The sequence below is a fragment of the Bacteroidetes bacterium GWF2_43_63 genome (assembly GCA_001769275.1).
Lineage (GTDB): Bacteria > Bacteroidota > Bacteroidia > Bacteroidales > DTU049 > GWF2-43-63.
In genome coordinates, this window is sequence record MEOQ01000014.1 from 57,672 (window position 1) to 115,342 (window position 57,671).

The window sequence follows — 57,671 nt, forward strand, 5'->3', positions numbered from 1 at the left end:
TCAACCTCATTCTGTTGTCTGACTTTTTTTACCCTTCCTCTGATAAAGAGCCAGGTAATGAGCAAAGCTGCAACAAGAAGAAGGATTCTGAAAAACCATGTTTTATAAAATGGAGGTTTGACAATAATGACAAATGATATTCCCTTTTCATTCCAAATCCCGTCGTTGTTTGTCCCCTTAACCATAAAATGATAAGTTCCGGGTTTCACGTCGGTGTACTCAGCCGTGCGGCGCGAAGCATCGGTTCGGATCCAGTCTTTGTCGTAATTCTTTAATATATATGCATATTGATTTTTCGACGAATTGGTATAGTCAAGCGCTGCGAATGAAACTGAAAAGAAATTATTGCTGGGACCAAGAATTACCGTGTCTCCATCATCGATATAAACACCATGAGGTTTGTTGAAAACATTGAATTCGGTAATTACGAGCTGTGGTATTTTTCTGTTTATTCTGATGCTTTTCGGATTAAACAGATTGAAGCCGTTCATGCCACCGACAACAATCCGGCCGTCAGAAAGAATTTCGGCAGCTCCCCCATTGAATTCATGACTCTGAATCCCATCATTTACATCATACAGGGCAACAGTGTTCTCTTTTGCATTGAACCTTATAAGTCCCGAATTGGAAGTCAGCCATAAGAAACCAGATCGGTCCTCAACAATATCGTAAATTACATTGTCAGGAAAGCCATCTTTTTTGCCATATTGTTTGAACACTCCTGTTTTTCGGTCATATTTATTCAGACCACCCCCGAATGTGCCCACCCAGATATTGCCATCTGAATCCTCAAATGTCGACAGAATTCTGTCGTTTGAAATACTAACAGGATTTCCTTTGTCGTGGTGAAAAACATAAATCTTTCCGGTTGCCGGGTCCAGTCTGTTGAGACCGTTAAAAGTGGATATCCACACAATACCGGCCATATCGACCATAACACTGTAAATATTGTTGCTTGAAACATTCCCCTTGCTCTCATATCCGGGATACAACCAGTTCCTGCAGCGAAAATTTGTCAGATCAATGCAACTCACTCCACCCGTACAAGCGATCCAGAGGTTGTTTTTTGAATCCGGGGCTATCTTCCATACTTCGTTGCCTGCAATGCCGTTAGGGACACCGGCCGTAAATATTTTTCTCACCTTTCCACTCTGATCAAGCAGGTACAAACCTTTTCCGGAGGTGCCGGCCCAGATATCGCCATTTTGGGTAACCTCCAGAGAAAGGACCGGAATATGCCCGAAATCGTTTTTTGAAAAATGCGAAAACTGCTGGTCTGCAGCGCCAAATTCAATTAACCCACCGTAAGTGCCAACCAGAAGATTGCCATTCTGAAGCGTTTGAAAAGCCCATATAAGATTATGATTGTGATCAAACTGAGTTCCTGAAATTCTGAAATGGGGAAATTTGTAGGCAAAATCGGAAAACATATTCAGTCCGTGCATGGTCCCAATCCAAACTTCGCCTCCCGAGGAGCCGGCCAAACTGAGAATCCCATTGTTGATCAGTCCGTAACGACTGTTGAAGTCACTGTAAATGTGCCGGAGTTCACACGATTTTGGATAATAAATATAGACCCCGTTTTCAGGCGTTGCAATCCAAAATCTATCACGATTGTCGCATAGCAAACGGGTTACAGGCTGAGAAATCAGTTCTTCGGGCAGACCGGTATTATCCTCACATGATATTATATATTCTTCCAACGTTTGCTTATCTATCACATAGACTCCGCAATAGGTGCCAATCCAAAGCGATTTTTCAGATTCAGCAAACGATGTAATGACAGGTGTCTCGCCAGCTCCACACGTATTAACATCAATCCGTGTAATCTGATTTGTTTTCAGGTCCATGAGTGCAACACCATGCTGTGTGCCGATCCATAGCCGGTTCATGTCATCGATGTGCAGCGACATAATCTGATCAGAGGGAATTGATGCTGTTTTTCGATTACTCCGCGTATATCGGGTAAATTTTTCTTCAGCTATATTAAAGCTGCACAGACCTTTGTTGGTTCCAATCCATAAATTTCCAGTCTTGTCATAAGCCAGCGCACTAATACTGTCAGAAGGGGGGCTATTGGAGTTGTAAAAACTGAAGTAATACGTTTTGAAGGTATCTGCTTTGAACTTATAAACATTCAATCCTTTGTCAGTCCCCACCCAAAGATTTCCGCTGTTGTCCTCTGCCAGCGCATTAATAGTTTCACAACTTATTTTCCCATTTGGTTTTGCATAATCAGGTCTGAAAATCTGGAATTTATACCCATCGAAACGATTCAGCCCATCCCAGGTGCCAATCCAAATGAATCCGCGCGAGTCCTGAAGGACAGTCTGAACGGTGTTTTGCGACAGGCCCTTACGGAAACTGTATATTTCGGAAGAGTAGCTGTCAAATGTCATCTCGTCGCTGCTTTGTGCAGTGACAGTACAGCCCGTCCAGATGAAAGCTGCAAATAATAGATATTTCCTGAATCGTGTCAAGGGTTAGTTTTATGCCACACAAATGTAAAAGATATTTTCATTAATGCCTATAATGGTCAGCAAAAGGTCATTTTAAATCAGTCTGATCATTCTTCTATTCAAATTTGAGATGAGCTCATAGCAGACATTTAAAAAATCAGACTAACAACAATTTGCATTTATTAATACAGTAATTTCATAATTATGCCCGGAACTCCGATGCTAAAAACTCATCCAACACTTAACCAACTATAGTTTTAAAGTTACGTATGAAATAATAATTTGCATATCAATTCATTTGATATTATCTTCGTTAACTGAAAACCACCACCTGTCGAAGTCCGGCTTATTTTTACCTATTAAAACCGGCTCCCGGAAAGTGGAAAAAGATGTAAGAACAAAGATCTGCAAAGTTGTAACTAAAACAAAAAGCCAATGTCAGACATGTACACTGCGGATTCAATTCAACAAATGCTGGATTCAATTTACGACGGCATAATGGTTCTTGATATAAATTCCGGCAAATATGTGTATGCGAATCAATGTGCCTGCGAATTATATGGCTGCCCGAAAGATATGGTGAAGGATCTGGATCCTGCCGATCTCAGTGTCCTGAAAGCTCCCTACGACGAAGCTGCAATAAACGCATATAGTGAAACAGCGCGCAAAGAGGGCAAATGTGTGTTTGAATGGCTTGCGAAAAAACTGGATGGGAGCCATTTCTGGGCTGAAGTTGCGCTAACCTATGCAGAGATCGATGGGAAATTTAATTACATAGCAGTTGTCAGAGACACCTCGGCAAAAAAAGCGATTGAAACCGAAAAAAACAAAACCAATGCGCAGTTACGGGCCATCCTGGATTCTTCGCCCGATGCTCTTGCTATCATCAACAGCGATGGTGTTTTTCTGGACGGCAACAAATCGTTTCTGGAAAGATGGGACAAACAACCCGATGAAATAATCGGACACAGCGCCATCGAAATTCTGCCTAAAGATATATTTGACTCACGACTCAAAAAAATCAGGCAGGTTATAAAAACCAAAATACCTGTCAGCTTTGTCGACACTTTCAACGGTAAATGGTTTGAAATATTTATCTCCCCCGTTTTGGAGAATGATGGCAGTTCGACCAGTATAGCGATGACATCGCGCAATATTACAGACGCAAAAACGGCCAACGACACGCTAAAAGCAGAACACGATCATCTGGTCGACGTTTTGGAATCGATGTCGGATGCATTCGTTTCGATTGATACAGACTGGTTTTACACTTACGTCAATCAAAAGGCCGGTGAAATTTTCGGAAAAGATCCGCAATGGTTAACCGGCAAACATATATGGACTGTGTTTCCGGAAGGCGTAGGGCAACCCTTTCAAAAGAACTATGAAAAGGTCATGAAGCAACGGGTGCCTGTAAGTATGGAGGAGTATTATCCGCCTTTGGACAAATGGTTTGAAAACCGCATTTATCCTACAGAAAACGGCATTTCAATTTTCTTTCATGATATAACGGATATTAAAAGCACAGAGTTGCAGATTAAAGAATCTGAACTACGATATAAAGCCATATTTGAAAACACGGGAACAGCGGCTGTTATTATTGAAGAAGACACAATAATTTCATTGGCTAATTCAAAATTTGAAGAACTCTCCGGATTCACCAGAAAAGAAATTGAAAATATCAAAAGCTGGAAAGAATTTGTTGCATGGGATGATTTGGTGAAGATGGAAGAGCAACATATGCTGCGTCGGTTGAAAAATGAAGCTGCGTTGAAATCATATGAATTCAGGTTTGTCGATAGAAATGGTGTTGAAAAGTATATTCTTTTGACGGTTGATATCATCCCTGGCTCAAAAAGAAGTGTTGCGTCGCTGCTCGATATTTCTGAAATTAAAAACAATGAAATAACACTTCGTGAGTCTGAAGCAAAGTATCGTCTGTTGTTTGAGCACAACCCGCTCCCGATGCTGATTTACGAAAGAGGTACTTTGAAAATGATTTCGGTTAATGAGTCATTTCTGAAGCTCTATGGCTATACCGCTGAACAGATTTCTCAGATGCACCTTACAGATTTGTATCCGGAAAAAGATAAAAAGCCAATTACTGAGCTTGCACACAGAATTCAGGGACACGAATATGCAGGAGAATGGCGCCACCTGAAATCTGACGGAACACTGATTGACATTCTGGCCACTTCACACGACATCAGATACAATAACAGAAGTGCAAGAATTGCAGTTATTAACGACATCACCGAACGAAAAAAAATTGAACAGGAAATTCTGCGCAGTGAAAAACAACTGAAAGAAGCTCAGCATGTGGCCAAACTCGGAAACTGGGAACATGTGCCAGCAACGAACGAGATAATTTGGTCCGACGAAATGTATTCTATTTTTGAAATCGATCCCAGTGCATCTGTTTCATTGTTTGATTCGTTCATTGAAAGAATGCATCCAGACGATAAAGAAAAAGTTGAACACGAATATTTCAAAACATTAAAAAAAATAAAGGAGAGCCATTTCGAACACCGGCTTCTGATGCCAGATGGGAGAGTGAAATATGTGTTTGTAAATTGTTTTTGTGATCCTGACAGACCTGTGACTTCAGCACACATCATAGGAACAATGCAGGATATTACCGAACGAAAAAAAATCGAACTCGAATTACAGCGAAGTCGGATGTTGCTTCGATCTATGATTGATGCTCTTCCCATGTGGCTCGCTGCTATTGATCTTGATGGCAAATATTTCATTGCAAATAAGTTTTATTCGCAAACATTCAAACTGCCGTTAGACCAGATTGAAAATCACAACTACAGCGAATTTTTTCCACCTGACTTATATCAAAGACATAAGCTGTTGGTTGATCAATGTATTGAATCAAAAAAAGCAGTTGAGGTAACTGATCTGCTTGAATTGGAGAAAGGAATTGCGACCCACATTTATGGAGCATATACACCATTGTTTGATGAAAATGGGAACATATTCGGACTCAGTGCTGCCGTAATGGACATCAGTAAACAAAAAGCCATTGAAGAAGAAATTATACGACTGAACCAGACTCTGGAAGAAAAGGTGGCGCAACGTACCACTGAGCTTGCAAGAAAGAACGAAGAACTCGTTGTGGAAATTTCGGAACGTGTAAAAGCAGAAGAATTAATCAAACACCAGTTGCAGGAAAAAGAAGTGTTGCTGCAGGAAATTCACCACCGGGTGAAAAACAACATGCAGGTGATCGTCAGTATTCTGAACCTGCAACTGTCTTCGGTGAGAGATGAACACACAAGACGTATTCTGCGCGACAGTCAAACGCGAATCAAAACAATGGCACTGGTGCACGAAAAGCTATACGAAACCACCGATTTCTCAAATATTGATCTGATAGATTACATCAAAAATCTTTTTGAATTTCTTACTTCCATTTACAAATCACCCAACGAAAACATTCAATGTAAAATAACCGGCAAGTCCTTTAAAGTTGATATTGACACCATCATTGCGATCGGGCTTATTACAAACGAAATAGTTACGAATTCATTCAAATATGCCTTCGATCCGGGTACAATGGGACTTATTGAAATCAAACTCACCAAAAAGGATGAAAAAAATCTGGTTTATTCCATCAAAGACAATGGAAAAGGATTGCCCGAAGGGTTTGATATACGCAACACCAAAAGTCTGGGACTTCAACTGGTCAGCATTCTTACAGAACAAATCAACGGAACCATCGAGGTAAAAAGATCTGCGAAAGGGACTGAATTCATTATTGTTTTTCCACCGGCAGGATGATCTGACAAAACGCAGGCGTGAAGGGATTCTTGAAAGAGTGAGTCCGAATTGAAATCAAGTAAGCAATATATTTTTCGGCAGCGATTGCTGAAATAGTTTTTCAGTCGATTCTGGCTGATAAACGCTTTCATTTTTAATTTGAGCTTGATACAACAGCAGCTCTTTATTCTTTCGGATTTTTTCAATTGTCAATCGCGCAAGCAGATAGCTTATCGTTGATTCGGCGCCTTGGTTCAGGTTGACCTGATTTTCTTCCAGTCCGTCGTAACACCCCCCTGTACAGGGATTGTACATAATTTGATTAAGATGGTTGTTGCCAAGAAACCATTGATTTGTTTTGTAAATCCGGGTTTTAAAATCCTCATCGTTATAAATATCGTCGAATGATTGCAAGGCAAGTATCGTATAGGCAACATCTATGGGTTGTTCGCCAGAAGATTGAGATTCCCCGCCCTTTTTCAGCCAACCTTTGTTGGAAATAACTTTCATCATGTCGCCCTCTGTCGTTTTGGAAATCAGAAAATCAAACGATTCTTTTGCGATGCGCTGATATTTAGGTTCCTTCACACTTTGCCAGGCCATAATCATGGCTTCGGGCAAAATACTGTTGGCATAGGTAAGATAACTTTCGAACCATGCCCACTCCTTGTCCGATTCAAATTCATACATGTCAGCTAGTCGTTCGGCAAGTATTTTAATGATTCGTTTCGCCGGGGTTGACCCATGCTTCAGATCGAAATAGTATAAGCCCTTTATATTAAAAGCCATGGCTCTTGTAGAAAACATTTCAATTGCATTCTGCATCGATATTCCGAAAATTTCTTCTGCTTTTTTGATCATTTCGAGAGGCAAAATGTCTTTGTTCGAAATCAGATATCCAAGCGCCCAGTTTGCTCTGCCATTGGCATCTTCGAGATTTTCGTTTTCGTTTTGAGTTGTAAACTGTTTATGCTTATCAACATAATTCAGAAAAGTTCCGTCGGGTTGCAGACAATATTGAATAAAATTCAGATAGGTATTCAGGAGAACAAGATCAGTCCGATCCCTGGTTAATTCATAGTGTTTGCAAATGACAATCATTGCGCGTGCATTATCGTCGAGTGTGTAGCCGGATGAAGTATCGGGCCTGTTGATTTTCGAAAACTGCAGCATGCCGAAAGCAGTTGTCATTTGTTTTATATGTCGAAGATTTACATCCGGGATGTTGTAATCCAGAACAAATTTATTCACCATTATTTTTTTAAACAGCTGAGCATGCGCAATGGCTGAATTTTCCCATGCAGTAGGGGCAATTTTATGCAGCATTTCCGTACTGATTCTTTCGCGATGCGAATCACTTTTAAATAATTTGATAACACTGGCTGCCAGCTGAGTTGGTTGCTGAAAACCAATTAGTAAATCGGGATATTCTGCCAGCATTTCGCGCGCCTGCGGAATAGGCGTTGAAATAACAGGACAGCCGCAACTCATGGCGTACGAAAATGTTCCACTCACTGACTGATTGGGATCTTTGGATGTAAACAGATAAATATCGGTCAATCGCAAATATTCGAGCAATACCGTCAGGGATAAATATTGATTGATGAACGTTACATGTTTTTCAAGGTGCAGTGATTCTACTTTTTGAAGTAGCATTTCCCTGTATTTTTCGCCTTCATGCTTAACTACACCAGGATGGGTTTTTCCGATAATAAGAAACATAACATCCGGATGAATTTCAACTATCGCTGGAAGCGCATCCAATGTGGTTTCTATGCTTTTGCCTGCACTTAGCAATCCAAAAGTTGAGAGCACTTTTCGACCTGTCAATCCATATTTCTTTTTCAACATTGTTTTGCTGCTGTTCGAAACCAAATGCGTTCCATGAGCAATCACTTCGATTTTCGATTTCTCAATGCCGTAGTCCTGCTCAAGCACTCCCCGCGAAGTTTCAGTCATCACAACGATGGCTTTGCTGGCGGCGGCCATTGCATTCACCATGTTTTTCAGGCGATCATCAGGAGCAGGCAATACAGTATGAAAAACGATAATGACCGGTGCATTTATCTGATCGATAAAACTCAAAAAATCATTGCCTTCATTCAGATTGTAAAAACCAAATTCATGCTGAATAACTACGATTTTAATATTTGTGTTTTTGTTGATTTTATAAGCAGTAACAGTAAATTCAACTGGTTTCGAAGTATCGAAAACGCCGCTTACTATTTCGGGATAATCAAACTTTTCATCGGTTGTTTCGAGTGCACAGACTTTCACCTTAAAAGACTTTCCGAATTTATTCTGAACAGCATCAATCAGATCCTGCGAATAGGTTGCAATGCCACATTCACGAGGCGGATATGATGTAATGAAAAGAATTTCAGGTGTCGCATTTTTCTTCAGGCTTTTATTGCCCCCCGAAATTTGTTCAGAATAAATGTTGCTGACAGGAATTGCTTTTGCCACTTCATTGAACGGCACTGAAAAGGCATTGCGTACTAGGTTACTTTTTTTCATTGCACTTATTATTAATCGATAATTCGTTGAGCAAAGCAGACAGACTTAATGAGGCGCATCCGATTTGTTCGTCTGCTGCACCATAATAAATATACAGCGTATCGTCAAACAATGCAGTACCAGTTGGAAACACCACGTTGTTTATTATTCCATTTAATTCCCAATCGTACTGCGGAGAAAACAAGGGATATGGAAGTCGTGAAAGTTCTTTAGAGGGATCCTCCAAATCGAGCAAAGCAGCACAGGCCGAATACACAAATCCCCGGCTCGTTTTTTCCACTCCGTGATAAATCAACAACCATCCTTTTTCTGTTTCGATAGGCGGACAGCCGCCTCCGATATATCGAGATTCGTGTTTGTGGCGAGGATCCATAACAATATGATCTGGCAATGTCCTGTAATACTGCGCCCACCACTCGTGGGTGAGCTCGCTTAAATCGTCCACGCACACCAATTGAATTCCGGGTCTGACACGATGAAGAAAACATAGTTTATTGTTGATTCTGCGCGGGAAAAAAATAACGTTTTTATCCCACAGCAGAATTTTTGTTTTGATATTGTCGGCCTGATAATAAAACAAATGGTTTCGGTAATACTTTTTATTCACGCGCGGCGCCGATTCAAGCAGAAACACAAATTCGACATATGAAACCGGTGCAACAATAATCCCTTTCTTTTCAAAATGTATAAGATCGGTTGAAGTGGCCAAAGCTCCCTGTGCATTCACTCCATCATACGCCGTGTAAGTCAGATAATACAGATCATCAATTTTTGATATCCGCGCATCTTCAACACCATGAGATTCATAGTCGGCTTCAGCCACAATAATGGGTTTATCGCTCCGTTCGCGAATAGTCGTCGGGCCATCAAGTTTGCAATAGCCAATCGTTGAAAAATTCCCATTTTGCACCGCCCGGTAAAACATGTGTATTGTGTTTCCATCCTGCATAATGGCAGGATTAAGAACGCCTTCGTTTTCAAATTCAAGGCCTGACTTTTTCAGCAGGATTCCTTCTTTTTTTACTTCTATCATTTGCTTGATTTTTTAATTTTTTTAAAGATTGGGGGCATGGTGTCCCCTAACAGAAATCCCCATGGTTTCAGCGATTCAATATGATCGCATATCAATTTTATAATCGCCAGTAAAGGAATCGACAGAAACATACCCGGGACACCCCAGATAATGTTTCCAACCAAAACGGCGATAATTGAAAACAGCGCATTGATTTTCACTTTTGATGCAACTATTCTCGGAACTATATAATTGTTGTCAATCAGCTGAATGACATAATAAATTACCATGACATAAACGGCATACCAGGGCGATGTTTTGGTTACCAGAGCAACCATCATTGGCAAAGCAACAGCAACTAATCCTCCGATATATGGAATGAGATTGAGCAATGCGCCAATTATTCCCAGCAGTAAAGCATATTCGATTCCGAGTAACAACAGTGCAATTATTTCGAGCGTTGCAACAATCAGTATTTCCAGGGCAAGACCAACAAGATATTGTTGTATGACCGTTTTTATCTGAGTGATAATTTCGTTCACTTTGCTTTTGTTGTCACTGCCGAAAAGCCTGCGAATAAATTCAATCAGGATGGGCTGATAAAAAAGCAGCATAAATACATACACAGGAATCAGAAGAATCACCACGATGCTGTTTCCGATACCCACCATCGTTTGGCTGAATGCTGAACCGCTCAACCCCAAAAGGTCGGTTTTGAATTCTGCCAGCCATGTACGAATACTTTGTTGGTTGATATCAAGATATCCTGCCAGCCAAACTATGAAATCTTCCGATGCTAAGGTCAGTTTTTCTATCAGCAATGGCCATGACTCACTCAAGCGCGCAACCTGCGATGCAATCAATATTCCAAGGAATGCGATGATCAGAAATGAAAGAAGCAAAGTGATAATAATGGAAATCACTCTGTTCAATTTTCTTCTGACAAAAAACTGCACCACCGGGTGCAGAACAATGGCAATAATTACTGCAAAAATGAACGGAACAATGATGCCTCTTGCAACGTAGAGCAATGCCAGCAACGCCACAAGACCGATAATAAAAATACCGGTCCTGTAGGTGAAACTAATTTTCGACTTCGTTGTTGTCACATTTTGCTTTCTTTCTTTTTTATCAGGTTTGAAATAATATTGCCGATTCCCTTGGTTGCAGCAATTTGTAAAACAAGCCCCACGACTTTTCGCAGTGTGCCCGCCTGAGGACCGGCAACGACTTTTTTGACCAAAGAACCTGCAATCACTCCTGTGACAGCACCCGCAAGATTACCCAATATGCCAACCGGCGACAAAACACTTTTTAATTTGTCTTTAATGAAATCGCCCGACATAACTGCGTCTGTTGCAATAACCAGTTCCTCGTTAAACAGAGCCTTTGCCTGCAGCAATGTTTCCTGCTGAAGTTTTATTGCCTCCTTCAGTTCTGTAGCCGGCGATGTTATAAGAGTTTCTTTCATCACATTAGTTGTTTAATAAAAAAATTACGAATAACTTTTTTAATCAGTTTATTGAATGCAAGCTGATAAATAATGGCAGCAAAGCTGTAGAAACCTGCAAGAACAATGAAACCTAAGTACATGCTTTCCACAACAGTTCCAATATACAGTGCTGCTCCAATGTTCAGCAGCAGGAAAACAAAACAGCATAAAGCAAGGAAAACAATACTTGCGGCAGAGGAGGATGCTATTTCCGTTGCGGTATCGATGCCTTTCAGACGGGCAAGCTCCAGACGGGCCTTACCGAGATCCGTAAGTTTATCGAAAATCGCACTTATGTTAAGCGTCGTTCCATCTTTTTTTTCACAATTAATGTCTTTTTCATTTTCTTTCATATTGTCCTCCTTGCATGCTGCAACTTAAATAAACAGTAAGCTATGCTTTCTTATGTGCTTTCTCTACAACATTTTCTTTTTCGGTTTCCTCTTCATCCTCAACAACGCTGAGCTTTTTCGAAATGCCTTCGAACATTGCAGTCAGCTTTTCCTGAATGGCATCGACCAAATCGTTGCCTTTGTCTGCAATCTGCCCGCGGGTTTTTTCACCTTTTTGCGGAGCAACTAAAATACCGATGAGTGCGCCAACGGCTATACCAGCCACAACGCCTAAAATAACTTTTCCAGTTTCCATGATTTTTGATTTTTTGTGTGTTTGTTTTTTTAATTCTTGAATTTTCGAAATTTTTAAAGTCTGTCAGACCCTCTGATAAGCCGCAATAAAACTGCGATAGCAGCAATTACCAGAAGAATGTGAATAATGCCTCCGGTGTTATAGCCAAGATATCCAACAGCCCAGGCAATGATCAGAATTACGGCGATTATATACAGTAGATTTCCCATTTGATAAATATTTTTTTGTGAGTTTTGTTACCGGATTTTTCTTTATCGTTGTTTAAACTTTGAGCCGAAAACCTTGCGACGCAGTATCAAACTGCATCGCAAAGAGTGTGGCTAAAGGTGTTAGAAGCGGTATCCAATAGTTGCCTGATACCAAACATTTTTGTAACGTGGGGTTGTTGATGTTCCGTCACCGTTGTTGTTGAACAAATCCCAGCCAACTCTGGCTCCCAATACAATATGACTGATAGTGATATCTACACCGCCTGTGACGCAGAATGTATTTTTGCGGATATTATCGTTTTCGAATTCTTCTTCCTGCTCAATGGTCATGGTGCTTGTGTGAAAAACATCTTTCCTGCTCAGAAGATAAGAATACTGTGGTCCGGCAACGATTGAAAAGAATTCGCTCGGTCTGAATGCTACCATAAGTGGAATATCCAAATAGTTTGTTGTGCGTGTGAAGCTGTATTCACTGCCCAATACGCTTCCTGTTGCTTTGAAACCCTTCTGTGAAAAAAGTATTTCGGGCTGGATGCCTAAATATTCGCTCACGGGAATACAAACGAAGAGACCACTTGCTAAACCAAATTTTGCATCAGCGTCGAACTCCTCACCCTCACTGTCATAAACATTGGAATAATTGAGCCCTATTTTTGCGCCAAATGTAAGACTGCTTCGCTTATCAATGCTCGATTCCTGCGCCTGGCCAAAACCAAACATGAATACGAATACTGAACTTAAAAGAATTAATTTTTTCATTGTTGTTGAATTTCATTTGTGAATGTGTTTTCACAATACAAAGGTGCGTCGATATGGGTAAAAAAGCATTACACAACTATGCACTTTTGTTACATCATTCACACAATTGCTCCACTATTGTGACTGTCTCAAAAGTGACTTCTGAAGCAAAAACAACAACTTCATCAAGCGAACCAACCTTCAATAGTCCGGAATGCAATGAAGGACATGAAAGAGTCGTTTGTGCCGGAATCGTTGTTTTTGAGGCCATTTCGACGATTCCATATCCGCCAGCTGGCGGACGATGGAATATCGAAACGATTTATAATTTTGAGACCGCCCCATCATTCAAAAAAAAAGCTGCCCGATATATTCAGACAGCTTTTTATAAATAATTAAGTGGAATTTCTTAAAACTACTATTATGCTATTTATCCGTGGGGTTATGGGATTAAATCTATGATTACAGTACGGTTGTAGAAGCGCTCTTCAGGATACTTGTTGTCGAAAGGTGCAGTGTTAGTGTCTTCACCCATTCCAAGTACAACAAATTTTACATCGCGGCGGTTGCTTGCAGCAAGTGCTTTTTGCATAATGCCTTTAACATCGTTTGCGCGCTCAAGCGAAAGCTTCTGATTGTAAGTCTCGTCACCAATCATATCGGTATGACCATGAATAGCCACTGTTCCATTTTGTGGAATCTTGGGTACAATCACTTCTGTAATGTATTTTTCGTACATGGTAATGGCTTTCGATTCGTCAAAACCATACAGCACGCTGAATCGCATTACTTCAGCATTGACAGGCGGAGCCCAGAGTACCATATGAACGGTCGTGTCTTTCTGAACAACAAATCCGTCTTTGGTTTTTCCGATCATTTTCACATTATAGGTTCCTTCTTTGTTGGCACCCATGATGGTTTTTCCCGGAATGGTAACATATTCGACTGTATAAGGACCGTATTTCTGAACATTGCCCTTGCTATCAGTAATTTCGGCAGACCATGATTCATAGGCCTCTTTTGAGCCATTGGCATAGAGCGAAACGTAACTGTCGATAGGAGCTTCTTCAACAACATTCACAACAACTGGTTTGAGGGGAGCATCGGGTCCGCTCTGGAATTCCAGAAGCAAAACCGGGGAACTGCTTTCGATAGAGACCCTGCGGTCGCCCTGAAGAATGAGTTCTGCATCTTGTGTTTGTCCGGCATGTTCAGAAGGGAGTTTAGGCTTGTCGCGGCCTTCGGTTGCAATTCGTGCAGGAGCAATCGAAAATACGTCTACAAGGTACGATTTCACCGATTCGGCCATTTTTTGACCATCGGCAGGACCCTTTTCAGATGAACCAACCAATTTTATTGTTGTTGAAGGGTTCTTCAACATACGATCGCCAAGAATATTGAGGATGTTGTAATAAACAATCATCTGACGTTCCGAACGACCTGAATAGTTTTCGGGAGTATTCAGTTCTACCTGATCTTCTCTGAAATCTTTAACCTCGTCTTTTTTCAGTTTCACATAACGGTTAGGAATTTCAGTTGATCCGATATCGAAGAAAACATAATTACGAATCGGGAAAACCTCTTTCACTCTGCGTTTTTCAGGAATGTTTTCGGGAGCATATACAGAGAAAGTAACATCCGATGTCACAACTTCCACATCGACTGGAGTGGTTACAATAGGATCATCAGACACTTTTTCTATTTTGTCCTTGATAGCATGACCTCTTCCGATTTTGATGGCAGCACCGGCTCTGATTGTAGTCACATTCCATGTCTCGATGGAACGGGGATCCTGTCCGAAATAAGGATGAAACGACACGAATGGTGAAATCACCAGCTGCGTACGACTCATGTCTGATGTAAGCGGAATATCCCATCCTGCACCGATTTGCGCCGACACAAGGCTTGTGTTCATATTGCTGAAATCACCTTCCACATCGGGTCTTTGTTCCTGAGTAGGATAAGCCGGGTTGATACCCAAACTATAGGTAAACGATTTGTTTTGATTAAAAGCAAAGCGTGGTCCGCCAAAAAGATAAAAACCTGATTTGAACGGTGCGAACTTTAAACTGGGTTCAACAGTGATGTAGGTAATTTTTGCATTTAAGTCAGCCGGGCAATTGCACGGGGTGCTTACCTGTTCGAATGTACCTTTACGACTGTCCCAGCCAGCTTGAATCATGAATCCGAAGAGTGTTCCCGGACGATAAATTTCAATCATGGGTGCTGCAAACAGGCCCAGGCCCATACCTTCGTGAAAGGTTGTCGGGACGGTCAGATCTGCATTCAGTTCCTGTGTTGATCCGTTGTAGAAATTAAGGTTTGCGCCACCAGCTACACCAAACCACCATAAAGGCTTTGTATATTGTGTTTCCTGTGCCTGAACCTGTGTCTGAATTCCAGCTATCATCAAAAAGATGACGGCGACTTTCAGAAAGTTCAGTATACTCGGGCGTCGCAAAAAAGTCGATTCCCGTTTTGAATGATTTATTGTTTTCATGGTAGTTTCAGTTATGGTTTGTTAATAATATTGGTGCTTGTCATCACTACTGCGCCATTGCGGGCCAGCATTCTGCCTTCAGCTGTGGCACCCGAATTCATGGTGATCGAAGTAAGTGCCAGCACATTTCCCTTAAAGGATGTAAAGTCACCAATGGTAGCTGAACTTCCAACCTGCCAGTAAACATTTTTAGCCTGGGCTCCGCCCGTCAGAATAACATTTCCGCCGGCTCCGCCAACTGTAGTAAAATCAGATGCAACCTGGAATATCCATCCGGCATTAGCATCGCCCTGCGCATCCAGTGTCAGATCGCCCGATTGAATCAAAAGCGTTGATGTTGATTTATAAATTCCAGGGGCCAGGGTCATTCCACCTATGTCGCCCGAAACTGTAGCCGGTGCAGGTGACGAAGCGCCTTCGGCAAACAAATAAGCATCAGTAAGGTCTTGCTTTGCCTGAATCAGCATAGCTGCAACTCCAACAGGAGTGAGGTCGTCAGAAGCATAGATAGCTCCGTTAACAACAATTGCGGGCGGGAATCCGGTAATCGAAGAACGAACACCAGGACTGATGCCGACATTCATGTCGTTAATAACACTGAAACCAGCATTGTTGCTTACACCTACACCTGCAATGATACCAAAATCAGCAACGGTATTCAGATCAGGAAGAACCGGGCCTGTTGTTGCAATTGTATTGAAAGTCCATACATAATCACTTACCAGCGTTGTTCCGGCAAGATTCTCTGCAGCATTGGTGATTGTAGCGGTATATGTTGTACCAGACAACAATAAATCGGTTGGAGTAAAAGTAGCTGTAACACCGGCATAGCTAATGATTCCGGGAATATTGACAACGCCATTGCTGACCGTAAATGAAGTGGCATCAATTGTTGCTCCGTTCATTGTTTCGCTGAAATCAGCGGTAATAATTTGATTTAATGGAACATCAATATCGAGGTTTGCAGGATCAGTCGATATTACGGTCGGAGCAACAAGTGTTCCTGTCGTAAAAGTCCAGACATAATCTGCAGGGATTGGATCGCCAGCAGGATTTTCGGCACCGGTTGTAATGGTAGCCGTATATTCGGTGTTGGGGGTCAAATCTGCATTAGGATTATAAAAGGCAGTAGTGCCACTGTAAGTGACAACGCCTGGGATATTGGTTACACCATCCATTAAAGTAAATGTAGTTGTGTTGATTGTTGCGGCATTCATTGGCATATTGAAATTTGCCTCAACCGTTTTATTCAACACCACGCCGGTTTCAAGATCTGCAGGATCTGTAGTAGTTACCATCGGTGCCAGTGTGGTGCCGGTGCTGAATGACCATACATAATCTGTCTGAAGATAGTTGCCATTTAAATCGCGCGCATCGGTTGTCACGGTTCCGGTATAAGTCGTGTTTGCAGTCAGAGGACTTCCGGGTGTGAATGTCGCCGTTGAATCATTATAGGAGTATGTTCCTGTCAGTACAGCTGTACTCCTGATAAAGAATGAAGCCGAAGTAATGGACGACGGGTCCATCTCTTCGTTGAATTTTACTGTGATCACCTGTGCCAGTGGTACACTCGTGGCCCCATTGGCAGGAATTGTGGATACCACAATCGGGCAAACGCCTGTGATTTCAACGAAGTCATCTTTTTTACACCCCGCGAATAACACAATCGCACCCAAGAATATGGCTGCCATTAGAATTTTTGTTTTCATATATTACATTTTATTGGTGAATAAGTTTTCACTCTACAAAGGTGGCCACATATGGCAAAATACTTGTTATACTTTCATTACAAAAAATTACATAATTCACACATTACCTGTATTTTAATACCTATCAAAAAGCCAATTACACTGGTTGTGCAACTGGCTTTAATAAGAAATAAAAATTATTGATTATTGCAGAATCAGTTTCCCGTTCTGAATAACCTGATTGTCAGAAATAACGCTGTAAAAATAAACGCCATTCTGCATTTCGCTCAATGAAACCATTGTTGATTGCTCAAGAATTGAAATACGCTTGATTTCAGTTCCTAGTATATTGAAAATTCTCACTTCAGCATTGTTGATCAAAACTTGATTGTTGATTGTGATGTAAGTTTTGCTGCTGAAAGGATTCGGATAAATACTGACAGGAGATGTGCCATTTGCAACATCAATATCTTCGGTGCCAACAGTTGCACAATCGCCAGGAATCGGGGAAGCAACCGCGGTAATGGCCGCTGTGGTTACCGCACCTCCGGTAGTAAGCGCTCTGCCATTTACAGTGGCCAGAGAGTTGATGCTTATTGCGCTCGTATTGCCAATTATAGTCCCGTTAAATATTGAATATTCGTTCAGATCAAAACTACCGTTAACCATCCAGTAAACATTTTTCGCCTGTGTCCCGTTTATAAGAAGAACTTTTGCATAGGTGCTTGTTGTAACGGCTCCGTAAATTTTAATAACAAAAACGGCATCGGCATTTCCCTGAGCATTCAGATAAAGCGAGTCGGTAAATGTAACAGCGCCATTCATTACATAAGTATGAGGAGTCAACACCAGGTTGCGGCCAAATTGTGCGGGATAAAGCAATTCAATGTCTTCGGGATATGTATTGACGTTGTTGTAAGCAACAAGAAGACTGGCTGCGGCTTCTGCGGTTGAAATATCAGGTATCGGATGAATGACACCATCAACATTTAATGCATCAAAACCGCTTGTTAAGCCAACATTGGTTCCAACATCGCCTGTGATAAACGAAACTCCGGTATTTGTAACCGGTCCGTTTGATGAAAAAACGGCATAACAGGCAGCAACACCAAGTTCGGGTGCAACAGGTCCTGTAAGAACAGGGCTGCCACAACCAATGGGCGTGTATGCAAGCACTCCGTCAACGGTGATGGCTCCGATAATGGCAATGGCTCTGCCTTCGAGGGTATCGCCAGAATTCATTTCAATGGCGGCATTGTTGGCAATGATGGTTCCACGCATGGTAGAACCGGCAGCCATGCTTACAAGTCCTTCGACTTTCCAGAAAACATTGCAAGCCTGCGCACCATTGATCAAAATCACTTTTGATCCGGCACCGGTTGAAAGCGGGCCGTTAATTTGAAAAATAAAAATTGCGTTGGCATTGTTTTGAGCGTCAAGAATCAAATTAAGATTCAAAGTAGCGGCGGCAGATATGGAATACACACCAGGTGTTAAAGTAGCTCCATTTCCCAATAAAGGAGATGGGAACAAAGTTGGCGTTGCACTGTTGAGTTCTGAATATAGAGCCTGAACATCGGTTGAACACTGTGCTGTCACGAGATCCTGACTGTGCATTTGACCGTTCACATTTCCGAACGCTGTATTCGAACCAATGTTGGTTCCTACATTTCCGGTGATCTGCGAAATACCGCTGTTGCTAACTGCTCCATCGGTTGAGAATAAAACAAAGTCTGCTGCTGTGCCCAAAACAGGTGCCTGGGCAAAATTTGTAAATGGCAAAAACATCATTATGATAGTTGCCAAAACCGTTGATAAAAGTGTTTTCATTTTTGTTTGATTTTTTAATAAAAACCCTCAAAGGGTTTGAAACCCTTCGAGCGTTTTTAAAATTTATTTGTCGCTGTCAACCGTAAGATCTTCGATCGCCTGGCCCAGATTCTCCATGTCTTTCGAGAACTCTCGTTTGAATGAAGCCCAATCACTGGTGCTGGCATCGTACGTTTCCATTCTTTTTCTAAGCTCGGTATTTTTCATTTCGAGGCTGATGATGCGTTCCTTTAAAACAACATTTTCCATTTGTCCTGATTTAGTCATTCTGATTTTCAATTCAGCAATTTTTTCGTTGTTGCTGGCTATCTTAGCTTTCGATTCGGCTTTATACTTTTGCCATTCTATTGCTTCTTCCTGCCGTTCGACTTTAGCGTCGTACTTTTTGTCAGCCAGATCTTGTTTGGCATCTGCAACATTTTGCTGTGCGTTAGCTACCTTTTCTTCCTTTGTCTCGCATCCGGTAAGGAAGCTCAATGAAACAAATGCTACTGCTACAAGTATGATTATTGATTTTTTCATTTCTAATTTGTTTTTAGTGATCCTGATTTCTTTTATATTCACAATTTAATACAATCTGATCTCAGAGACCCTCAATAATTTTTTTCAATTCTTCGCTAGACTTTCCCAGCTTAATCTGCAGACGTCCAAGCATCTCATCTTTTTTGCCTTTTTCAAACAAAAGGTCATTGTCTGTTAATGTGGCAAATTTCATTTTTAATTTTCCTTTAATTTCATTCCAGTTGCCTTTTAATTCTGTAGTGTTCATGATTGTTGTTTTTAGTGTAGTCATTTTCGATTTACAAAGGTGCTTCTATTAGTGCAAAATAGCATTACACTTATTCTGAAAATTGTTACATCATTCACACATACACCGGATTTATGCACATGACTTAACAAACCAGAATCTTCTGTGCGTGTTGCAATAACGAACGCAAACACTCACCTGCCCGAGCATTGTTTTTCAGACAAAAAACGGTGCAGGTAATTGCTGTCATTACAAGCCGAAGTGAGTACGCACAAATGCCATCATCTGGTTTTCGGTCATCCTTTCGGATTGCTTCACTTCAACATTGGTCTTTGCGATGCGATTGTTTTTGTTTAATTGATTGAATAATTCTGTTTTGGCATTCGTTGGTCCGAACAAAAGAACCTCGTCAAATTTTTGAATAATATCAGTGAGGCGTTTAAAATAATCAGACAGCTGATCCTGTTCTTTGTTTTGAGTATTGCTCTCGTCCAGTCCCTGGGTTTCCTTTATTTCGTGATGCTTGTTGTCTGCTTTAATGGTCAATGTTTCGGCGTTGCTGTCCGAAATATCAAACAGATAGGCGATGGTGTGATCCAGCCATATGCCCATTTTTGTACTTGCTTTCATAGTAATTATTTTTGATGATTATTTTTTCGTTTTTATTTCTTTCACAGGAATTACAAGTACCGGAATCCTTGATTCGTGCACAACCTGCGATGTTACGCTTCCCAGCACAACATTTTCAAACCAGTTGTGACTATGAGAGCCCATTATGATAATGCCTGCGTGAACATCTTTGGCCGTTGCAAGAATTTGTGTAGAAAAGTCTCCTTCGCACAAAATCGTTTCAGTTTTTTTATCACCATAATGTCCTTTAAAATGATTTAAAAAATGTTGCGATTTCTTTCGTAAATCCTCCTCCTTGTCCAATGTCAGCTGTACAATGCTATCATAACCTATAAAACCTGTTAAGGGGGAATACTCAGGTGTAGAATAGTAAGCCGGATCAGAAATAACATGCAGCAAAACCACGTCGGCTCCCATGCTTTTGGCAAACCCAAATGCAGCTTCAGCAATAATTTTTGCACTAGGATCATAATCAAGCGCTATCAATGCTTTGATTTGTTTTTTTATTGACATACGAGCCTCCAATATTTGTGTTTGTTATCGTCAATTATTTCATCGAACTCAACCGAAAGGGTATCTATTTTCCGGTAAGCGAATTATTAAAGATTATTCGGATCAGAATAATTACACCGGCCAGAATCAGCAATGCATGAACGAGCGATCCTGTCTGAAAATTGAAATAGATGATGCTCCAAATCACTATGAGCAATGCAGCAATAATATAAAGGGAATTTTTCATGGGATGTAGTTTATTCGTAGGAACTTTTAATCACTGTTTGAATCATTTTAAAGCGTCCGTTCGGTTGTATCAAATTTGATTCGTGCGCGGGAATGACAATGGAGTCACCGGTTTTCATCGAATTCGAAACTCCGTTGATCACAATCACAGCCTTACCTTCGATGATTTGTACAAATGTGTCGAATGGGGATATTTTTTCGGTCAGGCCTTCACCGCTGTCAAAAGACATCACGCTGATGTTGCCGGTCGATTTTTTAAGAATGGTTTTGATTACCACCGAATTTGGAATATACTCGATGATTTCAACGGTTATATGCGCTTTCGATTTTTCAATTTCACTGTTATCTATATTCATAATGTTTTGGATTAAAATAGCACACAAACCAACTTTCGCAGGTCTGTGTGCCTATTGTTTCTAGTTTTCGATCATGTGAAATTCATGCTTTACCGAACCGTCCATATAGTAATACCAGAATTGTTTTTCTTCAAGTTTCAAAATGAACAATGTGCGCGTTTGCTGATTGTCGATTCCTGTGATGAGTATTTCTTCATCTTCGTTCTGAAAGGCCCATGTTCCGGTGCCTTCAGCCGCACTCCAGTTGTATGAGTATCCGCCATCTTTTGTAAAAGTTTCGGTATATCCGGTCACAATCGAAGTGTAATCGGTGCCGTCGATTTTATAGTTGTCGATGGCCCAGGTGTTGGCAACGCGCTCTGCGCGCGAAATAAGACTGATCATCGGATTGTCTGGATATTTTTCACAGCTTGTAAGGCCGGTCAGAATAAGCGTTGCAATGATAATCAATGTGATGTTTGTTTTGTTTTTCATTTTTTTCCAATTCTTTTTTTTCTCGTTTAGTGTTTTTCTACTTGTGCAGATTGTCTGCACAAGATAATACCTCACGACAAAGGTCACCTGATTAGTCAATAAAACCGTTACACAACAATGTCATATTGTTACATCATTCACACTTTTGCTGCAGCAAAATATTGCTACGACATTCCACCGTTCCGGCCACACTTAACCATCGAAGAGTTCGGAACTCTTCGAGGGTTTTCTAAACAGGCCGGAACATGGAACCGTCGTAACGACAGCAAAAACAACGGTTCCATGTCGTTCAGCTCCTTCGTCGCTTTTGGACGGTGGAATGTTGTTTTTGCGCTGCCGATTGATATTTGAGAAAGTCTTTTTCTGAAACAGTGTTACTTCGCCGGGAAAACAACGCCAGCCGATTTCTTATCCTGGCGCTTGGTTTCTTTATCTGCACGCTTTTCTTTCAGGTTTTTTGCAGGCGCTTTTTTACCTGATTTTTCCTTGTTTGTTTTTTCTTTTGACATGATAAGTATTCTTACGTGTATAAATCAACAACAAAGTTGATGATGTTTATGCAGATTGGCATTACACAAATGCCATAAATACTTACAAAATTCACATATTTTCGATGGTGGCGCGACGAATTGTTTTTAGTTTTTTAAATTGCGAAGGAGTCAGTCCGGTAACTTTTTTAAACTGACCAGATAAGTGTGCAACGCTACTATAATGGAGTCTGTAAGATATTTCGGTCAGCGTAAGCTGATCATATACCAGAAATTCTTTCGCGCGTTCAATCCTGTGAAAAATAAAAAAATGCTCAATGGTTGTACCCTTCACTTCCATAAAAAGATTGGCTAAATAAGTGTAATCGTAATTCAGCTTTTCAGTAAGCAAGTCGGACAGATTCACTTTAATCTGATCTTCGGTGTAATGCACCAGTTCAATAATCACATTTTTAATTTTCTCAACCAGAATGGCTTTCCTGTCTTCGAGCAGCCCGAGACCTGATTTATTGAGCCGTTTATTCAACTCTGTTCTTTGCTCTTCTGTCAATTCATCAATTACTTCAGCTTCGCCGACTTTCACCCAATTATAGCCTATTCCCATCTTTTCAAATGCATACTTCACTACCATTTCGCAGCGAATACAAACCATATTTTTTATAAATATCCTCAAATCATTTTCATGTTTATGTCAAAGATCAGCTTTTGTAAAGATACGAAAATATTTCTTCTAAAAAAACTAAATAACTGATTATTAAAACATCCCTCGAAGAGTATGAACACTTCAAGGGATGTTTTAACAAAGTCGAAGCGTAAATATGCTTACAACTTAAAAGTGAGTCCGAATTTTCCGCCTGAAAAAGCGTTGCCGCCACCAAATTCAAGATTGATTCCAAAACGTTCGGTGAAAAAATATCTTCCGCCAATCTGTCCTCCAATACCTAAGCCGGATGTATGGTCACCATAATAATCGTTGGGCGACGACCAAACATAAAAGCCCAGATTCAGACCTGCATAAAAATCCCACCTCGGCGGAATGTTCAGAATGCTGTTGAAATGATAATTGCCATTGACTGAAAAGCCAATAATGCTGTGATCATAATAAAAATCGTGATACTTCTCGCGGTATGCACGATAAGACACTTCACCACCTAAAGTAATGTTTTTTGAAACACCGAAGTCAAGCCCTGCATAAACAGGAATACCCCAACCAGAGAGGCCTACGCCGAAATTAAGTTGGGTAGATCTTGACGGTTCCGTGGTTTGAGCTGACATTGAAAGTGATGCAATGGCAAACACTGCTGCTAAAAATAAATTTTTCATTTTGTTGAATTTAAGTTTCAGAGACAAAGATACCTCCACATGGCAGGCAAGGCATTACACAATTCGCAACAAATGTTACATGAATCACACATGGAGTGACATGAATCATCAAATCTAACACTTGCAGTGTGGTTTCTATTACAAAGTGAAATTTACAATGGTCCGACTCTGGCATCAACCACCTGAAACCATACAGAAATACTGTGTCTTTAGACTACTTAATAACTTACTTTGGTATTATTTGAACATAGCGATTACATCCGGTCCATATACCAGTTGAGTTCTTTTTCACGTTTCCTGTTTTCGAAAATAGTGCTGATGATTTTTTGCAGGCGAAAAAAAGCTGTTTCACTTTTCACAACATAATCAAAAGCTTTGTGATGCATACACTCAATAGCTACATCAATTTTATCCTGTGCCGATAGCATGATTACCGGAATATTAGAATCAAATGCGAGAATTTTATCCAGTGTTTCAAGGCCATTCATGGCGTTTTTACTAATTCCATCAAGCTGATAATCCAAAATAATCACATCGGGCTTATTGGATAACGACTTAAGACAAAGTTCCCCAGTTGCAAAGGTCTCTATATCGAAGTCCCCACTCTCGAGAAACTGAATTTCCAGTAGTTTCAAAAAAACAGCTTCATCATCAACCAGAAATATTTTTATTTTGGTTTTCATTTCTTTTTTTTATTAGCTTTTTCTAATTTCAGTAGTTCCATGGACAATTCTACGCAAGCTTTCATGCAAATCATGTCGAGTTGCGACACCAATTTGCTTATCTCTTCACCGTGATTGTTTGTATCGGTCAATTCATGAATTTTTCGGGCCATTATTTCATACTCGTGACTTATTCCCACAATCGAAAAAGTAGGAATCATTTTATGCACCGCCGCACGCACCATTGACCAGTCATTATTTTCGACGCCGTCCTTCATTGTCTGAATATACGCCGGCGTTTGATCGATATATAGCGAAATCATTTCCATCATCAAAGCGGCATTGGACCTTGTTGTGCGCGTCAGATAATCCAGGTTTATGCACGGGCCGGCCGGCTTTTGTATATCATCTTTGCTCTTGTCGCTATGATTCAGCAATGGTTTTCGGACCAGCAGAATAATTTTATTGAAAAGGAGTCTTTCGTCAACGGGTTTTGAAATGTAATCATCCATTCCAACCGCTTTGCATTTTGCCAGATCCACCGTAGTTACATCGGCCGTTAATGCCACTATCGGAACATCGCAATGCATGATATTTCGGATGTAATCTGTGGCTTCGAAACCATTCATCACAGGCATCTGCAAATCCATCAGCACAATATCATACGATTGCTCCTGCAGTTTTTCAATGGCAATTTTTCCGTTGGATGCAATATCGCAATCAAAGCCAAACTCTTCAAGAATGGTTTTCATCAGCAACTGATTCAGCGCAATGTCTTCTACCACCAGTACTTTTACTTTTTTGATGGAACTGTCGAAATCAATGGTGACATTTTCCGGATCCACCAGCTCTCTTGTTTTCGTGAATGGCAAAATGAAGCTAAATGTGGAGCCTTTGCCCAGCTTGCTTTTCACATGTATTGATCCGCCCTGCGATTCGACCAGCTTTTTCGCAATAGCCAGCCCAAGACCAGTTCCGCCAAAGATGCGTGATGTTTCGCTGGTTGCCTGCTGGAAATTTTCGAAAATGGTTTTCATCTTTGTCTGTGCAATTCCGATTCCGGTATCGTTAACTGCAAACTCAATCACAACATTGTCTTCGGTTTCGCTGAGCAGCTTTACACTTACGGTAATAACCCCTTCGGATGTGAATTTGACGGCATTGCTCACCAGATTGAGAATGATCTGATGCAGGCGAACCGGGTCACCAATCAAAACGGAAGGAATACGTCTGTCATATTCTTTGATCAATACTAAATTTTTCTCGCGGATTTTGGGTTCGAACAGGTGAAGCATGGCCGCAACCGAAAGATCCAGTTTAAACTTTGTTTGCTCAAACGAAATTTTTCCTGCATCGACTTTGGCCAGATCCAGAATGTCGTTGATAAGAACAATGAGCGCTTCACCACTTGTTTTGATTGCCGACAGATATTCCTGCTGTTTCTCGCTCAGATTGGTTTTCAGAAGCACTTTGGTGAATCCGATAATGGCATTCATTGGCGTGCGAATTTCGTGGCTCATGTTCGACAGAAACTGTTGCTTTGCTTTCAACGCATCGTTGGCCACATCCATCGCCGTTTCCGCTTTTTGCTGCGCCACTTCGGCAACTCCCGTTGCCAGCTCGGCTATTCCGGTTGCATGCTCGGCCAGCAATTTGGCCTCGTTTAGTTGAGACTCAATTTTCTGTTGCTCCGTGACATCCCTGGCAACAATTACTACCCCCAGCACAAGGCCTTTGTCGTCTTTGAACACCGAACCATTGCATATCACCTTTTTTTCTGTACCATCTTCAAGCGTGAGTGGAATGTCGGCAATATAGCCGGTTTCAAAAATCTGCCGGTATGCTTTACGTGCCTTTGCAGGGTCGGTGAAATATTGAGAAAAAGAAGTTCCTTTAATTTTTTCTCTTGTCCTATCGGTTGCTGAGAGTGTTGCATTGTTTACATCCGTAATTTTCCCCATTAAATCGATGGCAAAAAGCGGGTCACGAATAGCCTCTATAATGCTCCTTGTGTAATGCGATGCCAGCTTCCGGGCTATGTCGTCACGAATCATAATAACCGCGCCCAACACTTTTCCCGATTTGTCGCGATACACGGTGCCGTTGAATAACACATCGGTCAGCTTGCCATTGGTGTCCCGAAGGGTAAGTGGGAAAACAGTGAGCGATCCTTTCGAAAACACTTTTCGGTACGCTTCGCGCGCTTTTGCCGGATCGGTGAAACAGTCAAAGAAATTGATACTGTCAATATTGTCCCTGCTCAACCCGGTCATGTTAACCAGGGCTTCGTTCATATCTAAGACTTTCCCATCCTTGCTGACGGTTATCAGCGGGACAAGACTGGCTTCTATCAATGTGCGCGCATCCATTTGCCTTGTTGTATTATTTGACCTCATTTGATTTTTTAGCTCCCAACTTCTTCAATCGGTTGTCTTCGTTTATTCTTCATTTTCTTAAAATGCGAGGGCGTGAGTCCGGTCACTTTTTTAAACTGGTTCGACAAATGAGCCACGCTGCTGTAATTTAACTTGTACGATATTTCAGTAAGATTCAATTCATCATAAATCAGCAGTTCCTTGGCTCGCTCCACCTTATGCAGAATAATGAATTGCTGAATGGTGATCCCTTTCACTTCAGAATAAATATTCGAAAGATACGTGTAATCATAATTCATCTTTTCGCTTATATAATCTGAATAATTCACTTTTGGCAACTCTTCTGAATAATGAATCATCTCAATAATTATATTGTTTATTTTTTCAATCAGAATAGCCTTTTTGTCATCCATCAACTCAAGTCCGGATTTCTTTAATTCAGCTTTTAGCTCCTCTCTTTTTTCTTCCGACAGTTCTTCCATTATTTCAATCTCACCCAGATCTACAATTATAAAATGCAGACCGAGCTTCTTCAACGCTGCTTTCACAACCATCTTGCAGCGTATGCTGACCATGTATTTAACAAACAGTTTCAAATAAATTGAGATTTAACCTACAACATACAAAGTACTACCATTAATATGGATGTCTTGTTACACTAATCCGTGAAAAGGTTACATAAATCACACTTTTACAAATCAATCAATTAAAAACGTCCAGGATTTGATACCATAATAAATTAAATATTAACTTTGTTTCGCAAACTAAACACGAACAAAAATCAAGTATAATGAAAAATGTTTTTATTTTTATATTGATGTTGTTATCCGCATCCACAATGTCCTATTCGCAACAGGCAAGTCTTACAATCATTAATAAATCGGAGCGCGAAATGACCACCAAAGTGATGCAAGGGACCGAGAAAAAATCAACTTTGCACAAAACAGTTACCATCGCTCCGAAAGGAAAAGAGCTAATTTATTTCAGCGAAACCGGTCGCTATTTCACAAAGACCATGGCGGTGCTGCTTTCCAAAGACACACTGACACTCAACGACACACTGTACAGCAAGGGAACTCCGTTTGAAGTAATTGCCGACAGCAAGCGTGGCTACAGCAATATCACCATGAAGTTCATCGTAAAAGAATCGAAGAAGCCAATCCTTGACGGAAGTTTCCCGATCACGCGAAAAGAATACGATGAGAATTGAATTTTTCCCGATTTTGTTTTTCCCATTCAAATATATGAAATCGGAATTACATTATTGAAAATTACCCAATCGCCATTTTCAGGCAAAGCAATCGGTTTCGGTCTGAGAATGTTTGGCAAATCCGACACAGGGAATGCCAGGAGCTATTTGTGCGAATAAAAAAATGAGAGTGGTCGCTCGCTGTTCACTCGCTCTCACTCTCACTCTGTTTTTGCTCCCCCCGCTGGACTTGAACCAGCGACCCTCTGATTAACAGTCAGATGCTCTAACCAACTGAGCTAGGGAGGAATGTTTTCCCAATAATTTGGGAGTGCAAAAATAATAAATTATTTTATCAGTGGCGATTTTTTTCCGAAATTTGCAAAAATATTTTTAGACGATGAAAATTATTGGTATTGGAAACGCCCTCACCGACCTGATGACTCAGATCGAAAATGATGAAGTTCTGAGCAATCTCAATCTCCCGAAAGGAAGCATGCAACTGGTCGATTCGGCTATGTCGCAGCGGGCATCCGATGCCACACGCCATTTCAAACGCTCCCTGGCCAGCGGCGGATCGGCTGCCAACACCATTCACGGACTGGCCCGTTTGGGCCTTGAAACCGGATTTATTGGCAAGGTTGGTAAAGATGACCTGGGCGCGTTCTTCGAAAAAGACATGATCAGCAGCGGCATCAGGACTCACCTGATCCATTCCGGCACACCCAGCGGGCTGGCGCTGGCTCTTGTTTCGCCTGATGGAGAACGCACATTCGCCACTTATCTTGGCGCCGCCTGCGAACTCGAAGACGCCGATATCGACGTCGAAGTGCTGAAAGAATACGACATTTTGCACATTGAAGGCTATCTGCTTCAAAATTATAAGCTTATCTCCCACTCCCTAAAAACCGCCAAAGAACTCGGGCTGCGGGTTTCGCTTGATCTGGCCAGCTATAATGTGGTTGAGCAGCACCGCGATTTTCTGAATGAAATGATCGACCTCTATGCCGACATCATTTTTGCCAACGAAGAAGAAAGCAAGGCGCTGACCGGGCTCGAGCCCGAAGAATCGGCAGCGTTTCTGAGCAAGCGGGTTGATATTGCAGCCGTCAAAACCGGCCCGGGTGGCTCTTTTGTTGCCATGAATGGTGAATTAATCAAAGTGCCGACACAAAAAATCACTCCTGTTGACACTACCGGTGCCGGTGATTTGTATGCCGCCGGATTTCTGTATGCTTTGTCGAAAGGGAAAAACGCCTATGAGTGCGGCAGAACCGGCTCTATGATTGCCTCAGAGGTCATCACGCACATCGGCGCGAAAATTCCTGCCGAAAAATGGGAAACCATCGTGCAACTATCAAAGTAGCCTTTTTGTCTATTGTTTTAAAAAAAATGTGTCCTTATTTTTAAAAAAAAGGGCTTGTTAAACTTTTTTTTCGCACATTTGTCTAACGATAGTCAAAAATAATACTGATGAATAAAATCATTTTCCCCATTTTGTGCTTGTTTCTGGTAATTCCGACGCATGCACAGACTTCAGTTCAGGCCGATGTCAGATTAATTGATTCCTTTGGCGAAGCCAGAGTGCAGACAATGACAAATCAGACTCCCGATTCAATCCTGTATTACAACTTCTTCCTGAATTATTCCTTCGAAATCTGGAAAGCTGAAGATGTAATGAAGTACATAAAACCCGCAAATGCCGGTTCAGTCGTTTTATTGGAGGACAATCTTGCAGCCCTCAGCAGTCGTGAAGATTTCAACATCCTTCACACAGGTCTTAAATGGAGTAAGGATCAGACTCAATGGTTCAAAATTGAAAATGCAAATTACTATATTAAGTTGCATTCGCTCAGTTATATTGAGAGAAAATTTAAAGCCGATAAATAGGAGATGATATCATGAAAATATTTGTTATTGCTGTTTCATTCGTTTTTTTCAGCTTGTCCGCTATAGGTCAAACCATTGTCAATTTGGATGCATCAACGCATAACTCTACTCAGACCGGTTGTGCCTACTGGTTCTACGATGATGGCACCTCCTCGGGAAATTACACCAACAGTCAGGATCGCTGGATTACCTTTGCCAGTAGCGATGCTGTCAATACCCACATGAAAGCCAGTTTCGCTTCATTTGATATTGATCCAAGTGATACACTGTTTATCTACGACGGTCCTACAACCGCATCACCACTGATTGGTGCTTACAATGACAACAATCCTTTATCTGGTTCTGTCACAATGGTGCAAGCTTCCATTGCCAATGTTTCGGGCGATCTTACCTTCCGTTTTAAAACCAACGGAACCACGGTTGCAGCAGGATGGGACTGCTCTGTAGGTTGTATTCCGCAATGCCAGGATGTTCTGGCCGCAGTTGATACATTGCAGATGTTTCCGCTGCCCAACGACAGCAATTATGTTGATATCTGCTTTGGAGACATTGTCACATTTGCCGCAATGGGTGCCGGACCCGGGGTGTTCCCTGAAAACGACCTCCTGTACCATCAGGACTCATCAACAACGCTTTTCATCTGGGACTTTGGCGATGGAACCGTCGATACCGGCCGTGTGATTGACCATTTATACAATTCTGTCATGGGTTATGACGTATTTCTGAATGTCATCGATACCCGCGGATGTACAAATACCCAATTGCTTGCCCTGCGTGTCCGTGTTTCAGGCAATCCTATTATCGACATAAAACCATTGCCCGATATCTGTGCTGGTGAGAGCATTGATCTTGTTGTTGGAGAAAATGCCACATCAACCATTGTGGTAGCCCCAACCGGTTCGTTTCAGATTGCCACAGAGCTATACGACAGTACCACATTTATTCCCGACGGGCCATATTGTTCAACCAACTGTTACTACACTCCCGTTACATTCTCCACTTTTCCTCCCGGATCTACAATTACCAGCGCATCCGATATTGCATCGATCTGCATCAATATGGAGCACACTTTTACAGGAGACCTTGCATTCAGCATTATTTGCCCAAACGGAACAACGGTTCAGATGGACAGCTACGACCATAGTGGTGGCGCAGATCTTGGAATTTCAAACTCAACCACTTATGATGACTGCGACCCGGCTCAAAATCCTCCAGGAACCGGATGGACCTATTGCTGGTCCGAAGTATATCCCCAGCAGGGAACTTTGAATACACTTGATGCAGGCACATCACCAATTCCCGCTACTGACACCATAAACAATACCGGATATATCACCACCGAAACCCCGTTTTTAGCATTAGTCGGATGCCCACTCAACGGAACATGGAGCATTGAAATCTGCGATGAATGGGGTCTAGATAACGGATATGTTTTTTGGTGGTCTCTCACCCTCTTGAATCAAACCCAGAGCGGGGCCTGGTCTTATACCGTGCCCATTGATTCTGTTTCATGGGCAGGCCCTTACATTACAGCTACATCAGATTCAACGGCATTCATAGCTCCTATTGCTGCCGGCACATACACTTACACAGCAACAGTCTGGGATGTTTTTGGTTGCTCATATGACACAACGCTGAGTGTCGAAGTTCTTGCCAATCCCACTCCAGACCTCGGTCCAGACACCACAGCCTGTGAAGGCACCGCCATTTCTCTGAACGCGGGCACTGGAACCCAGTACTTCTGGTCAAACGGTGCCATAACTCAAACCATTAACCCCGATGTATCCGGTATTTATGCCATCACGGTAACAAACAGCAATGGTAATGTGGCCTGCTACGGATCCGATACTATTGAAGTAAACATGATTCCCTGGGCCAGTGTAAATCTGGGGCCAGACCTTTGTGAAACAGAATCAGCCACCCTCGATGCACAAAACCCGGGCTTCGATTATCATTGGTCCAATGGTTCTTCTGCTCAAACTATCGATGTCTCTTCAACAGGTACATATTCCGTTACTGTTTCTTATGGCGGCGCCTCAGAATGCAGCGATGTTGACACCATCAGTGTAAACATTATTCCAACACCCGTTGTGAATCTGGGACCTGATCAGGAAATGTGCAGGCACGAATTCAGAGACTATGATGTAAGCCAGACTTCGCCACAATATACATATCTATGGTCTACCGGAAGCTTATCCCCATACCTCCATGTTGAAGGACTTCCTGTAGGTTCGGTATCATACTCCGTCACGGTTTCGGGTTGCGATTCAAGATCTGATACTGTCCTTGTTGACGTTATTGCCTGCGATTTGACCATTCCGAATATCATCACTCCCAACGGTGATGGTTACAACGATGTTTTTGCAGTAGAAAATCTTCCATTCTATCCGAACAGTGTTCTTATGATTTTCAATCGCTGGGGAAAGAAAATATATGAAACTGCAAACTATCTGAATGACTGGGATGGGGAAAAATTTGCAGACGGGACTTATTTCATGGTCCTGAAAGTCAATTACGGCAATGAAGAATATGAAGATCACCATGGCACACTGACCATCATGAGAGATTAAATATCTCGATTCCATACAGCCGGCTTCTGCCGGCTTTTTTTATATCCTGATCTTAACTACTGCAAATCATTGTCAGGCGCACGACAGAATGTTGGGTACATTCGCTGACATTTTAGCGTCAGAAAACGCAGGTTGACCTCACGGCCATGCTGACCTGGAATCGTCAGCGGGAATAGTCTTGGTACCCAACGATTCCGTGTCCGCTCCTTATCACAAAAAAGACAGTCGGACGCCAAAATGTTGGGCGAATTCTACAGCATTCCGTCCTGCTTCATCTTTTCAATTAGAGCAGTAAATTCTTTCGGATGCATGGCGTCTTCAAGCTTATAATCGCCAATGCGGGTGCGGCACAACGAGCTCAGATACGCGCCTGAATTCAGGGCTTCACCAAAATCGCGGGCCAGCGACCGAATGTATGTACCTTTGCTGCAGGTGACTCTGAACTCTATTTCAGGAATAGCAATTCTTGTTATTTCGAATTCGGAAATAGTAATTGGTCTTGGCTTTATATCTACTGGTTTACCTTTGCGCGCATACTCGTAAGCTCTCTTTCCATCAACTTTTACGGCGCTATGCTCGGGCGGGAGTTGCATAATCTCACCGATAAAAGTCTTTGCTGCCTCGCGAATCATTTCTTCCGTAATGTGCCCGGTAGGATATGTCTGATCGACCTCTCTCTCCCGGTCATAGGAAGGCGTTGTTGCACCAATGGTAAACGAACCGGTATATTCTTTTTCCTGCGCCTGAATAATTTCCATATCGCGCGTTTTCTTGCCCGTAAGTACGACCAGCATGCCGGTTGCCAACGGATCAAGAGTGCCTGCGTGGCCAACTTTAACCGGCTCCGGAAGCGATTTCTTCAGACAATTCTTAATGAGGTTTACTACATCAAAAGAGGTCCATGTGTATGGTTTATCGAAAAGCAATATTTCACCGGCAGCAAAATCGAACATGCTATACAACGCTTAAATTATATCCTGCCAGAAGCAAGACAATAAGAACACCACCGAGTATTATTCTGTAATACCCAAAATACTTGAAACCATATCGGTTCAAAAACGCGATGAAACCTTTAATTGCGAGAATTGCAACCACAAAAGCCACCACGTTGCCGACGGCTAGCAGCTGCAAATTGTCAACAGACCCAAGTATTTCGTGATTTTTATAAAGCTTGTATACCGAGGCTGCAAGCATGGTTGGAACTGCCAGAAAAAAACTGAATTCTGCTGCCTGTTTTCTGCTTAGTCCCTGTGTCATGCCGCCGATGATGGTTGCTGCGGAGCGGCTGATGCCGGGTATAACAGCAATAATCTGAAACAAGCCAATCACAAATGCATTTTTCGACGACAAAACTTTTTCAGCTCTTTCCTGATTTTTAAACCAGCGGTCAACAAAAATCAGCACAATTCCACCAACAAACAATGCAATGGCGACAATCAAAACGCTTTCGAGCATCTGATCGATGAGCGCTTCGAGCAAAAATGCAATCACCAGCGGGATGCAGGCAATAGCCAGTTTTATATAAAAATCGAATGATTGAAAAAAACGTTTGATGTACATTACAACAACCGCCAGAATAGCTCCGAACTGAATATTGACAGTAAATGCTTTGGTGAATTCGTCTGATTCTATGCCAAGCAATGCTTCGGTTATTATCATATGACCAGTTGAGGAAACCGGCAAAAATTCTGTCAGACCTTCAACAATCGCGATAATAATCGCATCGAACCAACTCATTCTTCAGTCTTTTCTTTTGTCTTCGGGCGATGCATGATCGCTAAAATTTCAATCACAAAGCCACTAAGAATAAGAATCGGACTCAATGTGATTCTTCTGAAACTATAAAGGTCCTCGCTGAACAGATTGGGATCTTCCGAACCTCCACCAATCATCAGGATAAAACCCAGCAAGATTACGCCCAGACCAATGAGCATCAGTATATAATTCATTTTGTCAAAAACAAATGTCTGTTTCTTTTCCGGGACAACACTTTGCTGTTTACTCATTGTTATAGAATTTGAATTGCAAAAATAATCATTTTTTTCCTGCCTGATGAAATCAATGGAAAACTGAATCGGTCAGAAACTATTTTAAATACGGTCAAGCACCAGTTTAATAAGCTTCTTCATGGGTGGATGATAATCCTTGATGAAAGTTTTATCGGCACGATTGGCAATGACTACACAAACAGTGCAGGCATTGTGTCCCAGCATTTTTGCAAGCCCATACAAAGCCGAAGTTTCCATTTCAAAATTTGTAACCTTCATCCCCTGATGATCAAAAGCAGCTACCAAATTATTGAATTCGGGATAATGAAGCCCAAGTCGTAGCTCGCGTCCCTGCGGGCCATAGAAACCGCCAAAAGTCATGGTCATTCCAGTCGGATGTCCGGTGGAAAGTTTTTTCAACAGTTTCGCATCACCCTCAACAACGTAAGGTGCAGCCCAGGTTCCGGGCCATCCTACCTGATTGGCAAGCGCGAGTTCAATTTCCGGACAGCGGCTATTTATGCTGCCTGAGTAAAAATGCATCAGCCCGTCGGTTCCAATGCCATGGCTCGAAAAAAGAAATGAACCCACCGGAATGCTTTTCTGAATACCTCCCGAAGTGCCGATGCGGACGAGGTTTAATGTTTTATGCGTCTTTTTAGCAACGCGCTTTTTCAGATCAATATTGGCCAAGGCATCAAGTTCGTTGATGACAATGTCAATATTGTCGGGCCCCATTCCTGTGCTGATCACACTTATTTCTTTCCCCTTATATGTGCCGGTACGGGTACAGATTTCGCGGTTTTGCTTTTTCACTCTCACCTTGTCAAACAATGATGAAATGAGTTCAACCCTGGCTGGATCGCCCACCAATATTATGTTGTCAGCAATATCTTCCGGTTTCAGATTTAGATGATAAACAGAGCCATCTTCACGAAGGATAAGTTCAGATTCAGCAATTCTTTTCATTTTATTTCTTAATTTAGCCATTCATTGATTACAAAAATACAAAAATGGAGAGTAAGTACGACAATATTTTAATTCCTATTGATTTTGGTCGACGAACCGACATACAAATTCAGCAGGCCTACTATCTGGCACGCCTGATGAATTCCTCAATGACGCTTGTTCATGTAATCAACCAGCGAAATGCCATTTCGTATCAGGATCAGCAATCATCAGTTTCATACGTCGAAGCTGACGAAAGCATCATGGTGAAAATACGACGTCTGGCCAATCATTTTTCGGAAAAATTCAGCCACGAAGTCAATTTTGCAGTGCTTGAAGGCAATGTTTACGAACAGATTGTTGATTTTGCTTCAAAAACTCATGCCCGGCTTATCGTAATGGGAAAATCGGGTAAAACAAGCCCACTGCAGAATTCTATCGGGAAATACACCGCTCAGGTTATCCGTATGGCAAATTGCCCAGTTCTTACCATTAACAGCATTGTGAAATCATCATTTGATAAAATTCTTCTTCCACTCGATCTGTCAAAACAAATCAAAAATAAAATTGCTGTTGCCGTTTTGTTCAGCCGCTATTACGGATCGACCATAAAAATGCTGACTGTCATTACCCGCGACAACTTTAGTCAGGAAAAAGAATTCACTGAAAAAATGAATAAAACCAGAGAATTTCTGACCGAGAACAATGTTGCCTGCACAACTGAAATTATTTATAATTTTTCAGGAAATACAACCATTGCAGATCGCATCATTCAATATGCAAGCGACACAGAATCTGACATTATCATGATCATGACTCAGCAAGAGCAAAACTGGCATCACACTTTCGTTGGTTCCACTGCATCAAACGTAATTAAGAACAGCCAAATCCCGGTAATCAGCATTACGCCTAACGATGATGCTGTAAGAAATATTTAATGCCCGATTTTCAGAGCATTTCAATCACCCGAATACACTGCATTGCTGCGGCAACATCGTGAACACGAAGGATTGAAGCGCCTTTCAGCAACGCGATGGTTTGCAACGCAATGGTACCTGGCAAAACATCTTCAGGGGTGCTTTTCAAAGCTTTATAAATCATCGATTTTCGGCTGATGCCAACAAGCAACGGCTTGTTGTGAAAAGTAAATGCCGAAAGGTTTTTTAAAAGGGAATAATTCTGCTCTGTTGTTTTTGAAAAGCCAAAACCCGGATCAACAATAACGTCTGAAAGGCCCAACTGTTGCAGAATTTCAATTTTGGCAGCAAAATAATCATTGATTTCTTTCACCACATCAGTATATTGGGTATGGCTCTGCATATCCTTCGGCCAGCCACGCATATGCATCATTATGTATGGACTTTTTTTCTCTGCTACCAGCGGAAGCATTTGAACATCATGGTCACCGGCAGAAATATCGTTGATAATGTCAGCACCCTCATCAAGCAATTGGCGCGCTACTGAGGCATTCGAGGTGTCGATGGAAAAAATCGCATCGGGAAATTCTTTTCGCAGCATCGGGAAAACGCGCATAAGACGGTTGATTTCTTCCGCTGTGCCCGGATATTCAGAACCGGGACGCGTGCTCACGGCACCTACATCAATCATCGACGCACCTTCGGATATCAGTCTGCTACATCTTTCACAGGCCTGTTTTTCATCTTCAGTTCTGCTTGCCGAAAAATAGGAGTCGGGCGTAATATTAATAATACCCATCACTGCCGGAAAGTCAAATTCATGCAAGCTTCCGCGAATATTCAGTGAGAATTTTTTAACTGCTGATTCCATAGAATTAATATCTTCGCAAATGTAAACCATAATTTGGGATGAAGAAAGGAAAATTCATAGTTTTGGAAGGGCTCGACGGAAGCGGAAAATCGACTCAAACCGATCTTTTGCTCAATGCGGTCCGAAACAAAGGCATTGATGCGGAATTCATTCATTTTCCACGAACCGACGACAGCAGTCCGTTCTATGGACCAATGCTGAAGCGCTTTTTGAAAGGTGAACTTGGGTCATTAACTGAAGTCGATCCGTGGTTTGTCGCCATGCTATTTGCCGGTGACCGTCGCAACGATGGACCTGCAATTTCAAAATTTCTCGACGAAGGCAAATGGGTTATTGCCGACCGCTACGTGCTTTCAAATATTGCTTTTCAGGGAGCAAAAATAAAAGCGCTGGCAGAAAAAAAATCACTTGCCCGCTGGATTTTGCATACAGAATTTGATGTATTTCAACTGCCTGTTCCCGATCAGACATTTTTTATTCATATGCCAATCGCATTCTGCAGGAATAATGTGTTGAATCAAAGAACAGGAGCCGACCGCAATTACCTCGACGGGAAAACAGATATTCATGAAGCTGATTTTTCTTTTCAGAACAGTGTGTACGAAATGTACAAATTCATGCTCTCTGATCCTGATTTTCATCTGACTGAATTGCTTATAAACGAGCCCGTGCCTGCGCCCGCAGAAATTCATTCCATGCTGATGAAAAAACTTGAATTCTGATTGAAATGTTTATAAACAGAATTCTGTCTTCACTCTTCCTGCTTTTCTGCAGCATGCTTATACACGCTCAACTGCACCCAGTCTGCGATTCAGCGTCACTCATTGAACACCGGTTTTTCAGTCTTTGCTACAACGAAAAAACGGAACAGGCCGATTGGGTATTTCATTACATCACACCCAACCGTTTGAAAAATAAGGTAGCAAGCCGCTCAGATGATTACCGGCCTGATGCTGAAGTTAAAACCGGGTCGGCTGAACTCAGCGATTACAGACACTCCGGCTTCGATCGCGGCCATCTGTGTCCCGCTGGGGATATGGGTTTCGACAGCGTTGCCATGAGTGAAAGTTTTTTTCTGAGCAACATGTGTCCGCAATTTGCCGGCTTTAACAACGGCATCTGGAATTCGCTCGAACAGCGAATCCGCCAATGGGGACTTATGTTCGACACGCTGTTCATTTTTACAGGACCCGTTTTTTACGATACCACTTATTCTTCCATTGGAGAAAATAAGGTTGCCATCCCTGATGCCTGTTATAAAGTATTACTTGGAAAGAAAGGCACCGTGCTGCATTCGATAGGATTCATAATTCCAAATCTGGATGGACTGAAAAATTATCTTGCCTACAGTGTGGCCGTTGACAAAGTTGAAGAAGTCACTCTGCTGGATTTTTTCTCTGTGCTGGAGGACAGCATCGAAGCCATTCTTGAAAAGAAAAAGAGCAATATCTTTTTCTATTAGAGAATAAATAAAATTGTCAATACCATCGACAGAAAGTTGTTTCAAAACTCTATCGCACGGATTACAAATCGCGCGATAATATGTAGTTGTGTCACTAGCAGTTTCGCGCCTGTCACTCCGAGCCCTGCTGTCACGCTTAGCCCCGCTGCTGTCACATTGAGCGGAGTCGAAATGTCAACAGCGGGATAAACTCCGTCGAAGCGTCGGCAGCGAAAATCAACAAAAGTATTGTCCGAAGTATAAAACGAGATCCCGGTTGTATCAGCAAAGCACTAACTGTCACACTGAGTGATGAAGCATTCCGCATTATGCTTCTCAAGCTTCATCGTATCGAAGTGCGACTTATTAAACCCGCTGCCGTTCTTCGATACATTTGTAGCTCTTTCTTTCATGAGTCCATTTTTCAAATACTCTGAATGACAGCGGGGAGCAGCGACCGGGAACTCAAAACTTGCTTCTGTTGGTTTTCAATTTATATTGCGAACAAGCCATCAGCAGATTTCAGACATAAAAAAACCCGGCCATCAGCCGGGTTCAGAATGAAAAATGTTTTAATAGAACATCGAATTGATAAATGAGAACCGCCCACGTCCATCCGTTAGTATCACTGTGCCGGAGCCATTTTTTTCGAACAAGGTGCAATTATACTGCAAATACAATTCATGCGTGCTGATGCCACCGGGAACAGTTACATTGTGGGTTGTATCAACAGTCAGACTTGCGCTCTGTGTTGCTTCATCCGAAGCATACCAGTCACCTTCCGCGGTGCGCCACATAATGCGCATCCCCGTATGATAGACGCTGTCAGCTACCATTGTTGGATTGTACCAAGGAAGTGTGGCTTGCGAAAGAAATGCATGAAAAATGCTGTCTTTGTCCAATCCTAGTGTATCAAACAGGTTCACGAGCTCAATTTTGAACTCTTCGCGAGAAGAAACATAATAGCCCGAAGCTGACTGATACAGGCGGATTCCAGTGATATAATGGTCGCCGGAGGCATCAGAATATCCTGTATCATATGGCTCAACCAAATAGCCATTAACACCTGGAGTGATTGATTTGTTATTCTCTCCTATAACCGCGGAGAAAAAAGTCGAATTTGGTTCAGGAACTTCTGTGTCTTCCTCCGTTTCACATGAGGTGAAAAACATTGGCGTAAACATGGCTACAAAAATTATTGTGCCTAAAAGAGTCAGAATTTTTTTCATGGGGAAAAAATAATTTTTACTATAAACAAAAACAATCCTTGTACGAAATTAGAATAAAAAATGTTATGTTCGCAGAAAAAATGAAAAAAATATTATTCCCGGTTCTCGCAATGTTGATTGTTGCGTGCGGAAACCAGCACCAGACTTCGTTGACCGAATGGTCCGGAAGTGCGCAGGGGACAACGTTTCATATAAAATGGTACGGATCTCCAGACCAGGTTGAAAAAACATCCATCGATAGCATTTTGCACTCATTTGACCTTATAGCGTCACTCTATAACGACTCATCGCTGCTATGCCGCATCAACAGAGGAGAAAATCCGGAGATGAGTAAGGAATTGATTGCATTGCTCGAAAAATCACTCGAAATATCAAAAAAGACAGATGGTTACTTCGATATTACCGTTGGACCGCTTGTCCGCGCATGGGGTTTTGGCCGCGAAAAAGGCACAGACCCTGATTCCACCACCATTGATTCTTTGAAAAAACTCGTCGGATACCAGCTGATTTCCATTAAAAACAATCATCTTGCCTTCGACACAAGCGGCATCCAGATTGATCTGAACGCCATCGCACAGGGCTATTCCGTTGACCTGATTGCCGAATTTCTTGAAGCAAAAGGAGTTCATGATTACATGGTCGAAATCGGAGGCGAAGTGCGCGTTTCAGGCAAAAAACCGGACGGATCTTCCTGGGTGGTTGGCATCGAACGTCCAGCAGAAAACGAATTTGCCGAACAGGAAATTTTCCGAAAACTGGCTATTACGGATATCAGCATTGCCACATCGGGCAGCAGCCGCAAATTCTATGTGAAAGATGGAGTCAAATATTCGCACACCATCGATCCACATACCGGATATCCGGTCAGTCACTCGCTTTTGAGTGTTACAGTCATCACCAAAAAATGCATGGATGCCGATGCCTATGCTACCGCGTTTATGGTTATGGGAATTGAAAAAGCCAAAATAATTCTGGAGCAGAACAAAGACATGGAAGCATTTTTCATTTTCAGCGCTCCCGACGGCACCCTGAAAACAGACAGCACCAGCGGGTTTGAGAAATATTTTGTTGAATAAATTCTGTCGTAACAAGCGTGGAGTTTATCACGCTGAAAGCGTGGCGTTACAGACGTTACACGTTACAAGCGTTACGGTCGTTACATCAGAGCTGTCAGCCGTCAGCTCTGAGCAGGAGCTTTGAAAATCTTTTTCAAGATGGGCGCGAGTCTCCTGCTTGCAACGTTTTGCGCTGATGCGTGACCAACAACATACTATCACTGGCGCGGATATTTTATCCGTGACAGTTTGCACCATGCTTTGTGTGCGAGATCTATCACACTGCAAGCAGGACATTGTGCAGCAATTAATAGTATTTCACCTTGCGCACAACGCCAGCTTTGTCATAAAAAATCCATTTGCCGCTACGCTTACTTCTTGGTTTTTTTGCAGCCTGAACAATCCGCCCTTCACATTTGAGAGTGTTGTTCGACCGAAATTCTTTACGATAATAGTTGTCAGCATATGACAAATTTGGAATTGCTCTTTTGAAATAATAACCAACAGAATCATATAATCTGATTGTGGAAAGTGTTCCATCCGAATAAAACATAGTGTCAGCAACAGGTTGACCTTTCCCGTCGCAGTAATACGTGTACCATGGGATTCCCGATTTTCTACTCAATTTGATTTTTCCCACTGGCGTTAAAAAATAACCGCCATTTCCTGCTTTAATCTTGAGGTAATACCCGCTTTCCTTAGGCATTCCATTTCTATGAAATCTATTACGGTGAACGTAACCTGAAAATTCCGGATTAGCCTTTACAACAGAATCGCACCATGCGCTGTCGGCAATGAAATGCTGCGCATTTGAGCTGTAAGAAAGTGCCGTAAAACAAACAATAAATAGCAGTCGGAACATGTTCTTATAATTAATGTCAATCACAAATTTCAGAGGTTTTAAGCAGTAATCATTTATGTTGTTACTCAATAGTATTTCACCTTGCGCACAGCGCCATTTTTACTGTAAAAAATCCACTTGCCGCGACGCTCATGTGCCAGCTGCTCTTCCAAATTGAAAAGCCGGCCTTCTTTTCGAGGAACTCCATTCTGATAGAATTTTTTTAAATAATAATTATCAGGAGTGAAAGAGTCAGACATGGAATTACGCTTATAGTGATAAACGCTTACGGAATCATAAATCTTCACTTTTTTTAATACCTGCGAATAATAAAACATAGTATCTGAACCAGAGGCCCGGCCATTGTAATCATTATAATAAACCTGATACAAATCACCATTTCTGTAAAATTCCGTAATCCTGCCAACTGTGATGTCAATGTCAAATTGGGCATTCATTCTCTTTCGCAATATTAAAGCCTCACCTTTAAGATTTCCATTGCTATAATATTTCTTGTCATGATAATATTTTACATAATTGGTGTCTGCTTTCACAATGGAATCACAGTAAATACTGTCCGCTGGAATAATTTGTGATTGAGCCACAATTGCCAATCCCAGCAATACTGCAAATATTAAAGCCTTAATCATCGAATCATTATTTTCCCACAAAAATAACAAATTCATTTTATCTCTGATCAATAAATGAATTGCGTCATTTTCAAATTTTCAACCGAACGATGAAATCGTGAGCTCATGAACACATTTTAAAACAACATAATGAGTGAATAAATCAACACATTTTCAAATTAGCACATCAGCACATTAGATTACCATCGTATCAAATTATTAATTATTTTTGCCTTAAATAGAATCTGAAATGGAACTTGCTCTCGATCTTGCTAAAATTGTGCTGCCAGCACTCATGGTTTTTCTTACTGCATTTTTTGTACTTAAAAGCTATCTGGAAAACGAACAGAAGAAAAAAGAACTGGATTCACGCTTCGAGCAGAAGCGGTTTTCGCTGCCCATCCGCCTGCAGGCCTACGAAAGACTGGCTATGTTTCTCGAACGCATCAATCCTGAAAGCATTGTACTGCGTATGAACCAGCCAGGCATGAGCGCAAAGGAACTGCAAGCGATGCTTCTGCAGACAATCCGCATGGAATACGAACACAATCTTTCGCAGCAGGTTTACGTTTCGAATCAGGCCTGGGATATGGTGAAAAACGCCAAAGAAGATATTATTCGCATCATCAATACTGCAGGCACTACCATGCAACCCAATGCAACAGCCATTGACATCAGCACGACCATTTTCGAGGAATCGCTCAGAGAAAAAGAAGGAATTCTTCAGAAAGCTTTGATTTATCTCAAAAACGAAGGTCGTCAGTACCTCGATGCTTAATGCGGCACAATTTTTTGTAACCACGGTCCATCAAAAAAATATACTATGAGAAGTTTCTTATTTATCGCTCTGCTATTCAGCGCCATGTGTGCATCTGCCCTCGACCCGTCCCTCACCTACGCAGTTACTCCTGCCGATTACGGGCTCAATTACGAAGAAGTCTCCATCAAAACCTCTGACAACCTGAACCTGAAAGGCTGGCTTTTCAAGCCATCAGAAGTGTCTTACAAGATGATTATTCTGAGCGACAACGGTGTAGGCAATATGGCCGACCTGATAGAAGTGGCTACTAATTTTGTATCGCTGGGCTACAACGTTCTCACTTATGATTACCGCGGATTTGGCCAAAGCGACGCCTTCAACATCAACCCGGAGTTTTACATCTACACACAGTTTGCTCTCGACCTGAATGCAGCCATCGATTATGTTTCGAAATATCATTCGAAATGCCGCACGGTCTGTCTGTACGGTCAAGGTCTTGGAGCCGCATTATCACTGGCCATTGGTGCAACACGCTGCAGCGAAATTTCAAAAATTATTGCCGACTCGCCCTACTCCACCCTCGATGATGTGCAGAAAGCCATCAAAACAACCACAGGCAAGGAAGTAAAGTTGCCGCTTGGTTTTGACAAAAATCAGCTCGAGCCGAAATTTGCACTCGAAGCCAAAGGAGCCAGCCTGAACGGAATTCTGATTATTTACGGTAAAAATGATCTTGTTTATAACGGCGACATGGTGAAAAAAATCAGCGGTCTCCGCGGCTCTATCACCAAAACCTATATGGTGAAAGAAGCCGACAATACCTCCACTTTCTCTACCGATAAAGAAGGATACTTCAAAGAAATAAAAGCGTTCCTCTAGGCCGCCGAAGCACCATGCTGAAGCGGATTTGCCTCATACTACTCGCCATTTTTTTCGCCACAACACTGCCGGCTGAAAATAAAATTGTACCAACGTTTTCCAACCCTAACTTTAACTTTTCCAACCCTAACTTTGACAAAGTTTTGAACTTTGTCAAAGTTTCACAGGTTGGAAAAGTTTCTAATTTATTTTCTCCCACCGATACCACCCGCCCCCTCTTCAAAAAATGGCAGGTCAACACCTTTGCCGGCGTATTCTATGTCGGGTCGCTCACTGGCCTTAGCTTTCTTTGGTACAGCGATTATTCAACAGGTCGCTTTCATGCTTTCAATGACCTCGACGAATGGAAGGGCATTGATAAGCTCGGTCATATGACCTCTGCTTTTCACTTCACCCGCGTACAGTCCGATCTTTATCGGAATGCCGGCTACACGCGCGGACAGTCGGCCCGGATCAGTGCCATTTGCTCTTTCTCCTATATGTCGGTTATCGAAATCCTCGATGGATTCTCAGCCGGGTGGGGATTCTCCGTCGGCGACATGTGCGCAAACACGCTGGGGGTCTCACTCTTCGCAGCCAACGAGTTGACCGGAAAAGATAATTTGTTTTCGCTTAAAATGGGATTTCATCCAACCGAATATGCTCAGTACAATCCTTCGCTGCTTGGTGAAAACCTGCTTCAGCAGCCGCTTAAGGATTACAATGGTCAGACATATTGGCTCAGCATGAACATTAAAGAATGTCTGAATAAAGAAACACGTTTCCCAGTCTGGCTTAATGTGGCAGTGGGCTACGGCGCCGACGGTATGACCGGTGGTGATTACAACCCTACCGAAGTTGACGGATTGCCCGTTCCCTTATTCCGCCGCTACAGCCAGTGGTATATTGCTCCCGATATCGATTTCGGCAAGATCCCTGTTCGGGGACGCGGCTGGAAGCTGCTTCTGCGTAGTCTCAATTTCTTTAAATGCCCCGCCCCCGCACTGGAATGGAATTCCGAAAACGGATTGAAACTGCATTATTTGTATTTTTAATTTTATATTTGACGAAAATTAAAAACCATGAAATCTTTGTTCACTATTTTGTGTTTCTCAACCCTCTGCAACCTTCTGCAGGCGCAAATCTCCGACAGCACAACCGTGGTACAACCGGTGCCAATTGAAACAGATTACAACAATAAAATTTTTACCATTGTAGAAGATTCACCTGAATTCCCGGGCGGACAGGATGCCCTCATGACTTATCTCATGAATAACATCAAATATCCGCATGAGGCTATGGAAGCCTCAATTCAGGGGACTGTATATGTCACTTTCGTAATTGAGACAGACGGAGCAGTAAGTAATGTCAAAGTGCTGCGCGGAATTGGTGGAGCCTGCGACGAAGAAGCTGTGCGGGTTGTAAAAGGTATGCCCAACTGGACTCCAGGAAAACAAAGAGGAAAAGCAGTACGTGTGCAATTCAATTTGCCCATTCGTTTTGTACTTGTCGACGACACACCTGCTGAAAAAGACGAGAAAACAGACCGATAGTTTTTGCAACTAAAGTGAATGCGCCAGAAATTTAATTTGGAGTTGAACCCTTCTCTGCACGCGAGTATTGAAGCATTTGTCGCAGGAATCCTTCCATGACAAACTGAATATAAATGTCGGGTTTTTCGGATTCAAAAATTTCCGGATTGAATTTGTGCTGCCATGCATCGAATATGAACACAGCTTTTGAAGACGATTCCGAAAGATATGGAGCTGCAAATCCAGCAAACGATTCCCGTATAATCAGCATTTTCGGAAGTGAATCATTTCCTGTTTCAAATACAACTTCATATTCTTCAGGATACGCGAAGCCCTCCAATACCGGGTAATTCTGTTTGTCTGCGGTATGCGCCCTTACAGGTTCTATCGGCTCCAGACTTACAAAATCTTCCGCCAGCTCATCCTGCATGCCAAACATTTCTGCAATATTACCACCCCGCTGCTTTTTCACCACAATTCTGTAATCAGAGAGCCGGAGCGGCTTTACAGCAGGATAATCTTTACGGATCAGTTCTGCAACAGCTTGCACAGCATAGAAGGCACCCAGATGATTCCAGTGATTATCGGTCTTTGAATACAAGGGATACTGTTCCGTTTTATGATTTTGAATTTCTTTCAATGGGAAGAGACATTTCACTCCAGTACTGCGCTGCAGACTCTCCATGATTAATTCTGCATTGTTTTTTGCAACTGTCTTTTCGGCGTATTCCGGAAGGTATTCAGGATAAACCGAATGCTTGCACGGAACAATAACGAAATAATAATTTCCGCCAGATGCCCTTACGATTGAGTCGCGGCGCGCGATTTCGCTGGTGAGCTCTGCAAGTTCTATATTATTAAAAAGACTATCGCCCCGGTAACTCTCCAATTCAAAACCCGACATATACAACCAACCATCGCTTCCAACCACAGCTTTGTCAGGTATCACCGATTTCTGAAACAAAAGCAGATTCAATCTCATATATTGCTTCAGAAAGAAATTTCTTGAAACAAAATGATCTTCAAAATACACTTCGAATTCGCGGGGAAATGGATCAAGTTTACTGAAATCAAACGCCGGAAATGGCGCCTTGAGCCGGTTTTCATTTATCTCGACATCCGGAACTATTTCAACGAAAATGTTTACAGCAGGAATTATGATGGCAACAATGAATACAATGCTCAGCAGGTAGCTTCGGATGCGCCTTACAGGTGAATTATATGTTGCCGGTTTTTTCATCAGAATCTGAAATAAATAAACGGGTTATAAGAACCGGACAAAAGAATCACTGTGGAAACAATGAGTACCAATGCGAAAAATGCAAATGCAACCAAATCGTATCCTGAAGCAAAAGTATTTTTCCAAAAGAAATTCAATCTGCGGTAAACACGCAGCATTTGCTGCCAAAGCAACGGGAACAAACCATAGGCTCCAACTATCGCAATTGCAAGCAGCAACCAAAGCACCGTTGAATAATACTGAGAAAAATCAACAACTGACTCCGACGAGAATGCAAACAGGCGCTTGATGTATCTGACCGACAATCCAATATTTTCTGCTCTGAACGGAACCCAAGCAATCAAAACGATGATTACTACATAAGCATTTGAAAATACTTTCGGAATTTTTTTCAGAAATTTTCCAAGTCCTAATCGTTCCACAATCATGAAGAATCCATGAATTAGTCCCCAGAGAATAAAATTCATTCCGGCTCCGTGCCACAATCCTGTAAGAAAAAACACGATAAACAAATTGAAATAGGTGCGGAATGGTCCTTTCTTGTTTCCGCCTAATGGAATGTAGAGATAGTCACGAAACCAGTTGGAAAGCGAGATGTGCCAACGACGCCAGAATTCGCGGATGGAAGTTGAAATATATGGGAAATTAAAATTCTCCAGAAAATGAAATCCAAGCATCCGCCCCAATCCTATGGCCATATCGCTGTATCCGGCAAAGTCATAATAAATCTGCAGGCCATAAAACACAATTCCCATCCAGGCCTGAGTCGATGACAAAGAGCCGGGGTCAGCAGCAAATGCGGCATCGGCAATAACGGCAAATGAATTGGCCAAAATCACTTTTTTTGCAAGACCAATCAGAAAACGCTCAACGCCTTGCGAGAACTTCCGGCGATTATAAAACCGTTTGCTCAGTTGCTGATCGACATCGTGATAACGCACAATGGGGCCCGCAATCAGCTGAGGAAATAATGAAACGAATAGTGCCAGATTGACAAACTTTTTCTGTACTTCGGAGGTCCCGCGATACACATCGACCAGATACGACAATCCCTGAAAAGTGAAGAAGGAAATACCGACAGGCAGCAATATTTTGGGAATTCGCAAAAGTTCGAACCCTCCCGAACCCAGTACTTTATTCATGTTATGCATGAAAAAGCCCGTATATTTAAAAACAATCAGAAGTCCCAGGTTTAATGCCACCCCCAACGCGAGCCAGCGCCAGGCCTTTTTTCTGGATCCTGCATCTCTCTTAATTATGTGGCCTACAACAAGGCCGAAGCCGTAATTGATCAGGATGGAAAGCAACAGCAACAAAGAGTAAGAAACGCTTCCCCACGCATAAAAAATCAGACTGAAAGCCAGCAATACAACATTTCGCCATGGCTTCGGCGCCAGATAATTGCAAAGCAACACCAGCGGCAAAAATGCAAAAAGAAATGTGACTGAACTGAATAGCATTGCTTAAAAAAAGCAAAAGTAACAAAAAAGACAAAAGACAAAAGATAAAAGTAAAAAGCTCTGTCCTGAGCCTGTCGAAGGGATAAAAGTAGACAGCGTTGTGCTCCGCATACCCATGCTTTATGCCTTGTGCGATGCGCCCTTCGCATGGTGTTTATCCCGACGAAGGCGAGACGCTGAGACGCATGCCTTGCGCCTAATCACCGTTAAACACGTAGCGAATAATATTCGCGCCCATCTGCAACGCTTTCGCTCGGGTTTCCTGCGAATCGTTGTGCACATCCGGGCTCTCCCAGCCATCACCCAAATCGCATTCATGCGTATAAAATAAAACGATGCGCCCGTCCACAACTATGCCGTAGCCCTTAGGCGGCTTTGCGTCATGCTCGTGGATCTTCGGCAATCCGTTTGCAAAATCAAATTGCTGATGATAGATCGCATGGTTGAATGGGATTTCTATCAACTCGTACTCCGGAAATATTTTCTTTATCTGTGGCCTGATGAAAATATCCATTCCATAATTATCGTCAATGTGGAGAAATCCTCCTGAAAGCATGTATTGGCGAAGGTTCTCAACTTCCTGCACTGAAAATATCACGTTGCCGTGACCGGTCATATGCACAAAAGGGAAATTGAAAATATCGCTGCTGCCAGGATCAACTGTTGGTATTTCTGTTCCGATATTGGTACCCATATTGGCATTGCAGAACTTCACCAGATTGGGCAACGAAGTGGGGTTGGCGTACCAGTCGCCGCCTCCGCCGTATTTGAGTAGCGCGATTTTGACCGGGCTTTGCGCATTACCAGATGCTGCCAGAAAAAACAGAACTATATAAAATATTTTTTTCATTACTTGCTGTTGATCAGATAAAACGCGTGCGCGGCCATCACTGCAGCGGTTTCGGTTCGTAAACGATTTTGCCCGAGCGATATTGCCTGATAGCCTGATTGCAAAGCGACGTCAAATTCATCTTTGGTAAAATCACCTTCCGGGCCAATGAGAATAATGGTGTTTTCATATTCGTGTAACGAATTCAGAATGGACGTTTTGGGCACATCATCGCACCAGGCAATGAGTTTGGTTTTTGCATCATATGTTTTAATAAAATCCGCAAAGCTCATGGGATGCGTCATTTCGGGCATAAAAAATTGTAACGACTGAATAGTCGCGGCCTGAATGATGCGTTGCAAACGATCAGTTTTTTTTAGTGTTGATTCCGTCCGCTCACAAACAATGGGAACGATTGTTCCTACACCGCTCTCAGTGCATTTTTCCACCAACCATTCAAAACGATCAGGATTTTTAAGCGGCGAAACACCCAGTATCAGCCGTGGTTCAGGCCGTGTCACTGTCTGAATTTCATTTACATATACCAGATACTTTTTTGGGCCTGATTCTGCAATCTCGCATTCAGCGCGATGTCCAAGACCATCCGTAATAATAATTACATCACCCGGTTTTTTACGCAACACACGCAAATGCCGGGCTTCGTTTTCGCCAAGCTCGCATATGCCATTTATCAGTTCGGGGTGAAAAAACAATTCCATTTGCGTAATTTTGCATTCCAAAGTTAAACATTCATGCTGAATAAACTACTGAAAATAATTAATGACCGAAATTTTATTCTGATTTTATCGCTATTGCTTGGATTTATTCTGGGCGATTACACCGTGCATCTGGCCTCAGTTTCTGTTTGGATTCTGGCAATTGTGATGGTCTTTGCAACTTCCGGATTTAGCTTCAAAGAATGGCGACCACTCAGCAAAACAATAAAAATCGTAGGCATTTCTTTCCTGCTGAATTTCGTGGTTTTCGGATTGCTGTTGCTTGGAGCCGGTCTGATTCTGTTTGATGATAAGCTCATGATCACAGGAATTATGCTGCTTGTTATCAGTCCGCCGGGACCTTCTGTAATCCCTTTTACGGCTGTAATGAAAGGCAATGTCTCATTCGCGGTCACGGGTGTTTTCGGACTGCATCTTATTTCAATTTTAGTTACGCCTCTGGCTTTGCTTCTGCTGTTGGGCGACTCCATGATCAGCCCGCAATCGGTTATTGTAATAATCACAACAGTAATTGTTGCACCATTGATTATTAGTCGCATACTGCGAAGAACGCCTTTACTTCCAACCATCGGAAAAATTCGGGGTCATGTAATCAATTGGGGATTTTTTCTCATCATCATGCCGATAGTGGGAATGAGTAAGACCCTGATCCTGAAAAGTCCTGAACTGGTTCTGATCAACTCATTTATTTTTGCGACCGTCATGTTCGGCGGCGGATTTCTTTTCAATGTTATAGCGCGTCGCATCAGGGTTGATCAGCCAACCATCATTGCTGCCAATCTGATTTTTACAACAAAAAGTTCTGCATTTGCAGCCGTAGCATCTTTTATGCTTGTGCCCCCCGAAGCTGGATTACCATTGGCTATGCACGCTGTTTTTGTAACACTTTATTTTATAATTTTCGATTCAATCGTCAATAAAAAACATAACTTTGCTGTTAAGTAAAGCAGCACGTCGAATAAATTTGCAGCGATGAAAAAACTACTCTTAATTATCAGCATTCTGTTTATTGTTTCGTCTTGTAAAGATGATTTTTCGACCGGAATTCACTCCACCGTGTTCCTAGGAATGGGAAGCTGTATGCCGGTCTTTGACGAATCGGACCGTGATTACAAAAGATTTGACGGCCGTGTTTATCTGGTCAATAAAGAAGCTGCAGACAGCATGGGACAACCAGGTTTCGTTTTACTGAAACTAAACAGCACCAGTCTCGAAATCCGCAATGGCAGACTCTCAACGGAGCTTCCCGCCGGGACTTTTGTTGTGATGACTGAGGAATATTTTGTGAATGAACCAGCTAATACTGTCACAATAACAGAAGGAGAGGTTTCACAACAAGACGTAAAAATCTGGATTTGTACTTCGTACTGAGACAGCTCAATTGCTTTCAATAAACGCTTCCAGCTCCTGATACAGCATGCGAGTCGGCAGACCCATCACATTGAACCACGACCCTTCGATGCGCTCAATTGCTACATACCCGATCCATTCCTGAACGCCATAGGATCCCGCTTTATCAAAGGGTTTGCAGGTATCAACATAATACTCAATTTCTTCAAGACTGAGCGATCTGAACCGAACATTGGAGCGGCTGAAAAATGAATGTGTTTTGGTTTTCGAACGAAGAGTAACTCCTGTGAAAACCTCATGTTCGGCGCCCGACAACGATTTCAGCATTTCGATGGCATGAGTGCGGTCCATCGGTTTTTCAAGCGCACAGCCATTTTGCCAGACAATCGTATCTGAAGTTATGACTATTGTGATATCACTTATTTCGTTTTCGGGAAAAGCGAATGACTTTTTTTGACTTACAAATACAGCAATTTCAGAACCTTTTAAATCTTTCGGATAAGATTCGTCAATATCGAGTTTGCGAATAGAAAAATCAACGCCCATACCTTTCAGAAGCTCGACCCTGCGCGGACTTCCCGATGCAAGAACGATTGAATAATTCTTTAGTCTTTCAGTCAGTATCATCGCCACAGATTGCTCATATGAAGCAGCTGAAGTGATACCACACCAGCCACCATAAATATTTTTACCAATGTTGCCAGCTCATTAAAGTCCTTTTTCTCCCTGGCAATCCAAATGCTGCGGATAACGTAGATCCAGAACGGGATAAGCAAAGCCAGAATATAATAGGTCAGATACGACTTGCTGAGCTGGATTGAGTAATACGCAAAAACGGCAAGCGCAGCGAGAAGTACAAAAGCCATTGCCAGCAGAACAATCCGGGTAGTCTTAATTCCATAACGAATGGGAATATTGCTGCACTCGAATTCCTTGTCGCCTTCCATGTCCGGAATGTCTTTCACAACTTCGCGGATAAACGTAACATAGAATGCGAAAGCGACAAAAATCAGCATGATTGTATTGATGTACGGCATCATGAGCACAGGAATTATTCCGGCATTGATGAATGCCATGATGTAGTACAGATAAATGATTCCAACATTCAATGCGGCCATGAATGACACCACCAGATTGCCTGACAGAAATTCTCTTTTGTATTTTGTCGAATAAAACCAATACAGTGCTGCAATAAATATGGGCATAAAATATAGAGAAGTTGCTTTCAGCATGAAGGCCAGAATGAAGCCAACAACCAATCCTGCAGCCGTCAGTATAAAGAACCAGTTTTGTCCGGCCGATAATGGCAGCTTTTTTCGCAGAACCGTTTTTTCAGGATTATTGATTTCATCCATCCCAATATCATAATAGTCGTTCAGCGCATAACCGCCGGCAGCCAGCAATACAAACATTCCAACCAGCAATCCGAACTGAAGATCACTTAAAGGTGATGCCAGATTTTCGAAATTCAGCGCCGATTCGAAAAGAAAATAGCGAAAGAAATACATGATCAGCGCCATGATAAGCAGATTCACAACTCTGAAAAGACGAAAGTATGCCATTACAATTTGTTTTTACTGATTAACTTTTTTATCTCTGTTTTATTTAATTCCTCTCCACTATCATCCTGAGTCCAACATCTGTTATACTGAGCCCAGCCGCTGTCATTCTAAGTTTCGCTTCTGTCATCCTGAGCGGAGTCGAAGGATTGGCAGCAGGATAAACTCCGTCGAAATGCGAACAGCAGGTATAGCCCCCCGAAGGAGACCTACCAATGAAACGCATCATCATCCATCCACATTCCCTTAATCTTCAGCACCTGTTCGATCACATCGCGCACACAGCCTTTCCCGCCCTGCAGCGGTGAAATGTATTCGCTCACCTGTTTTATTTCTTCACATGCATCTGCCGGACAACATGGAATTCCCGCCATTTTCATGATCAGATAATCAGGCAAATCATCGCCCATAAACAAAATTTCTTCCGCTTTCAGATTGTAGGTTTCCAGGTATTCAAGAAATACTTTTTGTTTATCTGATACACCTAAAAACACCTGTTCAATGTTCAAAAAATGACAACGTTTTTCAATTCCTCTGTCATGAGATCCTGTGATAACGGCAATATGAAAACCTTTTTTTCTGGCCAGCTGCAACGCGTAGCCATCGCGCACATTGCCCTGTCGCAGCTGCATCCCGGAGTCTGTAAGATAAACATTCCCATTTGTAAGAACGCCATCGTAATCAAATACAAATGCTTTTATATGTTTCAGCTTCTCACGATAATTCTTCATGACCATATTTTTTCAATAATGCATTTGTAAGTTCTTTGTATTGTCTGTATAATTCAGGATTTTTCTCCAGAATATCCAGATGTTTCAAAATAGTTTCGCGATCATCACGAATCGCAGGTCCTGTCTGCAATTCCGAAGGCTGTCTGTATTGAAGTCTTAGTGCGGTTTCCTGAATCAAAGGCAGTAAAAGTTTTTTGGCATCAAACTGTTTCATTTCTGCAACAGACCATCCGGCGCAATACATGAGATTCGTAAAATTAGAGACAAAAACTCCAGCTGTGTGAATGCCCGCTCTGACCTCTTTCGAAGCAATCATTGCCGTTGATGAAATTAAACTTGCAATACTCAGCAGCTCCTGTTCAACAGCGGCATCTGATGCTTCAATAAGAATCGGAAAATCTATTACCGTGAGCGGAATTTCTTTGCGAAATGACTGAAACGGATAAAAAACGCCGCACCTTTGAAACTTCGAAAGCGGCTCCAGTCCAACACTTCCGGATGTATGAGCAACTATTCCGCTCAGGTCTGGCAGCATTGATGCGACTTCCGCAATCACAGCATCTTTTAATGTGAGCAGATACAAATCGGCATTCATTGGAATTTCATGCATTGGAACGACATGAATATTATTGTCGAAACGCTGCGAAACAATAGAATTTTCGCGGCATGCAACCGTTACGGAAACGCCTTGGTTGCTGAACAGCTTCGCCAGATGTGTTCCCACATTCCCAGCTCCGATGATGACCAGATTTGATTTGTCTGCTTTCATTACGCAACAAAAGTAAGAATTTTTGGCATTCATGCCGACGTGTCAAGTACTAACTGCAACTTCAGAAACTCAGGCACAGAAATCATAGCGCTAGCTTAAAACTATCACTGGCGCGGATTTTCAATCCGTGACAGTGTTTTCGTTTCACGTATTGAAAAACAGTACAAGTTAACTTCTAACATCAACCGTGATGCGCTATGAGCTTTGTGCGTTGCGCCTTACCCGTTTTTCTTGTCGTTCAGCTTCTTGATCACTGCTTCCTGAATGGCAGCAGGCAGAGCCTGATAATTGAAGAACTCCATTGAATAATTGGCGCGGCCGCTCGAAAGGTTACGAAGCGTTGTTGAATATCCAAACATTTCCTGAAGAGGAACAAAACCATTGAGCTTCTGTGCACCTTTGCGATAACGGCGCATAGATTCGATTTTTCCACGGCGTTTGTTCAAGTCTCCGGTCACATTGCCGATATAATCGTCGGGCGTGTTCACTTCAATTTTCATGATCGGTTCCAGCAACTGTGGCTTGGCTTTCAAAAAGCCTTGTTTAAAACAGATTGCAGCACAAATCTGGAAAGCCATATCGCTTGAATCGACCGGATGGAAGCCGCCATCAACAAGTACAGCTTTGACATCCACCACAGGGAATCCCGACAGAGGTCCTTTGTCCATAGCTTTACGCAGGCCTTTCTCAACCGACGAAATAAACTCAGCCGGAATGGCTCCGCCCTTGATTTTATCAACGAATTCAAATCCTTTTCCTTCGTTTGGTTCAAATCGGATAACGGTATGAGCAAATTGGCCTTTACCTCCAGACTGCTTCACATGACGGTAATTGCCCTCAACTTCCATCGACAACGCCTCTCGGTATGAAACCGAGGGCTCGCCCACTTCTACGTCCACTTTGAATTCTTCTTTCAAGCGGTCCATGATAATTTCGAGGTGGAGTTCGCCCATGCCCGAAACAATAGTTTCTTCGGTTTCCTGGTCGAAATGAGCCCGGAACGAAGGATCTTCGTTGCAAAGGCGTGCCAGCGCTTCGCTCAGCTTATCACGGTCTTTACGGATGGCCGGATTGATTTTAAGGTCAATAACGGCAGGCGGAATATGAATGGATTCGAGTAATATTTTATTATTCAGATCACACAAAGTGTCTCCTGTGCGGGCCAGTTTCAGTCCAACAAGAGCAACAATGTCGCCTGGGCCTGCTTCTGTGAGTTCCTCGCGATCCTTCGCGCGGATACGCAAAATGCGGCCAGCACGTTCCTGTTTGCCTTTGGTCGAATTGAAAAACGCCATTCCAGTTGTAAGCGTGCCTGAGAATATTCGGATAAAAGTCTGTTGACCTACAAAAGGGTCATTTATAAGTTTGAATGCCAAAGCAGCAAACGGTTCTTTACCAGACGGTCCGCGGGTGAGCATTTTTTCATGATCGTCAACATCAGTACCAACTACGGCACCAATATCAATGGGCGACGGAAGATAATCAATCACTGCATCGAGCAAAAGCTGGACACCTTTATTTTTATATGCAGCGCCGCAGAAAACCGGAGTGATGAGTAATTTAATGGTGGCCTCGCGTGCGGCTTTCATCAATAAATCATCAGACACTTCCTTCTCATTTAGAAACAAGTCGCCAATGGTATCGTCATAATCGGCCAGAACTTCAACAATTCGCTGACGTGCATTCTTAGCGGCATCGGCATATTCAGCCGGAATTTCTGATTCTATTCTTTCAAATTCATTGAAAGTGAAAGCCTTCATTTTCATAAGGTCAATCATTCCAAGGAAATGCTCCTCGGCACCCATCGGAATCTGAAAAGGCACAGCTGATGCGTCAAGATACTTATTCATCTGAGCAACAACTTCGTTGAATTCGGCGCCTGTGCGGTCCATTTTATTAATGAATGCAATACGCGGCACACGGTAACGGTCGGCCTGATTCCAGACAGTTTCACTCTGAGGTTCAACGCCTCCAACCGCACAAAAAACGGCGATCATTCCATCAATCACGCGAAGCGAACGTTCGACTTCAATTGTGAAATCGACGTGACCCGGAGTGTCAATAAGGTTTATGGTATGTTCTTTCCAATGCGCAGTAATGGCAGCCGAAGCAATGGTGATTCCACGCTCCTGTTCCTGCTTCATAAAATCCATGGTGGCAGCCCCATCGTGGGTTTCGCCGACCTTGCGGTTAACACCTGTAAAAAACAGGATTCGCTCACTGACAGTGGTTTTCCCCGCATCGATATGCGCGGCAATGCCGATATTTCTAAGTTTCGAAAGATTACTCATCTCTAAATGCTGATTGTTGTTGATAATTGTGCCTCCCGCCTGACTCCAGGCAATTTGAGCGTGCAAAGGTACGACAAATTATCGGATAGACAAAGTATTACCTGTAAGAAAATCGACCAAACGGAATAATTTCAATTATAAGAACGGGTGATTTTTGATTTTAGATGTTTCCGTTACAATCGTTACAATCGTTACAATCGTTACAATCGTTACAGACGTTGCAAGGTGACAAGGGTAACACCGTATTAGGCGTAAGGCGTAAGGCATTAGGCATTGGATCGCATGCCCTATGCCGCATGCCGCCAGAGTTAAGGCAAATCCAGCGTTATTGCAGGTGTCTCAATCGTATTGCTCTCATGCAGCGCACGGTCAACCATGTAAGCTTTCATTTTAATAACATCGCTGCTTAAAACCAGCGAAAGTATATTCAGATCTATCTCTATTGTAATATCTCCCATCAAATCTTTATCGATATGTTCGGGATTAACATCAGGAATACGGCTGTTGTACGGGGTTGTAATTTCTTGAAAATCACCATCAATTTTTTGAGAAAAAGTGATAAAGAAATTGTAATAATACGTGCTACCCGGATTGTAAGGAGCCAGCGTATCTGTTTGCGAAAGCCCTACATCGCCGTCTCCGTCAGTGAATTCGATGGTCAGAAACCCAATGCTGTCATGCCCGGCAATACTTTTTACCGTAGTGAAACTTTTGTATTTAATTGCAGGCTCCAGCGGATATTCACGCTGCTCAATGCAACTGTAAAGCGCAACCCCTATGATAGCTGCAAGCAGGAATATTTGTAACTTTGAACGCACGTTGAAAAAATTTGCACTAAGGTACAAAAAATAACGATGACCGGCCTGGAAAAATTGTCTTCGGATATCTTCAGGATTCAAACCCAAAAGGAATTTGAACAGGCTGCGCTTGAACTTTTTTCATGGCATCAAATGCACAACGACGTCTACAAAACCTTTTGCAAAAGCATCGGAAAAACGACGGAAAACGTTCACTCTGTTCACGAAATTCCATTTCTTCCGGTCAATCTTTTTCGCTATAATAAAATTCTGCCGGACAATTGTACCGCAGATTTATTTTTTGAAACCAGTGGAACAACTGCAACCGAAACCGGACGTCACTATATCGCAGATCCTGCGCTTTATCTGGCCTCCGCAATGAAATGCTTCGAGCGTTTTTATGGCAACATCGAAGATTATGTGGTGCTTGCCTTGCTACCAGGATACCTCGAACGACAGCATTCATCGCTGGTGTATATGGTCGATCACTGGATAAAACAAAGCAATAAAAGCGAATCCGGTTTTTATTTGTACG

At 42.3% G+C, this 57,671-nt stretch carries 58 protein-coding genes and 1 tRNA gene (2 of these 59 cut by a window edge); 18 read left to right on the plus strand and 41 right to left on the minus strand.

Features of this window, described 5'->3' with window-relative positions; translation table 11 throughout:
* Positions 1 to 2,480, minus strand: partial view of a hypothetical protein gene (locus A2W93_08060; protein OFY55568.1) — the 5' portion only. 676 nt of this gene lie to the left of the window's left edge; only the first 2,480 of its 3,156 coding nucleotides appear in the window; the start codon lies at positions 2,478 to 2,480; its stop codon lies off the left edge, out of view.
* 414 nt (positions 2,481 to 2,894) lie between these two features.
* Between A2W93_08060 and A2W93_08065 the strand changes: the two genes are divergently transcribed.
* Entirely contained in the window at positions 2,895 to 6,248 is a 3,354-nt protein-coding gene (locus A2W93_08065) for a hypothetical protein (GenBank protein OFY55569.1), read from the plus strand.
* 54 nt (positions 6,249 to 6,302) lie between these two features.
* Here A2W93_08065 and A2W93_08070 read toward each other — a convergent pair whose 3' ends face one another.
* From A2W93_08070 to A2W93_08100, 7 genes are all read right to left on the minus strand, one after another.
* Positions 6,303 to 8,744 (minus strand): mannosyltransferase, encoded by a 2,442-nt coding sequence (locus A2W93_08070; GenBank protein OFY55570.1) that lies wholly within the window; start codon positions 8,742 to 8,744, stop codon positions 6,303 to 6,305.
* Positions 8,731 to 9,777, minus strand: a complete 1,047-nt coding sequence (locus A2W93_08075) for a pesticidal protein Cry7Aa (GenBank protein ID OFY55571.1) — start codon at positions 9,775 to 9,777, stop codon at positions 8,731 to 8,733. Before A2W93_08075 ends, A2W93_08070 begins: the two co-directional genes overlap by 14 nt.
* Complete coding sequence (locus A2W93_08080) at positions 9,774 to 10,865, minus strand: AI-2E family transporter (GenBank protein OFY55572.1); 1,092 nt, start codon at positions 10,863 to 10,865, stop codon at positions 9,774 to 9,776. The genes A2W93_08075 and A2W93_08080 overlap by 4 nt, the downstream gene beginning before the upstream one ends.
* Entirely contained in the window at positions 10,862 to 11,227 is a 366-nt protein-coding gene (locus A2W93_08085) for a hypothetical protein (protein ID OFY55573.1), read from the minus strand. Before A2W93_08085 ends, A2W93_08080 begins: the two co-directional genes overlap by 4 nt.
* Positions 11,227 to 11,535 carry a hypothetical protein gene (locus tag A2W93_08090; GenBank protein ID OFY55623.1) on the minus strand — a complete coding sequence of 103 codons (309 nt, stop codon included), beginning with the start codon at positions 11,533 to 11,535 and terminating at the stop codon, positions 11,227 to 11,229. The genes A2W93_08085 and A2W93_08090 overlap by 1 nt, the downstream gene beginning before the upstream one ends.
* 106 nt (positions 11,536 to 11,641) lie before the next feature.
* Positions 11,642 to 11,896: a hypothetical protein gene (locus A2W93_08095; protein ID OFY55574.1), complete on the minus strand. Its 255-nt coding sequence runs from the start codon at positions 11,894 to 11,896 to the stop codon at positions 11,642 to 11,644.
* 329 nt (positions 11,897 to 12,225) lie between these two features.
* Entirely contained in the window at positions 12,226 to 12,825 is a 600-nt protein-coding gene (locus A2W93_08100; GenBank protein OFY55575.1) for a hypothetical protein, read from the minus strand.
* 92 nt (positions 12,826 to 12,917) lie between these two features.
* On the opposite strand from A2W93_08100, the gene A2W93_08105 reads away from it, so the two are divergent.
* Positions 12,918 to 13,238, plus strand: coding sequence for a hypothetical protein (locus A2W93_08105; protein ID OFY55576.1), 321 nt, complete (start codon positions 12,918 to 12,920; stop codon positions 13,236 to 13,238).
* 47 nt (positions 13,239 to 13,285) lie between these two features.
* Here A2W93_08105 and A2W93_08110 read toward each other — a convergent pair whose 3' ends face one another.
* The 9 genes from A2W93_08110 to A2W93_08150 all read right to left on the minus strand — a co-directional run bounded on the left by A2W93_08110 (position 13,286) and on the right by A2W93_08150 (position 21,867).
* Entirely contained in the window at positions 13,286 to 15,343 is a 2,058-nt protein-coding gene (locus A2W93_08110; protein ID OFY55577.1) for a flagellar motor protein MotB, read from the minus strand.
* A gap of 11 nt (positions 15,344 to 15,354) precedes the next feature.
* The gene (locus A2W93_08115) at positions 15,355 to 17,052 is read right to left on the minus strand and encodes a hypothetical protein (GenBank protein ID OFY55578.1); all 1,698 of its coding nucleotides are present in this window, start codon (positions 17,050 to 17,052) and stop codon (positions 15,355 to 15,357) included.
* 183 nt (positions 17,053 to 17,235) lie between these two features.
* On the minus strand, positions 17,236 to 18,861 hold the full coding sequence (locus tag A2W93_08120; GenBank protein OFY55579.1) for a hypothetical protein: 1,626 nt from the start codon (positions 18,859 to 18,861) through the stop codon (positions 17,236 to 17,238).
* A 63-nt stretch (positions 18,862 to 18,924) separates the two neighbouring features.
* The gene (locus tag A2W93_08125; GenBank protein OFY55580.1) at positions 18,925 to 19,425 is read right to left on the minus strand and encodes a hypothetical protein; all 501 of its coding nucleotides are present in this window, start codon (positions 19,423 to 19,425) and stop codon (positions 18,925 to 18,927) included.
* Positions 19,426 to 19,444: 19 nt separating this feature from the next.
* Entirely contained in the window at positions 19,445 to 19,630 is a 186-nt protein-coding gene (locus A2W93_08130) for a general stress protein CsbD (GenBank protein OFY55624.1), read from the minus strand.
* 228 nt (positions 19,631 to 19,858) lie between these two features.
* Positions 19,859 to 20,221: a hypothetical protein gene (locus tag A2W93_08135; protein OFY55581.1), complete on the minus strand. Its 363-nt coding sequence runs from the start codon at positions 20,219 to 20,221 to the stop codon at positions 19,859 to 19,861.
* Positions 20,222 to 20,257: 36 nt separating this feature from the next.
* Positions 20,258 to 20,752 (minus strand): hypothetical protein, encoded by a 495-nt coding sequence (locus A2W93_08140; GenBank protein ID OFY55582.1) that lies wholly within the window; start codon positions 20,750 to 20,752, stop codon positions 20,258 to 20,260.
* Between the two features lie 236 nt (positions 20,753 to 20,988).
* Positions 20,989 to 21,333: a cupin gene (locus A2W93_08145; GenBank protein ID OFY55583.1), complete on the minus strand. Its 345-nt coding sequence runs from the start codon at positions 21,331 to 21,333 to the stop codon at positions 20,989 to 20,991.
* Between the two features lie 60 nt (positions 21,334 to 21,393).
* A complete protein-coding gene (locus A2W93_08150) occupies positions 21,394 to 21,867 on the minus strand; it encodes a hypothetical protein (protein OFY55584.1) in 474 nt (157 codons plus the stop codon).
* A 57-nt stretch (positions 21,868 to 21,924) separates the two neighbouring features.
* Between A2W93_08150 and A2W93_08155 the strand changes: the two genes are divergently transcribed.
* Positions 21,925 to 22,158, plus strand: coding sequence for a hypothetical protein (locus A2W93_08155; GenBank protein OFY55585.1), 234 nt, complete (start codon positions 21,925 to 21,927; stop codon positions 22,156 to 22,158).
* A gap of 249 nt (positions 22,159 to 22,407) precedes the next feature.
* Here A2W93_08155 and A2W93_08160 read toward each other — a convergent pair whose 3' ends face one another.
* The 5 genes from A2W93_08160 to A2W93_08180 form a co-directional block, all read right to left on the minus strand.
* Complete coding sequence (locus tag A2W93_08160) at positions 22,408 to 22,926, minus strand: AraC family transcriptional regulator (GenBank protein OFY55586.1); 519 nt, start codon at positions 22,924 to 22,926, stop codon at positions 22,408 to 22,410.
* Between the two features lie 191 nt (positions 22,927 to 23,117).
* On the minus strand, positions 23,118 to 23,618 hold the full coding sequence (locus tag A2W93_08165; GenBank protein ID OFY55587.1) for a hypothetical protein: 501 nt from the start codon (positions 23,616 to 23,618) through the stop codon (positions 23,118 to 23,120).
* A 254-nt stretch (positions 23,619 to 23,872) separates the two neighbouring features.
* Positions 23,873 to 24,301 (minus strand): histidine kinase, encoded by a 429-nt coding sequence (locus A2W93_08170; GenBank protein OFY55588.1) that lies wholly within the window; start codon positions 24,299 to 24,301, stop codon positions 23,873 to 23,875.
* Positions 24,298 to 26,676 carry a hypothetical protein gene (locus A2W93_08175; GenBank protein OFY55589.1) on the minus strand — a complete coding sequence of 793 codons (2,379 nt, stop codon included), beginning with the start codon at positions 26,674 to 26,676 and terminating at the stop codon, positions 24,298 to 24,300. The genes A2W93_08170 and A2W93_08175 overlap by 4 nt, the downstream gene beginning before the upstream one ends.
* Before the next feature lie 8 nt (positions 26,677 to 26,684).
* Positions 26,685 to 27,251, minus strand: a complete 567-nt coding sequence (locus A2W93_08180) for an AraC family transcriptional regulator (protein OFY55590.1) — start codon at positions 27,249 to 27,251, stop codon at positions 26,685 to 26,687.
* Positions 27,252 to 27,445: 194 nt separating this feature from the next.
* Between A2W93_08180 and A2W93_08185 the strand changes: the two genes are divergently transcribed.
* Entirely contained in the window at positions 27,446 to 27,865 is a 420-nt protein-coding gene (locus A2W93_08185; protein ID OFY55591.1) for a hypothetical protein, read from the plus strand.
* Positions 27,866 to 28,076: 211 nt separating this feature from the next.
* On the opposite strand, the gene A2W93_08190 is transcribed toward A2W93_08185, so the two are convergent.
* A tRNA-Asn gene (locus A2W93_08190) sits at positions 28,077 to 28,153 on the minus strand.
* A gap of 91 nt (positions 28,154 to 28,244) precedes the next feature.
* Between A2W93_08190 and A2W93_08195 the strand changes: the two genes are divergently transcribed.
* From A2W93_08195 to A2W93_08205, 3 genes are all read left to right on the plus strand, one after another.
* A complete protein-coding gene (locus tag A2W93_08195) occupies positions 28,245 to 29,210 on the plus strand; it encodes a sugar kinase (protein ID OFY55592.1) in 966 nt (321 codons plus the stop codon).
* A gap of 107 nt (positions 29,211 to 29,317) precedes the next feature.
* Positions 29,318 to 29,734: a hypothetical protein gene (locus A2W93_08200; protein OFY55593.1), complete on the plus strand. Its 417-nt coding sequence runs from the start codon at positions 29,318 to 29,320 to the stop codon at positions 29,732 to 29,734.
* Between the two features lie 11 nt (positions 29,735 to 29,745).
* On the plus strand, positions 29,746 to 32,304 hold the full coding sequence (locus A2W93_08205; protein OFY55594.1) for a hypothetical protein: 2,559 nt from the start codon (positions 29,746 to 29,748) through the stop codon (positions 32,302 to 32,304).
* Positions 32,305 to 32,555: 251 nt separating this feature from the next.
* Here A2W93_08205 and A2W93_08210 read toward each other — a convergent pair whose 3' ends face one another.
* The 4 genes from A2W93_08210 to A2W93_08225 all read right to left on the minus strand — a co-directional run bounded on the left by A2W93_08210 (position 32,556) and on the right by A2W93_08225 (position 35,261).
* Entirely contained in the window at positions 32,556 to 33,257 is a 702-nt protein-coding gene (locus A2W93_08210; GenBank protein ID OFY55595.1) for a tRNA pseudouridine(55) synthase TruB, read from the minus strand.
* 1 nt (position 33,258) lies between these two features.
* A complete protein-coding gene (locus A2W93_08215) occupies positions 33,259 to 34,041 on the minus strand; it encodes a UDP-diphosphatase (GenBank protein ID OFY55596.1) in 783 nt (260 codons plus the stop codon).
* The gene (locus A2W93_08220; GenBank protein ID OFY55597.1) at positions 34,038 to 34,310 is read right to left on the minus strand and encodes a hypothetical protein; all 273 of its coding nucleotides are present in this window, start codon (positions 34,308 to 34,310) and stop codon (positions 34,038 to 34,040) included. Before A2W93_08220 ends, A2W93_08215 begins: the two co-directional genes overlap by 4 nt.
* Before the next feature lie 84 nt (positions 34,311 to 34,394).
* Entirely contained in the window at positions 34,395 to 35,261 is an 867-nt protein-coding gene (locus tag A2W93_08225; protein ID OFY55625.1) for a phosphorylase, read from the minus strand.
* A gap of 44 nt (positions 35,262 to 35,305) precedes the next feature.
* On the opposite strand from A2W93_08225, the gene A2W93_08230 reads away from it, so the two are divergent.
* On the plus strand, positions 35,306 to 36,178 hold the full coding sequence (locus A2W93_08230) for a hypothetical protein (protein OFY55598.1): 873 nt from the start codon (positions 35,306 to 35,308) through the stop codon (positions 36,176 to 36,178).
* A gap of 10 nt (positions 36,179 to 36,188) precedes the next feature.
* On the opposite strand, the gene A2W93_08235 is transcribed toward A2W93_08230, so the two are convergent.
* Entirely contained in the window at positions 36,189 to 37,028 is an 840-nt protein-coding gene (locus tag A2W93_08235; GenBank protein OFY55626.1) for a dihydropteroate synthase, read from the minus strand.
* A 38-nt stretch (positions 37,029 to 37,066) separates the two neighbouring features.
* Between A2W93_08235 and A2W93_08240 the strand changes: the two genes are divergently transcribed.
* Both A2W93_08240 and A2W93_08245 read left to right on the plus strand, forming a co-directional pair.
* Positions 37,067 to 37,750, plus strand: a complete 684-nt coding sequence (locus A2W93_08240) for a hypothetical protein (protein OFY55599.1) — start codon at positions 37,067 to 37,069, stop codon at positions 37,748 to 37,750.
* Positions 37,751 to 37,803: 53 nt separating this feature from the next.
* Positions 37,804 to 38,490, plus strand: coding sequence for a hypothetical protein (locus tag A2W93_08245; protein OFY55600.1), 687 nt, complete (start codon positions 37,804 to 37,806; stop codon positions 38,488 to 38,490).
* A 551-nt stretch (positions 38,491 to 39,041) separates the two neighbouring features.
* Here A2W93_08245 and A2W93_08250 read toward each other — a convergent pair.
* Complete coding sequence (locus A2W93_08250; protein ID OFY55601.1) at positions 39,042 to 39,698, minus strand: hypothetical protein; 657 nt, start codon at positions 39,696 to 39,698, stop codon at positions 39,042 to 39,044.
* Positions 39,699 to 39,763: 65 nt separating this feature from the next.
* Between A2W93_08250 and A2W93_08255 the strand changes: the two genes are divergently transcribed.
* Positions 39,764 to 40,774: a hypothetical protein gene (locus A2W93_08255; GenBank protein OFY55627.1), complete on the plus strand. Its 1,011-nt coding sequence runs from the start codon at positions 39,764 to 39,766 to the stop codon at positions 40,772 to 40,774.
* Positions 40,775 to 41,060: 286 nt separating this feature from the next.
* Here the strand turns inward: A2W93_08255 and A2W93_08260 are convergent, their stop codons facing one another.
* Both A2W93_08260 and A2W93_08265 read right to left on the minus strand, forming a co-directional pair.
* Positions 41,061 to 41,615: a hypothetical protein gene (locus A2W93_08260; GenBank protein OFY55602.1), complete on the minus strand. Its 555-nt coding sequence runs from the start codon at positions 41,613 to 41,615 to the stop codon at positions 41,061 to 41,063.
* Between the two features lie 65 nt (positions 41,616 to 41,680).
* Positions 41,681 to 42,280, minus strand: a complete 600-nt coding sequence (locus A2W93_08265; GenBank protein OFY55603.1) for a hypothetical protein — start codon at positions 42,278 to 42,280, stop codon at positions 41,681 to 41,683.
* A gap of 193 nt (positions 42,281 to 42,473) precedes the next feature.
* On the opposite strand from A2W93_08265, the gene A2W93_08270 reads away from it, so the two are divergent.
* From A2W93_08270 to A2W93_08285, 4 genes are all read left to right on the plus strand, one after another.
* The gene (locus A2W93_08270) at positions 42,474 to 43,001 is read left to right on the plus strand and encodes a hypothetical protein (GenBank protein OFY55604.1); all 528 of its coding nucleotides are present in this window, start codon (positions 42,474 to 42,476) and stop codon (positions 42,999 to 43,001) included.
* 45 nt (positions 43,002 to 43,046) lie between these two features.
* Complete coding sequence (locus tag A2W93_08275; protein ID OFY55605.1) at positions 43,047 to 43,862, plus strand: hypothetical protein; 816 nt, start codon at positions 43,047 to 43,049, stop codon at positions 43,860 to 43,862.
* Between the two features lie 143 nt (positions 43,863 to 44,005).
* Positions 44,006 to 44,896 (plus strand): hypothetical protein, encoded by an 891-nt coding sequence (locus A2W93_08280; protein ID OFY55606.1) that lies wholly within the window; start codon positions 44,006 to 44,008, stop codon positions 44,894 to 44,896.
* A gap of 27 nt (positions 44,897 to 44,923) precedes the next feature.
* Positions 44,924 to 45,394, plus strand: coding sequence for a hypothetical protein (locus A2W93_08285; protein ID OFY55607.1), 471 nt, complete (start codon positions 44,924 to 44,926; stop codon positions 45,392 to 45,394).
* Positions 45,395 to 45,425: 31 nt separating this feature from the next.
* On the opposite strand, the gene A2W93_08290 is transcribed toward A2W93_08285, so the two are convergent.
* From A2W93_08290 to A2W93_08305, 4 genes are all read right to left on the minus strand, one after another.
* Positions 45,426 to 46,613, minus strand: a complete 1,188-nt coding sequence (locus A2W93_08290) for a hypothetical protein (GenBank protein OFY55608.1) — start codon at positions 46,611 to 46,613, stop codon at positions 45,426 to 45,428.
* Positions 46,613 to 48,073 (minus strand): hypothetical protein, encoded by a 1,461-nt coding sequence (locus tag A2W93_08295; GenBank protein ID OFY55609.1) that lies wholly within the window; start codon positions 48,071 to 48,073, stop codon positions 46,613 to 46,615. Before A2W93_08295 ends, A2W93_08290 begins: the two co-directional genes overlap by 1 nt.
* Positions 48,074 to 48,269: 196 nt before the next feature.
* On the minus strand, positions 48,270 to 48,923 hold the full coding sequence (locus tag A2W93_08300; GenBank protein ID OFY55610.1) for a hypothetical protein: 654 nt from the start codon (positions 48,921 to 48,923) through the stop codon (positions 48,270 to 48,272).
* The gene (locus tag A2W93_08305; GenBank protein OFY55628.1) at positions 48,923 to 49,621 is read right to left on the minus strand and encodes a hypothetical protein; all 699 of its coding nucleotides are present in this window, start codon (positions 49,619 to 49,621) and stop codon (positions 48,923 to 48,925) included. Before A2W93_08305 ends, A2W93_08300 begins: the two co-directional genes overlap by 1 nt.
* A 33-nt stretch (positions 49,622 to 49,654) precedes the next feature.
* Between A2W93_08305 and A2W93_08310 the strand changes: the two genes are divergently transcribed.
* Positions 49,655 to 50,584, plus strand: a complete 930-nt coding sequence (locus tag A2W93_08310) for a hypothetical protein (GenBank protein OFY55611.1) — start codon at positions 49,655 to 49,657, stop codon at positions 50,582 to 50,584.
* A gap of 27 nt (positions 50,585 to 50,611) precedes the next feature.
* On the plus strand, positions 50,612 to 51,010 hold the full coding sequence (locus A2W93_08315; protein ID OFY55612.1) for a hypothetical protein: 399 nt from the start codon (positions 50,612 to 50,614) through the stop codon (positions 51,008 to 51,010).
* 6 nt (positions 51,011 to 51,016) lie between these two features.
* On the opposite strand, the gene A2W93_08320 is transcribed toward A2W93_08315, so the two are convergent.
* The 6 genes from A2W93_08320 to A2W93_08345 all read right to left on the minus strand — a co-directional run bounded on the left by A2W93_08320 (position 51,017) and on the right by A2W93_08345 (position 57,157).
* Positions 51,017 to 51,616: a septum formation protein Maf gene (locus A2W93_08320; GenBank protein OFY55613.1), complete on the minus strand. Its 600-nt coding sequence runs from the start codon at positions 51,614 to 51,616 to the stop codon at positions 51,017 to 51,019.
* Positions 51,613 to 52,509, minus strand: a complete 897-nt coding sequence (locus A2W93_08325; GenBank protein ID OFY55614.1) for a hypothetical protein — start codon at positions 52,507 to 52,509, stop codon at positions 51,613 to 51,615. Before A2W93_08325 ends, A2W93_08320 begins: the two co-directional genes overlap by 4 nt.
* Before the next feature lie 248 nt (positions 52,510 to 52,757).
* Complete coding sequence (locus A2W93_08330) at positions 52,758 to 53,285, minus strand: 3-deoxy-D-manno-octulosonate 8-phosphate phosphatase (protein ID OFY55615.1); 528 nt, start codon at positions 53,283 to 53,285, stop codon at positions 52,758 to 52,760.
* A complete protein-coding gene (locus A2W93_08335) occupies positions 53,263 to 54,048 on the minus strand; it encodes a hypothetical protein (GenBank protein OFY55616.1) in 786 nt (261 codons plus the stop codon). The genes A2W93_08330 and A2W93_08335 overlap by 23 nt, the downstream gene beginning before the upstream one ends.
* 218 nt (positions 54,049 to 54,266) lie before the next feature.
* Positions 54,267 to 56,339 (minus strand): translation elongation factor G, encoded by a 2,073-nt coding sequence (locus A2W93_08340; GenBank protein OFY55629.1) that lies wholly within the window; start codon positions 56,337 to 56,339, stop codon positions 54,267 to 54,269.
* A gap of 308 nt (positions 56,340 to 56,647) precedes the next feature.
* Positions 56,648 to 57,157 carry a hypothetical protein gene (locus A2W93_08345; GenBank protein OFY55617.1) on the minus strand — a complete coding sequence of 170 codons (510 nt, stop codon included), beginning with the start codon at positions 57,155 to 57,157 and terminating at the stop codon, positions 56,648 to 56,650.
* Between the two features lie 36 nt (positions 57,158 to 57,193).
* Here A2W93_08345 and A2W93_08350 point away from each other — a divergent pair, with 36 nt between their 5' ends.
* Positions 57,194 to 57,671, plus strand: the start of a protein-coding gene (locus A2W93_08350) for an acyl transferase (protein OFY55618.1). It continues 515 nt past the right edge of the window; the window shows 478 of its 993 coding nt (coding positions 1–478); it begins with the start codon at positions 57,194 to 57,196; its stop codon lies beyond the right edge, outside the window.

Excerpts from the sequence above, each read along its gene's own strand:
- A2W93_08310 (OFY55611.1), top strand. The coding sequence starts at position 49,655 with ATGCTGAATAAACTACTGAAAATAATTAATGACCGAAATTTTATTCTG.
- A2W93_08230 (OFY55598.1), top strand. The coding sequence starts at position 35,306 with ATGGAGAGTAAGTACGACAATATTTTAATTCCTATTGATTTTGGTCGA.
- A2W93_08095 (OFY55574.1), bottom strand. The coding sequence starts at position 11,896 with ATGGAAACTGGAAAAGTTATTTTAGGCGTTGTGGCTGGTATAGCCGTT.
- A2W93_08285 (OFY55607.1), top strand. The coding sequence starts at position 44,924 with ATGAAATCTTTGTTCACTATTTTGTGTTTCTCAACCCTCTGCAACCTT.
- A2W93_08195 (OFY55592.1), top strand. The coding sequence starts at position 28,245 with ATGAAAATTATTGGTATTGGAAACGCCCTCACCGACCTGATGACTCAG.
- A2W93_08185 (OFY55591.1), top strand. The coding sequence starts at position 27,446 with ATGAAAAATGTTTTTATTTTTATATTGATGTTGTTATCCGCATCCACA.
- A2W93_08155 (OFY55585.1), top strand. The coding sequence starts at position 21,925 with ATGTCATATTGTTACATCATTCACACTTTTGCTGCAGCAAAATATTGC.
- A2W93_08130 (OFY55624.1), bottom strand. The coding sequence starts at position 19,630 with ATGAACACTACAGAATTAAAAGGCAACTGGAATGAAATTAAAGGAAAA.
- A2W93_08295 (OFY55609.1), bottom strand. The coding sequence starts at position 48,073 with ATGCTATTCAGTTCAGTCACATTTCTTTTTGCATTTTTGCCGCTGGTG.
- A2W93_08340 (OFY55629.1), bottom strand. The coding sequence starts at position 56,339 with ATGAGTAATCTTTCGAAACTTAGAAATATCGGCATTGCCGCGCATATC.
- A2W93_08100 (OFY55575.1), bottom strand. The coding sequence starts at position 12,825 with ATGTTTGGTTTTGGCCAGGCGCAGGAATCGAGCATTGATAAGCGAAGC.
- A2W93_08335 (OFY55616.1), bottom strand. The coding sequence starts at position 54,048 with ATGAAAGCAGACAAATCAAATCTGGTCATCATCGGAGCTGGGAATGTG.
- A2W93_08235 (OFY55626.1), bottom strand. The coding sequence starts at position 37,028 with ATGGAATCAGCAGTTAAAAAATTCTCACTGAATATTCGCGGAAGCTTG.
- A2W93_08315 (OFY55612.1), top strand. The coding sequence starts at position 50,612 with ATGAAAAAACTACTCTTAATTATCAGCATTCTGTTTATTGTTTCGTCT.
- A2W93_08210 (OFY55595.1), bottom strand. The coding sequence starts at position 33,257 with ATGTTCGATTTTGCTGCCGGTGAAATATTGCTTTTCGATAAACCATAC.
- A2W93_08205 (OFY55594.1), top strand. The coding sequence starts at position 29,746 with ATGAAAATATTTGTTATTGCTGTTTCATTCGTTTTTTTCAGCTTGTCC.
- A2W93_08120 (OFY55579.1), bottom strand. The coding sequence starts at position 18,861 with ATGAAAACACTTTTATCAACGGTTTTGGCAACTATCATAATGATGTTT.
- A2W93_08260 (OFY55602.1), bottom strand. The coding sequence starts at position 41,615 with ATGTTCCGACTGCTATTTATTGTTTGTTTTACGGCACTTTCTTACAGC.
- A2W93_08270 (OFY55604.1), top strand. The coding sequence starts at position 42,474 with ATGGAACTTGCTCTCGATCTTGCTAAAATTGTGCTGCCAGCACTCATG.
- A2W93_08075 (OFY55571.1), bottom strand. The coding sequence starts at position 9,777 with ATGATAGAAGTAAAAAAAGAAGGAATCCTGCTGAAAAAGTCAGGCCTT.
- A2W93_08165 (OFY55587.1), bottom strand. The coding sequence starts at position 23,618 with ATGAAAAATTTATTTTTAGCAGCAGTGTTTGCCATTGCATCACTTTCA.
- A2W93_08085 (OFY55573.1), bottom strand. The coding sequence starts at position 11,227 with ATGAAAGAAACTCTTATAACATCGCCGGCTACAGAACTGAAGGAGGCA.
- A2W93_08115 (OFY55578.1), bottom strand. The coding sequence starts at position 17,052 with ATGAAAACAAAAATTCTAATGGCAGCCATATTCTTGGGTGCGATTGTG.
- A2W93_08170 (OFY55588.1), bottom strand. The coding sequence starts at position 24,301 with ATGAAAACCAAAATAAAAATATTTCTGGTTGATGATGAAGCTGTTTTT.
- A2W93_08175 (OFY55589.1), bottom strand. The coding sequence starts at position 26,676 with ATGAGGTCAAATAATACAACAAGGCAAATGGATGCGCGCACATTGATA.
- A2W93_08200 (OFY55593.1), top strand. The coding sequence starts at position 29,318 with ATGAATAAAATCATTTTCCCCATTTTGTGCTTGTTTCTGGTAATTCCG.
- A2W93_08110 (OFY55577.1), bottom strand. The coding sequence starts at position 15,343 with ATGAAAACAATAAATCATTCAAAACGGGAATCGACTTTTTTGCGACGC.
- A2W93_08330 (OFY55615.1), bottom strand. The coding sequence starts at position 53,285 with ATGGTCATGAAGAATTATCGTGAGAAGCTGAAACATATAAAAGCATTT.
- A2W93_08215 (OFY55596.1), bottom strand. The coding sequence starts at position 34,041 with ATGAGTTGGTTCGATGCGATTATTATCGCGATTGTTGAAGGTCTGACA.
- A2W93_08140 (OFY55582.1), bottom strand. The coding sequence starts at position 20,752 with ATGTCAATAAAAAAACAAATCAAAGCATTGATAGCGCTTGATTATGAT.
- A2W93_08240 (OFY55599.1), top strand. The coding sequence starts at position 37,067 with ATGAAGAAAGGAAAATTCATAGTTTTGGAAGGGCTCGACGGAAGCGGA.
- A2W93_08135 (OFY55581.1), bottom strand. The coding sequence starts at position 20,221 with ATGGGCATATGGCTGGATCACACCATCGCCTATCTGTTTGATATTTCG.
- A2W93_08145 (OFY55583.1), bottom strand. The coding sequence starts at position 21,333 with ATGAATATAGATAACAGTGAAATTGAAAAATCGAAAGCGCATATAACC.
- A2W93_08160 (OFY55586.1), bottom strand. The coding sequence starts at position 22,926 with ATGGTAGTGAAGTATGCATTTGAAAAGATGGGAATAGGCTATAATTGG.
- A2W93_08105 (OFY55576.1), top strand. The coding sequence starts at position 12,918 with ATGGGTAAAAAAGCATTACACAACTATGCACTTTTGTTACATCATTCA.
- A2W93_08220 (OFY55597.1), bottom strand. The coding sequence starts at position 34,310 with ATGAGTAAACAGCAAAGTGTTGTCCCGGAAAAGAAACAGACATTTGTT.
- A2W93_08265 (OFY55603.1), bottom strand. The coding sequence starts at position 42,280 with ATGAATTTGTTATTTTTGTGGGAAAATAATGATTCGATGATTAAGGCT.
- A2W93_08245 (OFY55600.1), top strand. The coding sequence starts at position 37,804 with ATGCTTATACACGCTCAACTGCACCCAGTCTGCGATTCAGCGTCACTC.
- A2W93_08275 (OFY55605.1), top strand. The coding sequence starts at position 43,047 with ATGAGAAGTTTCTTATTTATCGCTCTGCTATTCAGCGCCATGTGTGCA.
- A2W93_08290 (OFY55608.1), bottom strand. The coding sequence starts at position 46,613 with ATGAAAAAACCGGCAACATATAATTCACCTGTAAGGCGCATCCGAAGC.
- A2W93_08300 (OFY55610.1), bottom strand. The coding sequence starts at position 48,923 with ATGAAAAAAATATTTTATATAGTTCTGTTTTTTCTGGCAGCATCTGGT.
- A2W93_08305 (OFY55628.1), bottom strand. The coding sequence starts at position 49,621 with ATGGAATTGTTTTTTCACCCCGAACTGATAAATGGCATATGCGAGCTT.
- A2W93_08250 (OFY55601.1), bottom strand. The coding sequence starts at position 39,698 with ATGAAAAAAATTCTGACTCTTTTAGGCACAATAATTTTTGTAGCCATG.
- A2W93_08325 (OFY55614.1), bottom strand. The coding sequence starts at position 52,509 with ATGGCGCTGATCATGTATTTCTTTCGCTATTTTCTTTTCGAATCGGCG.
- A2W93_08070 (OFY55570.1), bottom strand. The coding sequence starts at position 8,744 with ATGAAAAAAAGTAACCTAGTACGCAATGCCTTTTCAGTGCCGTTCAAT.
- A2W93_08065 (OFY55569.1), top strand. The coding sequence starts at position 2,895 with ATGTCAGACATGTACACTGCGGATTCAATTCAACAAATGCTGGATTCA.
- A2W93_08320 (OFY55613.1), bottom strand. The coding sequence starts at position 51,616 with ATGATACTGACTGAAAGACTAAAGAATTATTCAATCGTTCTTGCATCG.
- A2W93_08225 (OFY55625.1), bottom strand. The coding sequence starts at position 35,261 with ATGAAAAGAATTGCTGAATCTGAACTTATCCTTCGTGAAGATGGCTCT.
- A2W93_08255 (OFY55627.1), top strand. The coding sequence starts at position 39,764 with ATGTTCGCAGAAAAAATGAAAAAAATATTATTCCCGGTTCTCGCAATG.